Here is a 57,671-nt window from a genome sequence, read left to right on the forward strand (position 1 = left end):
TATTGTGGAACAGGCATCTTGCCTGTTGCTAAAAATGTAGAGTTATTGTGGAACAGGCATCTTGCCTGTTGCTAAAAATGTAGAGTTATTGTGGAACAGGCATCTTGCCTGTTGCTAAAAATCTTGTTGACAAAAGAAATAATTCAAATAAAAGCGATCCGAAATCACCAAAATATAGTAAAATAGTAGATTGTGATTAATCTAAGGATATCAACAGATTATGGCTAAGAAGAGCATGGTCGAGCGCGAGAAAAAGCGCCAGAGACTCGTAGACAAGTACGCCGACAAGCGGGAAGACCTGAAAGACCAGTTTGACCAAGCTAACAATCAGATGGACAAAATGGCGATTCACCGCCAACTACAACAGCTACCCCGCAGCAGTTCGCGGACTCGCTTGCGGAACCGCTGCTGGGCAACTGGACGGCCCAGAGGTTACTATCGTGACTTCGGACTGTCTCGCAACATGATGCGAGAAATGGCTCACGAAGGTCTTTTGCCCGGTGTTGTGAAGTCTAGCTGGTAGCAGGAAGAAAGAAGGCACGACACGGATGATGACACGGATATACGGATGATGTTTTTCTGAAATTGTCGTGTTTCTGGAGATTTATTCTAAAGAAAAAGGAAGAAGGAAGAAGGAAAAAAACTTATAAATAATCGGCAAGATTATGTTTGGGGTTGATTCTTGTTTCAGACTTATGAGTTAAATTTTCCTCCTTCTTGCTTCACTGGCCACAGCATTTATCGATGCCGAGACTTTCGAGTAACAAGTCGCTGACGGCGTTGGCGATCGCAAATTCGCCGTAGAAGCTTTTAGAAAAATCATAGGCCTGCATTTCGGTGACGATCGCAATTACGAGGCTGCCCACGTCATTTTCGCCTTCCATGCGCTGGCGGACATAGATTTGGGCAGCTCTTTTAGCTATTTGCTGGTTGGCTGCTTCTGGGATAAACTCGGAGTCTAGCCATGCCAGCAGCGTTTGTTGGAGCCATTGGCCTTCTTGTTCGGGGTTTTTGGCGGGCGGTAAGGTAATAGGTTCAATGGTTTCAGACATAATTATTCCTAATTGCTAATGTTGACTTTGAAAAGTTAACTGAGAAATGACAACTGATAAATATATGCAATATGATATACCGACAATTATACAAGGATACGCGCAAGGCTATTTCTTGATGGCAAATGACGGCGAGGAGAGTTTGGGGTGGTATTCCAGCCGACAGCGGGCGCTGATTCCCCTGGATGAAAGATTTACCTATCCGAAATCCCTGCGTCGCCAAATCAATCAAAATCGATTTTCGGTGGCTGTGAACCGCGATTTTGGGGCGGTGGTTGAGGGTTGTGCCGATCGCGAAACGACTTGGATTTCTAAGGAGCTCAAGAAGATTTACTGGGGTTTGTATGAGGCCGGTTGGGCTTACAGCTTCGAGACTTGGTGCGGCGACGAATTGGCGGGCGGTATTCTCGGATTGTCGATCGGCGGTGCGTTTATTGGGGAGTCGATGTTTTACCGAATTCCCGAAGGTTCTAAGGTGGCGATGGTGAAGTTGGTGGAGAGATTGCGCGATCGATCTTATCTACTTTTCGACGCTCAAATGAACAACCCGCACTTGGAAAGATTCGGAGCTTATACTGTTAAGGAAAAACTGTACAACACTCTTTTGCAAGCAGCTTTGAAGCGCCGCTGCACGCTATTTTGAATATGTCATGCGGGAAAATGCAGTGCCGTTTCCGACCCCAGTAGCTGCTTCAAACAATAGTATAATTCAGCTCAGATACTTCTCGGAGACAACCACAATGCAAGTCACAACCGCAGAAATCATTTATCCTTCCAGCGACGGTCAGCCGATGGCAGATAGCACAATTCAATACAAATTAATTGTCACAATCAAAGAAGGTTGCGAATCGCTGTTTAAGAATGACCCAAACGTTTTTGTAGCAGCCGATTTACTCTGGTATCCGGTTGAGGGCAGACCCGATATTTCTCAAGCACCTGATACGATGGTGGTGTTTGGCAGACCAAAGGGCGAGCGGCCTTCTTACATACAATATCGAGAGGACAATATTGCTCCTCAAGTCGTCTTTGAGATTCGCTCCCACAACGACAGCCAAACTAAAATGAATAAAAAATTGGCATTTTACCAGCGTCATGGAGTTGAGGAATATTACCTTTACGATCCCGAAAGAAATGAGTTGGAAGGTTGGCAAAGAATTGAGGGAAATTTAGAAGTAATTGAGCCGATGGAGGGATGGATAAGTCCGAGATTAGGTGTGCGATTTGAGTTGGGAGAAGATGGCTTAGAAATTTATCGGCCTGATGGAGAAAAGTTTCTTTCCTATGCAGAATTAGAAGAACAGCGGGCATTAGCTCGCCAGCGCCTACAACAAGCAGATCAAAGGGCTCAACAAGCAGATCAAAGGGCTCAACAAGCAGATCAAAGGGCTCAACAAGAAGCTCAAAGAGCCGAACAAGAAGCTCAAAGAGCCGAACAAGCAGAGCAAAAGTCTGATCGTTTAGCCGCTAAACTGCGCGAATTGAACATCGACCCAGATAGCATTTAAGCCCGAATAAATGCTAAGAAACCCGATTTATCTCAGAAATCGGGTTTCTGGGGATTGCGGTTATTTATTCTTTTATGACTTACGCATCAAGACCAAAGAAACCGGGTTTTTGCGGTTTTTGCCGACTGTAACGAATTATTCTCAGGTAAAAACCCGGTTTCTGACCGCCCGTGCGTAAGGCTTATTCTTTTCAGGGCGAACCGGGATATTTGGTCGATCGCCCCCCAGCTCAAATTACCTATACTACAATATATAATACAGATATTCGAGCCAAAATCCTTGGAGCTCAGAAAAATCAGAATCGAAGCCCCTTGAATGTGTAAAAATACTGAAGCAAACATTACTAAAGCCTACACGGAGCAATTGTTGTGGATTCCAGATATAACCCCCAATCCATAGAAGAAAAATGGCAGCAGACATGGGCTGAGCAAAACTTAGACCAGATGCCAGAAGATACCCAAAAGCCTAAATTTTATGCCTTATCCATGTTCCCCTACCCGTCGGGAAACCTGCACATGGGCCACGTCCGCAACTACACAATTATTGATGTAATTGCCAGACTCAAGCGAATGCAAGGTTATCGGGTATTGAATCCGATGGGATGGGACGCTTTTGGTTTACCCGCAGAAAATGCCGCCATCGAGCGCGGAATTCCCCCGGCAAAATGGACGTATGAAAATATTGCCCAAATGAAAGGCTTATTTCGCCGTCTCGGCATCTCCTTTGATTGGACAAAAGAAGTTACAACTTGTTCTCCCGATTATTATCGGTGGACTCAATGGATTTTCTTACAATTTTTAGAAGCAGGATTAGCATATCAAAAAGAAGCGGCAGTTAATTGGGACCCCATAGATCAAACAGTCTTAGCAAACGAACAAGTAGATAACGAAGGTCGTTCCTGGCGTTCCGGTGCCAAAGTCGAGCGCAAATTATTGCGGCAGTGGTTCCTCAAAATTACCGATTACGCCGAACAGTTATTAAACGACTTAGACAAATTGCCAGATTGGCCAGAAAGAGTCAAATTAATGCAAGCCAACTGGATCGGCAAATCAGTCGGCGCTTACTTAGAATTTCCGATTGTCGGCATGGATGAAAAAATCGCCGTTTTCACCACACGTCCCGATACAGTTTACGGCGTCAGTTACGTTGTTTTAGCGCCGGAACATCCACTAACTCAGCGCGTGACAACCGCAGACAGAAAAGCGGCCGTAGAAACCTTCATCAAAGAAGTCGCCGCCCAAAGCGAGATCGATCGCACAGCCGAAGACAAACCAAAGCGTGGCATCCCCACAGGCGGCAAAGCAATCAATCCTTTCAACGGCGAAGAAATTCCCATTTGGATAGCCGATTATGTGCTGTACGAATACGGCACCGGCGCAGTCATGGGAGTACCAGCCCACGACACGCGAGATTTCAAATTTGCCAATCAATATCAACTGCCAATTAAAGTAGTAATTGTGGATGATGATGAGCTGCCATTGACCGAAGCTTACACCGAACCAGGAATTATGATTAATTCCGAAAGCTTCAACGGCATGGATTCAATTAAAGGCAAAGCAGCGATTATTCACCATGCCGAAAATTCCGGTTATGGCAAAGCCCGCATCCAATACCGATTGAGAGATTGGTTAATTTCTAGACAGCGTTATTGGGGCGCTCCAATTCCCGTAATTCACTGTCCCACCTGCGGAACAGTCCCCGTACCCGCATCGGATTTGCCAGTATTGTTGCCGGAAAATGTACAATTTACTGGCAAAGGTTCGCCCTTGGCAAAGATGGAAGAATGGGTAAACGTTCCTTGTCCGAGTTGCGGCACTGCGGCGAAGCGGGAAACAGATACGATGGATACTTTTATCGATTCTTCGTGGTATTTCTTGCGCTATCCCGATGCTCAAAATCAAGAGCAAATCTTCGATACTGCGAAGACAAATGATTGGATGCCAGTAGACCAATATGTCGGCGGCATCGAACACGCAATCTTGCACTTGCTGTATTCGCGGTTCTTTACCAAGGTTTTGCGCGATCGGGGTTTGATCAATTGTGACGAACCATTTAAACGCCTGTTAACTCAGGGCATGGTGCAAGCAATGGCCTATAAAAATCCTGTTACTGGCAAATACTTTCCCCCAGCAGATATAGACCCCGCAAATCCCAAAGATCCTCAAACTGGCGAAGCTTTGGAAGTCTTCTACGAGAAGATGTCCAAATCAAAATATAATGGCGTTGACCCCTTGCAAGTTATGGGCAAATATGGGGTAGATACGGCGCGGATGTTTATTTTATTCAAAGCGCCGCCAGAGAAGGATTTGGAGTGGGACGACGCTGATGTGGAAGGGCAATTTCGCTTTTTAAATCGCGTTTGGCGCGTGGTTACAGAGTTTGGTTCACCCCCCCCTGCCCCCCCTTGCCAAGGGGGGGAGAAAGAGGTTTTAAGTAAACCTGAGAAGGATTTGCGGCGGGCGATTCACACTGCAATTAAGGAAGTGAGCGAAGATTTGGAGGGCGATTATCAGTTCAATACTGCTGTTTCGGAAATGATGAAACTCAGCAATGCTTTGAATGATGCTAAATGTAAAGATTCGCCAATTTATGCAGAAGGAATTAACACTTTGATTCGCTTGTTAGCGCCTTTTGCGCCGCATATTGCTGATGAATTGTGGCACAATACTGGTAACAGTGAATCGGTGCATACGCAAACTTGGCCGACTGTCGATCCATCTGCATTAGTTACCGATGAAATTACGCTGGTAATTCAAGTTATGGGCAAGACTCGCGGCACAATTCAAGTGCCTTCAGGTGCGGATAAAGCTGCTTTGGAAAAGTTTGCTCGCGAGTCGGAATTGGCTAAGCGTCACCTGGAAGGTAAGGAGATTAAAAAGGTAATTGTGGTGCCTGGAAAGTTGGTGAATTTCGTGGTAGCTTGAGTGTAAAAGTCGCTACCTGTAGGCAACGTATCGTTTCTAGACAAACACAACCTAATCCCCTTTAAACACTATCGGGCAACTATTATTTACTGTAAGAGTAGACAAGTTGCCCTTTTTTTACTAGCTTTAAGGGAATTTTAGGATTGTTTAGCGGCTCGTTTCTTAGCCTCACCTTTTCTTCCCATTCTTTAAATTTAGGTTCCAGCATTTCAGGTGTAAGTTTATAAATCTCTTTGAGAGTTATGCCTTCATACAGTCCAATATACCAAGCTTCTACTCTGCGATACTTGTTAAGTATAATTTCATTCAAATGATGGTGAGTAGTGACCCCACCGCTTCTATTGAGAGCAATATTTATTGTTTTAAGTTCGTATTCTTTTCCTTCAGCATCAATAGCATCGTTTCCTTCACGTCCAGGTGATATCCGCAGCCCTAAAAGGATTAATAACTGTAAAGTCTTTCCCCCGTTATCTTGAAAAATATCGGCAATACCATATTCACTAGCCAGATTTTGCAATTCTTGGATGCTTTTCATAGCATTTTCTAGCCGTTTAGCATCTGAAATGCGTTCTGCTTCCGTGGTAACAGCCTCTTCAACAGGCTCTACAACTGACGGAGAAACTGGTTCAGCTATTAGGGTGTTAATGAGAGCTGTACTCTCGCCGCTTTGGCTAAAACTGATTAAATAAGTAGCGGGTACATCGAGCGCTTCAGCTAGAGCGAAAATAACTTCAAAGGATGGCGATCTTTCACCGCGTTCCAATAAGCTGATATAGTCAGTAGTCTTGTCTATGAGTTCTGCTAACTCGTCCTGTGTCATCCTTTTTTCTCTGCGTAACTGACTTACCTTGGCCGCAAATTGTTGTCTGGCTTCTTTGTAATTCATACCCCTCACAATTCATAAAAACGAACTGAAAGTTCGTTTTTTGAATGGTACGAAGAATTTACACACAAAACAACGTACTGAAAGTACGGATTTAGTAAGACTGAGAGTACGGATTTTGATATAATGACAGTAGGCTGTGTCTGTTGTACCTTAAACTAATCTAAATTAAGCATGAGTAACATTTTGCCCGCCCCAATTTACACCACCCAATACGGTCAATCTTATTTGGGAGATTCTCTTCATCTCCTGAATAGTCTTGCTAGCAATTCTGTAGATTTGGTGATTACATCCCCTCCTTTTGCATTGCAACGCCAAAAGAGTTATGGAAATGAAGATCAAGATTTATATGTTGATTGGCTGCTGGGCTTTGCTCCTGAAATTAAAAGAGTTCTTAAGGATACTGGAAGTTTTGTTATAGACCTTGGAGGTGCTTATCAGAAAGGAATACCTGTACGGTCGCTGTATAATTACCGGGTACTTATTAGATTATGTGACGAATATGAATTTAAACTTGCTCAGGAATTTTTCTGGTTTAATCCTTCAAAACTTCCATCTCCTATAGAGTGGGTGAATAAAAAGAAAATCCGGGCAAAAGATTCTGTGAATACTGTTTGGTGGCTTTCCAAAACCAATCAACCTCAAGCGAATATTACTAAAGTCAAAGTAGAGTATTCTGAGAGAATGAAAAAACTTTTGAAAAATGCTGATGAATTTTACACGCCCAAAGAACGTCCTTCCGGTCACAATATTAGCGATCGATTTTCCAAAGATAATGGAGGTGCTATTCCATCTAATTTGCTAGAAATTTCTAATTCGGAAAGTAATTCTCAATACTTGCGTTGGTGCAAAGAGTTTAATGTTAAGGCGCATCCGGCACGTTTTCCCCAAAGATTACCGTCATTTTTTATAAATTTTCTTACTGAACCGGGAGACTTGGTAGTAGATATTTTTTCGGGTTCTAATACTACGGGTTATGCAGCAGAACAATTATCAAGAAACTGGATAAGCTGTGAAAAAGAAAAACAATATGTTGCTGCATCAATATTTAGATTTTTGCCTCAAGAATCTTTTGGGGAAGCGGATACAATATACAACCAATTGTTAACTGAGGAAGCATCAGGAGTGATTTTACCTCAAAATAGGCTCCTTTTTGAAGTTAATAATTATTGTTGTTAATTTGGCTAAATAGTCAAATTCTTATTCAGATATTAAACAGTATATTGAAATCGCTTCTACACGAACCAATTTCCAGCAGAGAGAAACTGAAAAAGATGGTTTTAATTGTTTGTGTCAAAAAGCAATTGCACGATCGCTCCGCATTCCAATTTTAATACAGATTGAGCGCTGCCGCCATTAACGGCAATTTCTACCCAACCGTCAGAACCAGTTATGGCAATTAAATCGCCCGGTTCGCTGTCGCTGTAGGTTTTACCGCTGGGGATGCGAATTGCATCAGAACTATTGCTAATTGTCAATGACCAATTGTTACCTATAATGCAATTATTCGGGATATTAGTAATTAGGTTGCCGAAGCGATCGACATATTGAATGCAGCCTTCTATACCTGTGGCTGTAACGGCACAATTTGGTATCTCTAACTGCACTAAACTCGCAGGGTCGAGATCCTCTCCCAAGTCTTCCAAAGCCACCCCGTTGGCCAAGTGAGCGCCCGCTGCTGCAAAAATATCGCGACCGTGAAAAGTGCTGCTGGGTTGAGGCGATCGCCAGTATTTGGGGTTGGTGAGCTCGACAGATGCGATCGCACTTTCCCGACTCAACACCCCGCTAAACAACCCGTTATCCGGCCCGACAAGCCAGCAATTAGCACATTTAATCGCAACCGGGCGTCTCTTGCTTCCCACACCCGGATCGACGACAGCAACGTGTACGGTTTCCGGCGGAAAATAAGCAAAAGCAGTCATCAAACAAAACCTCGCGGCCGCAATATTTTGAGATGGTATTTGGTGCGTAATGTCAATAACTTTGAGTTGGGGGTTAATTTGGGCGATCGTACCTTTCATCACTCCCACATAAACATCGCTTAATCCAAAATCCGTCAGTAGAGTTATAATTCTATTTTTAGACATATATCCAAAGGTAAGAATATGGTAGCGCAGTGGGAAAACTTTCTGCAAAACTTGGGAGAATGGCACGGTTCCTTCACTCAGCTATCAACGCGAGGAGAGGTACTTCAAGATACTCCTAGCATTATTTCTCTCGAAGGTTTCAATGACAACAAAAATGTGCGATTGAAACTCCGTCGGTTTTCCCCAAATCCCAGCGGTGTCGGCGAACCGGAAGTGAACGAACTTGTTCGAGAATATCAGGGTTTGGGACGGGATATCTTGTTTTTTGAGAATGGAGCTTTTTGTCAGGGAACTATTCAACTAGCGCCTTATTCTGAGTGCGGTGCCGAGTTTGGTTTTATCTACAATTATCGCCGGTTGCGCTTCGTTCAGCTCTACAATACCGACGGCTATTTATCAACACTTACCTTAATTCGGGAAAAGCAGCTTGATAAAAATGTCCCCGAACGTCCGCCTTTAACTGTTGAGGCTTTGCTGGGAGAGTGGCAGGGCGAGGCCGTGACAATGTATCCAGATTCGCGTTCTCCTGATTCCTATTCTACCAATTTACAATTGCATTTGGAAAGTGGCGATCGCCTAATTCAAAAAATTACTTTTGGCAGTAATGGTACTGTTATCAGTTCTAGCGCCAGCATTGACGGTTCTGTATTAAATTTTAACGAAGGTGCTTCGTCGGTGCAAGTTGTGCTGCTTCCTGACGGCGGTTCTTGCACTCTCCCTGTCAAGATTGAATCCAGAAAACCTATATTTTTCGAGGCTGGTTGGTTGGTAGAAACTGACTTGCGGTTTCGGATGATTCGCAGTTACGATGAGCGGGGTGAATGGGTAAGTTTGACTTTAGTTACTGAACGAAAAGTTAGTCATTAATTTTGTAGGGGCGGGTTCACCAACAATTTTTAATTCCCTCCCAAATATTAATAAACCCGGCCCCACCCAACCAATAAATTCTGATTGCGGAAAAGGTTTGTCGGTATCTCGGATGGGTGGGGCGGGTTGCTTAATTCTGCTATTTGATGATATAAACTTTGGCGAACCCGCCCCTACCAATCTGGGTATTTTCGCGAATGTTATTCGCCGGACTTTGTTTCCTGGGTTTGCGAGTGAATCACCGCACTCCAATCATCATTGTTAACAGCCGCTTCCAAATCCTTAGCCTGTTCGCCGTCATTTTTGGCTGCTGTTTCTAACTCTTTGGTAAGAGTGGAATCTGCCATTGCTTTCCGCAATTTCAGTTTCTTTTCCTCATAAGCTTTTTGTTCCTCAGCAGACATAGCAGCGCGCGCTGCTTGGCCTACCGTAGCCGCCCACATTTCGCTTTCAGCACCGTTTCCAGGTGGAAGGCTGCCAATTTCTGCTATCCAAGCATCCCGCAAACTTTCCATTTCTTCCCGCTTCGGGAATTTGAAAGTTTGCACGCGCAGGAAAGCGCAATTTTCGACGCCGTTTTGGGCGATGTGACCGTTGATTGAAAGCAGGATATTTCGCGAATAACCGATAAACTGAGTATTGCGGGAAATATCCATTACAGCGTAAACGCCGGCGACTTTCGCGTTAGTTGCCAAATCGCGCCACGTATCGATCGACATTACTTGCGTGCCGTCATTTTCTAATTCAGAAATAGCAGCGGCTGCGCTGTGTTCTGAGTCGGAACTGTATAAAAAGTTGTGCAGTCCTTCATGGGCGACAGGTACGTTTTGATGTTCAATTGCTACGTCTCGATCGGCATTCACTTGATTAGCTTCCATTAAATTCAATTCCTCAAAAAATGTCAACTTTACTCATTAAATCCCACTTTCAGGGGCGGGTTTTTCAACCCACCCCACAATTAAGTTCTCTTTGTGGAACAGGCATCTTGCCTGTTCTATTGTTTTTTTTGCCCTTACCTACTTAACTTACGGCAATTTGTTGCAATTCCTCGTCAGTCAATTTAACTTCGAGCGCCTGCACAGAGTCCTCAATACTCGATACTTTGGTCGCACCGGGAATCGGAACTATGCAGGGCGATTTTGCCATCAACCAAGCTAATACTATACAGTAAACAGAAACGTTTTTTTCTGCGGCTAATTTGGCGATCGCGGGCATATCTTGCAAGCTTGTGGCGCGGCGGCTTCCTCCTAAAGGACTCCAGGGAAAAAATGTCAGTTTTTCTGTTTCGCAATATTCCAGAACGCCGTCTGATTCGGGCTGTCTGTGCCAAGGATTATATTGATTCTGCACGGAGACAATTTCTACTGTATCGCGGGCACGTTTGATCTGCTCTACAGAAAAGTTGGAAACTCCAATAAATCGAATCATTCCTGCTTCTACTGCTTCTTTTGCAGGTGCTAGGGCTTCCTCGATGGTATAAGCGGGATCGGGTGAGTGATATTGCCAAAGGTCGATCGGTTCCTTGCCGCCCAATGCTTCAAAACTTTCGCGAATTGTCTTGCGTAAATGGTGGGGGTTGCCGTTCCGCGTCCAAGCACCTTGAGGCCGCATTAAGCCGCCTTTAGTGGCAACAGTAACGGCCCTAACATCTCCGCTATACTGTTCCAAAGCTTTGGCAATCAGGTGCTCGTTGTGGTGTTTGTCGGATTGATCTTGGCAGTAGGAATCTGCGGTGTCAATAAGGGTGACACCCAAATCGAGGGCGCGGTGGATTACCGCAATTGATTGATCTTCGGGCGGCCTGCCGCTTAAGGACATTGGCATACCTCCAAGACCGATCGCGCTGATAGTAAAATTACTGTTACCCAGTTTTTTTCTTTTCATTGGTTTCCCTTCGTTTGCGTGGTTTAGTTCCAGTTTACATTTCCAGGATAAGTTGAAATCTTACATTTATTTAACTATCTAAGTAAATAGAAACAAATATTTTTTAGATAAGCTGTTTTGCCTGGAAAATTTATATTTCAATTCCCTATTCCCCCGTGTCAAATCCTCTCCCTCTCAAACCTAATAGACACTCTAGATGTGCTGCTGCTTACCTACCAGCTTAACTAGCTGGAAGCGCTGGTGTAAAAGCGGAGTGCAAATTGCCAGAAGTAGCGGGAGAACAATAACAGCCCGATCGCCAATATTCCCGCCCCTGCGATCCAAACGATTTCACCTCTCCCCAGCATGGCTTCTGCTGGCACAGTCGTCAAGAAGGCAACGGGAACTACGAAAGTGAAGAAAAATCGATAAGCTGCAGGATAAGCAGCCATGGGAAATCTACCCGCTTCTAACAATCCTTCGAGAACTTCGGTAACATTGTAAATTTTCACAAACCAAATGCTGGTTGCCCCTAACATAAACCATATACTGTAAAGAGTAATAGTTCCGAAGAACAGCGGTATTGCTGTTAAAAAATAGTTGCCGATTGCTACTCCCAATTTGTTGGCAGCATACAGCAACAATACAGTGCCCAAGATTAAATCTGGGATTCCCCAAGGCGAAACTGTGTTTGCAGATAGCCAGAATTGGGAACTGATGGGTTTGAGGAGTACGAAATCGAGAGTACCTTGCTGGACTCGATCGACAATACGGCTGAGATTAGGTGCTAGAAACGTTGACGAAAACCCCTGCAAAATCGTGAAAATGCCGAGTACAACTAAGGCCTCTTCCCATTTCCAACCCGAAAACGTGTAGCCAGTACGATAGAACAAAAATAGCCCAAACAAGCTGCCCGCAAGATTTCCGAGGCTGCTGATGGCCGCGAGGACAAAGTTGATTCGGTATTCTAGTTCCGCTGCGATCGCCGCACCCCAGAACAATTTCAGTACGTGCAAATATCGTCCCATGTTTGTCGCCATTTTTTGCCGTGTAAATACTTAAATTCCCATATTGTAAAGCTTGTGTGAAGTTAGCTGCTGTACAGGCTGCTCATTTGACTATAACAATAAATTATTGATACTGCTTACGTAAGTAGTTCTACTGAGGCAAAATATTAAGTTATTTAACCAATTTTAAACACAAATTACAATTATTAATCAAAGTCAATCTTAAGCTCATATACTTTGGCAATTTTTAAGCCAACTTCATTTTTTCACAGAAAATATCGACTTAGTGATTAAAAATACTAATATGTTACAAGCCTTAATATTATAAATATTTGACAAACATCTAGCCATACCCAAACGGAACACTTAGGATGGGGCATACGTACTCAAAAGGAATACGTAATCAGTAATGCGTAATTATACGCACAAAAAAGGGATCGAGGAATTGACCTAGCTAACAACACGTAAGGAAAAAAAGACATGGATGCTTTAACATTATCGAGACTGGGCGTCAAGCACACCAAGAGTGCAGTAGCCGAATCGCTGCGGATCAATACAGGATACGACGTGACAAGCCCAGTCACTTTTTACGGGATTGTCAACGAGCGCTGCAATGTAAAATGCCGGCAGTGCGAGTATTGGCGGCTCAAAGAATATAAAGACGAAATGACGATCGAAGAATGGCAAAATGCCCTCTTGAGCGTCAAAGAATTTGTGGGCGAATTTTCAATCAACTTTAGTGGCGGCGAACCTTATATTAAAAAAGGTTTTCTAGACTTGCTGGCCTTTGCGAATAAAAATGGCATTCACGCCGGCGTCACCACCAACGGCTATTGCATGACCAGGGAAAACGCAGCCAAAACTGTCGCTGCTCGTCCTTTTAATGTGAATATGTCCGTTGACGGGCCGAATGCAGAACTGCACGATTATTTGCGGGGTCAACCGGGATTGTTCGACAGACTTTCTAAAGGAATCGGTTATCTGCGCGAAGAACAAGAAAAACAGAACGTCCTGTTTCCGATCAACGTCAAACCGACAATGAACCGACTGAATTTCCGCCACCTCCCGGAAATAGTCACCTGGGCTCAGGGAATTGGGGCGACGACGGTGAACTTCCAACCGGTCAACCGCTGGACGCCAGAAACCTACGAGGAATTGTGGATTGAAAAAGAAGACATGGAGGAATTTGCACAAGTAATCGAGCGGCTAATTGAAATGAAGAAGAACGGCGCTCCGATTATGAACAGCGATGAAGTGTTGCGATTGATGATTCCTCACTTTGCCGAAGAAAAAGCTCCTGATTCAACTCGTCCTTGTCGCGTTGGACTGCGAAATTACTGGATTGATACGCGCGGCGATGTGAAATTGTGCGATGAGTATCCGGTGATTGGTAATGTGAAAAACGCCAGCGCCCGCGAGATTTGGTACGGCGAAAAAGCTCAAGAAGTCCGCCGCGATACTTTGAATTGCGGCAAGCTTTGTCTGATTACTTGTGTCTCACAAAAGACGATTTTGGACAAAGTGAAAATGGGGATGAAGTTATTAAAGAATTGAGGTTTGAGCAGTGTTAATATCGCTTGTACTCCTAGTAGCCGGGTTTGATCAGAAACCCGGTTTTTTGTTTATTTGTCTTCGTTATTGCTGTCGATTTCCATTTGTTCTCGATCGCGCTCTTCCTGCTCTTGTTCCTTTTGCTTGTATAATTCATTTGTTCGCGATCGCGCTGACGTTCCCTCTCTTGCTGCTCCCGGTTCAATTCCACCTGTTCGATTTCCACCATCCCGCAAATTGTGGATGTTGTCTGCTGGAAAAAATCTTGATTGGCAATCAGGTAGTTTAAGTATTTTTCAATATCCCTTTCCATTCCCAAAAGAGCGATCGACCTTTCTATGCCAAAAAGAGCGATCGACCTTCCCAGACACAAGAGCGATCGTATTGCTTTTACTCAATCAGTATTGAAAACATCCTGCAAGTTACGATAACCACTAATAACGCGCCAAATCTCAATACCATCACCAACTATTTGATAAAAAATGATGTATCCCATCAATGGCACACCACGTAAACTGGGAGAAAATTGTGAATACGATCGCCCCAAATATGGAAACTGTGCAATCTGCTGACATTTTTTACCAAATCCTTCCACAAAGCGCTCTCCCGCATCCACACTTTGCGCCAAAAAGTAATCGGAAATTTCGGATAAATCTCGACTCGCTTCGATCGTAATAAGCAAGCGATTCATGCTCTTAATTCTCTGGCTTTTTTGACTTTATCTCTAAGTTGAGCTAATACATCGTCTGCATTGAGCAACTCACCCCGTTGTGCTTGTTCTCGTGCTATATCGATTTTCTTCCCTGTTTCTTGTACCCACGCTAAATAGTTTGGGCTGTTGCCGTCATCGGATAAAGTAACATCATCGATTAATAACAGCAAGGCTGTGTTAATTGCTTCTTCAAGGGAGGGATATTGACCGTGCTTTACTAAAGCTTCAAGGACTTGGGTTTGCTCTTGGCTCAAGGTGATTTGCATTGTTACCTCGGATGGGGGCAAGGGTTGGACAATACTTCTACTGTATCGTATTTTATTACAAAAATGTGTGAAGCGAAGCTATCCCGTAGGGAATCGCTCTTGACTGTGGTCGATAGAAAAAGGCGATCGCCCGCGCATTGAGAAATAGAAATAAAGGGATCTCGACCTTTCCATACTAAAAGAGCGATCGACCTTTCCCAGCCAAAAAGGGATCTCGCTCTAGTTGTCGAGTAGACATGGTTTGGGATAAACTAATATTGTCTCCTTGGCTCGGCTATAATAGTCCTCGTATCATTCTTTAAAGAACCTTTATGCCAGAAGTTGCACGATTTTACGGAATAATCATCAAAATTTTCTTTGGGGATCACCCACCTCCTCATTTTCACGCAGTTTACGGTGAGTACAACGCTTTGATCGGTATTGAGTATGCGAGAAATTATAGAAGGAGATTTACCGAATCGGGCCCAAAAGCTGGTAATAGAATGGGCTACGTTGTACCAGAAAGAACTGCTGGATATGTGGAATAGCCAAGAATTTAGTAAACTTCCACCATTAAAATAACTCCGATCTGTTTATGAAACCTGAACGCATTGTTTCTGCTAAAGCTATTGACGATCGCACATTGATGGTTAAGTTTACCAATCTAGAATTTAAAAAATACGACATCTCTAAGTTATTAGAGAATCCGATGTTTATGACCTTAAGTAATCCTGTGTTTTTCAGAAATTTTACAGTTGAACCTGGTGGTTATGCACTGGTTTGGAATGATGAGATAGATATCAGTGAATATGAACTTTTGCAGAATGGAATTAGTTGCACAGAGGAGGAAATTGAGCGATATATTGAATCTATTCATCATGTTGCTCGCTGAGAAATAATGCCCGATTCTTCTGAGCGATCGCCCTTTCGATGCCAAAAGGGCGATCGACAATTTTATTGTAGACTTTTATTGTGCGGCTTTACTGTTAGTAATTGAGATTGATGGGGAGAGTCATTTTACGGAACAAGGGAAACTATATGATGCAGAAAGAACCGGGATTTTAGAGGGGTATGGATTGAAGGTTGTCAGGTTTACGAATGTTGAGGTGTTGCAGAGTTTTGAGGGGGTTTGTGGGGAGTTGTTGGGTTTGATTGAGGGTGATTTTTGAGGCTTCTTCACCCTGGCGCCCCCCTTCTTAAGGGGGGGACATGAAGGGAGGAGAGTTGAATGGGTGGCCCGATGCGATCGAGGCGATCGCACTGTACGATCGCTAGTCGATTTTGGGCTTGCAATCGACAAAGGATAAAGCCTCTTCATCGAGATAACCTGCGATCGCCATTTCAATTACTGCCCAAACTGGATAATTCATTGTTTTAGCGCGCAGGGATAGTGCTTCACGAATGGTTTTGGGTAATCCTTCTAGAAAGATTTGTGCTAATTCCGGTGACAGATGTTCGGTGATAATAGGCTGAGTTTGCATAGAATTAGTCCCTCGCTGGAATTTTCACGTTATAGGGTGGGTTAACGGCTTGAATGATCAGGCTTTCTAATTCTGATGATAGCTGAATCCACGCTCGTAAAATCTAGCTGGTAAAGGGCGATGGCGAGATATTCAGTTTGTATTGCACTATTGCACCAGTGTATACTAGATTATAGGGGTGTTTTGAGCTAGTTTATGCCACGCCTAGATATCTACCATAATGTCGTTAAAGCTGCTCTCATTAAAGACGGCTGGACAATTACTCACGATCCTTTCACTATTAGATTTGAAGACTTGACTGTTTACGCGGATCTAGGAGCCGAAAAATTAATTGCCGCCGAGAGGAGTGAGCGAAAAATTGCTGTTGAGGTGAAGGTATTTATCAGTCCTTCCCCAGTGACCGATCTCGAACGAGCCGTTGGACAATACTATCTGTATTCGAGTTTTATGGCGCGGCTGGAGCCCGATCGTACTCTATACCTTGCCATTCCGAAACGCACTTATGAAAACTTTTTTCAGCGTCCGTCGATTCAGGAATTTGTTAAAGAACGACAATTCCCTTTGATTGTTTTCAATCCTGACTTAGAGGAGATTGTATTATGGAAAAGTTGACTCAGTATCGATCGATCGCGCGAGAAGTAATCGACGAATATGCCCGATACAAACCTAGTTTAGGGCAGAGCGATATGTCGGCAGTTTACGATATCGATCGCGACCATTATTTGCTGGTTAGTTTTGGATGGAATGGCGATCGGCGAGTTCACAGCACTATCCTGCATCTGCGAGTTTTAGAGGGCAAAATCTGGATAGAACGAGATGAAACTGAGGAGGGGGTGACTCAGGATTTGCTGGATAGAGGGGTTTTTCAAAAAGATATTGTGCTGGCTTTTTACCATTATGAAGACCGGAAGTTGACTGATTTTGCAATTGCTTGAGGTAAAGGACGATCGCCCTTAGTTGAGAAACAGGAATTAAGGGCGATCGCACTTTTTGACTTATTCCAAAGGGGCGATCGCAGGTTTTGCATCTGGTATGGATGAAGGGCGATCGCTCTTCCCTGCAAAAACATTCGCAACCAAAATGGCGATCGTACTCCCCTAAAGAGCGCTCTCTCGAAATCTCAAAAAAGCATTAGGTATTGCCTCCCTTAGCGCTTTAACGAGATATACCATTCATTGCTTCCCAATAAGCTTGAATTGGACTCATTGTCCTGCCCTTGATAACTGACGATTTAGGGTCATTTTCTAAAGAGATTTTGTCGGTGTTTGTCGCAACTGTTAAATGTAAATGAGCGCCCATTCTATTACCATTTGAAAATTTGAAATTAGCACCAGGAGTACCGATGGGCGTACTTGGACTAATTGGATCTCCTACTTTTACTAAAATTTTTTCATTAGCTAAATGATAGTACCACCAAACTCGACCAGTTTCTTTACCATCGATCGTTTCCTGAACAGCTACAGCAGTTCCTAGACCAAGAGATTTATAGTTGTTCTCAACATAAAGAACTTTTCCATTAATCCCGGCTTTAATCTGAGTTGCTCCTTGCAAGTCAATTCCTGAGTGTTCCCATCCCTCTATTATATACTTTGAGTAAAAAGCATCTGATGCGTAGCCTGCACCTAAAGCCACACGATTACCGAAAATGGCTGTAGACATCTTTGTATATACATCCTTAACCGATTGAGGTACATGATTTCTATACGGTTTCAAGGCTTCTTGTGGTGTAATTGGAGGCGATTTAGCCTGACCGATAGCTTGAAAAAACTTCAAAGCATTTTCATTGTTTTTCCCTACTAGGTCTTTATCGTTGTTCCAGTCAAAATAGAATACAGACGCACTTTGATCGTCCCACCAATTATCATCGGTTTTGCGACTTTCCAGTTCTGGATAGAATTTAAAAGCATTCTCTTTCAGCTTTTTCAATTCTACCTCTTGTTGTTGAAGAGTTTGTTTGAGTTGTTCAAGAGTTAGTTCTAGTTGAAATATCTCCCATAAGTTAGCAGGTGATATCCACCAGAATGTGTTGTTTTTTATTTCAGTGATTCTTTTTTGTTTTTGCAAAATCAAAGTATTAAGTTCTTTTATTCGTTCTTCTGGACTTGCCCCAGTGCGAATTGTATTGCCTTTTCCACTAACAACAGGTTCAGGCGTAGGAGACGGGGAAGTTGGCGAAACCGATCGCCCTTTTGTCTCATAAACAGTCACTTGCTGACCATTCCAGATCATAATCGCCCGTTCAAACTCCTGACGGAAAACACCACCACCCTGATCCTGCATACCAGTAATAGCAGCCCCCACTTGCGGATACTGGCTAGCAGCATACAAGAACTTCTGACGCACATCATCTGTAGGACTCGATGCAGTTGCAGGCTTTGTTGCCGCTCCCCAGATCAGACCGTTGCTAGAGACTGTACCGACAACAGTTACTCTAGCCGTGTTCGGGTCAATTGCCAGTTTCCGGCGATCGGAAGTATAAGCTGTCAGTTGGCCATTCTCCCAGCTCAAACCATACACTTCCAGCAAACCCAAATCGCCTATATAGCGCGAATTACCCGTCGCCAAATTGACAGCAACTAGGCGATCGTTCAACGAAGTATTAGGACTGCTAACCGTTGCTAAAATCTCATTAGCCCCGTTGAAAACCAAATCTCCACTGCTAGGCCCGCCCAAATTGCCAATCAAATTCATCTGACCATTATCAGGCGAAATCTGAAACAAATTGCCATTTCCCTGATCGGCCCCGTAGAGTCGGCCATCGGTCGAGAAAGTCAGAGAATTGAGAGTCCCCCCCGCCAACGGCCCGACATATCGTTCCGCACCCGTAGAGGGATTAATCTCATACAAACCATCATAGAAAGTACAGCCGTAAAGTTTGCCATTCGGAGCAACCGCCAAATCAGTAAAAGCGCGGCCTTGATAGATTGGATTTTGTGCACCCGTCGCCGTATTAACCTGCAATATCTGTCCGCTACTGGTAGACAGGTACACCGTATTAGCAGTTGGTTGCTGTGGAGGTTGTTGTGGGGGTTGCTGTGTCGGCGGAAGTAAAGACGGCTTACTTCCAGGATAGCCACCTGTCCAAGCACTCGGCACCCAATAAGTACCGCCGTTATATCGGAAGCGATACCACAAAGCATCCGGTTCCTTTGTCGTCAAATCGCTAAGCTGTTCGCCGTAAGTCCAGCCGTCAAAAGTTAGCGTATCACCAGTCTTAACAACAAAATTACTTCGATCGCTCGTATTCGGACTATTGCGAAGAGTAATCCCATTCGATGAAACCACCCAAGCAGTAAAGTTTTCATTGATAATATTGACAGCCCGTTCAGTCGGCGTGACAAGCCCCTCACCGCCCCAAGTCGTCGGTTTCAAGAAAGCTGTAGGATTATAAACTTCCGGCATCGTCTTCTTCGCCAAATCCACCGCCGCCAACGTATTCAAAAACCCAAAACCCGTCTCATCATCCCACCCAGACGGCCCCAAATCCCTCGCCGTAGACTTCAAAATCTCCATCACTTGGCGATAGTTCAAAGCAGGATTTGCCGCCCAAACCAAAGAAGCCGCCCCCGCAACTTTAGCAGTCGCCACCGAAGTCCCCGCCATCGTGCCCAAATCATTTCCCACAGTCGATAAACCGGGGTGTTCAGTTGTGCCCCCATCCGCCAAAATATCCAAACCGCGGCCATAACTAGAATAGTTCGATCGCCCGTTAATATCCCCAGCCCCAACAGTAAAAATATTGTCAAATTCCTGCGAAGCTTGACCCAAAACCGACATCACACCGCCGTCATTACCCGCCGCCACTACCAGCATTACCCCATTTTGCCGCGCATATTCGATCGCACTTCTTTCTGGCGGAGTCAACTCATAGCGCGTTTCCACAATCCCGTCAGCATTCTTCTGAGTCAAATCCAAACTGAGATTCGCGATCGCATTTTTCTGTCCAGAAGCCTTCGCAGCATCCACAAACTCTACCAAAGAATCAGCCCATCTCCCAGAATCGATCGCCCTTCCCACCCACTTCGGCGCAGTCTTATTAATCGCATCAATAATCCCCAACATAAAAGTACCGTGCTCGCTACCTTCCCCAGGCTTCAGCAACGGATTGTCATCCCCGCCCACATAATCGCGGCCCTTCTTAATATTCGCGTAATTCAAATAAGGACTATCCGCACTCACACCAGTATCAATACTCGCCACCAACGGCTGAGAAGCCAAAGGAGAATCTAGCAATTGACGGATTGCATTCGGATTGTTAGGATTCGGCGAATGCGGATCGACAGGAATTACAGCAACCGGCAAAGTCTCAAACGCACCGCCCGGATTGTAAGGAGTTTGAGTGGCAATCCCATCATGGTACAGACCCAGCGGGTCAAAATCAATCAGCGGCGGTAAATTGTTAGTTGGTGCTCCGTTCGGGTCGATCGGGCAAACACCGCTATCAGCGAAGAAATTAGGTAAATCTAAATCAGACAGCGACAAAGCACCCAATAACTGATGCAGCGCGTCGAAATCTTGCAGCAAACCCCCCACCCCCGCACTCGGAGTCACAATTTTTTCTAATATAAAAGTTTTTGGCCGTTTCCGGCTTTTCGCTGGCTTGGAATTACCAAAACCTTGAGCCTGTTTGCGTTTTTTGCCACCAAAATTTAGCCAGCCCATAACTTTTGCACCCTGATTAATATGAATTCGATCGCAAGAACTTAATTAAATGCCTTCAGACATTCAACCAAAATCCTTTGTTGACAAGGATTTTTCAATAATCGTCAAAAATTTCTGTTTATTTGAGAATTTACGCAAACTTAACAAAATTTCTGAATTGGCGATCGCTTTACATCTGCCGCGCTTAGCTAACGGTCAGGCGGGCGATCGGACAAATACTTTGTTAATGCTTAACTTCTATGATTTTTGCTTCTTCACACGATTATCATACACCCAAGTTCTATTTGCGATCGTAAAGTTTGTGTAACCTTTTTTGGATAGCAATCCCCGCCTCAACCAGAAACATCCGCTACACGCTCGTTTCCCACGCAATGACAGGTAAAAAATGCGTAATTCCTAAAATAGTTAGAATTTACACTTGCTTTTTTTCTAATTTCTGATAATATGAACACCAAGGTGAAATTTGGATTAAAGCCTAAAGCCCAAACAAATATCACTAAAGCTTCTTCACAAAATACTTCAATACTTCCATGCTTCCTTAAAACAGGGGCAAATTTCGCCTTGAAACTTTCCGTTTCCAGAAAGACTTAGGGCGGCTCGAAAATCTCAAAAACCCAGCGGAGAAAACATACAAACACAATTGGGCGATCGATTCTAAACAACTCAATAAAAACACCCACTTTAAGTTAAAACTCTTGTCCCCCCCTTCTTAAGGGGGGCTAGGGGGGATCGAGTTTCGGCCTAAAATGCGTAATTCCTAAATTAGTGAAAACTCTTGTCCCCCCCTTAAGAAGGGGGCTAGGGGGGATCGAGTTTCGGCCTAAAACCCACTGTCTCTCTGCTTGATCCGAAAGTCTAGATCCCCCTAAATCCCCCTTAAGAAGGGGAGTAGGGGTTGACTTTGAGTTGATTCTCTTGTCCCCCCCTTATTAAGGGGGGCTAGGGGGGATCGAGTTTCGGCCTAAAACCCACTGTCTCTCTGCTTGATCCGAAAGTCTAGATCCCCCTAAATCCCCCTTAAGAAGGGGAGTAGGGGTTGACTTTGAGTTGATTCTCTTGTCCCCCCCTTATTAAGGGGGGCTAGGGGGGATCAGAATCTCCGCCTAAAAACGAGTAACTCCTATTCAATTAAATCGAAACTTTGTCAGCCAAAGTGACAATCTACCATGCAACTCAAATCAGCGGTGCAATGGATACCTCATCCCGACGGTCATTGGATACTTCGCAATCCCGAAGACATTACCTGTATTCAAGTTGACGACTTTGACAAACAGGTAATTGTGCAATTAAGTCAACAACCACTAACTAATATTCTCGCTGAATACGACCTGGATTTAGAAGATGTGCAAAATCTCTTGAAAGACTTAGCACAAGCAGGAATGCTAGAAGGAACCAAGCCGCCGAAAGCTAAAATCAACCTGCTATCCTTCACAATTCCCCTAGTCAATCCCGATGTTTGGCTGTCGCGGCACATCGACAAATTCCGCTGGATTTGGACGTGGGAATTTGGCTTTTTTCTGTGCGCTTTCATCGCTTCCTCTGTAGCTGTGTGGTTGGCTTCCTCTGCCGAAGTCGCAGCCTCACATCAGCAGTTGTGGATAGCGGGAAAAAATGAGAATATTTTCAAATTTGTATTGCTGACAATGCTGGTAATAGCTTTGCACGAACTCGGCCACGCTTTCACGCTAAAACACTACGGCGGTATTGTTAAAGAAATTGGATTATTGTTTATGTGTTTCATCCCTGGATGTTACACAGATACAACCGACCAATACAGTTTAGTCCGGCGGAAACAGCGGGTTTTAGTAGTAGCCGCCGGAGTATTAATCCAAGTAACAATTTGGGCATTGGCTGTTTGGATGTGGCTGTTTTCTCAGTCAAATCCGGTTTGGCATCAAATTAGTTATTTGTTGATGGTGGCGGCCTTGCTGACAGTTGCAATTAATTTGAATCCGTTGAATAGATTTGACGGTTATTATTTATTAGTTGCTGGAACTGGCATTAACAATCTGCGACAAAGGTCGTTTGATTTTTATGGGGATTTGTTGCGGAGGGAGGAGATTGAGGAAGCAGCAGAAACGCAATGGGTTTTGGCAGCTTACGCGCCTTTGAGTATACTTTATACTGTTTGGGTTTTGAGTTATTTAGCATCCTTGCTGGGTAATTTGGTTTTGCGGGTTTGGAGTTTTTAACCGCAGATTAATTACAGGCGGGACGCCCGTGCCACGATTAACCTAACGGGCGAGACGCCCGTGCCACAAAATGCAACTTTATTATTGTAGGAGTTTATCGAAATGAATGTTTTTCAAAAGTGGGGAATTGTTAGCGGAAGTTTGAGTTTTGCAGTTGTCAGTCAATGTTTTTCTGCACAAGCGGCAACTCTTACTCAAACTTACACTGTGAATTTGGGTTCGCAGCCGTTAAATAGCAGCACGAATGTAGTTTTGCCCAAGTTTAATTCGCTGTTAGGAACGCTATTAAGGGCTTATGTTACGGTTAAGTCTACTGTTAATAATAGTGTGAGCATTACTCCTTTGACGGGAGATTTTATGGGGACGGCGGCGAGTAATGCAAGTATTGCTGTGAATATTCCGCTGTTGAAAGTTGACCCTAATTTGACTTTGAGTGTGTTAGCAAGTCCGCCGGAAACGAAGATTGCTAGTGGCGGTACGGGAAGTGTTAGCGGTTCGGCTTCTGGTACTGTGTCGAAGAGTTATGATTTGCCGCAGTTTTTAAGTGCTTTAACTGGCTGCGATGGTGATACTTTTACGGCTGGCGTGGCGACAACTGGTTTGACTCAAATTCTGGGGAGTCCGGCTAGAGGTAGTTTTGGGGGTAAGGTTGTGGCTAACACTACAGTTAGTGCAATTTATGAGTATGAACCTGTACCGGAACCGATGACTGCTGTTGGTACGTTTGTGGCTGCGGGAATGGGTTTGTGGTGCAAGAGAATGGCGGCAAAAAAGGTGTAATACTAATTAGGAGATTAACTGGTTCCTAGGCTCTGCCTGGGAACCGATATCCAGAGGCTCTGCCTCGTCGATTGGGGAGAAAAAGAGGAGGCAGAGCCTCCGGGAATGCGTCCCCAGGCAGAGCCTGGGAACGAGCAACTTAAAACTTGCTTAAAGCGATCGATAAACGCGATAGTTAATTTCAGGGAAAATATTATCAATCTCCTCAACCTTCTCCAACCAACCCGAATCAACTTTCCCTTCTTTCACTTCATCGTAAAGCTTGTGAAAGCGCATTAAGTGCGATCGAGTGCGCCGCACTGCATAGGGAACCATCGTCCCTGTACGCATGATAAACGCCCAGTCAGAAGATTGAGCTAGCAGCACTTCCCGCGCCGCTTGGTTCAAAGCCCGCCACTGCAACTCATCTGCAGGTTCCATGCTTCCCAACTCAATCATCCGTTCCGCAGCTTTGTGCAAGTGCGGGTAAATCCAAGCATTGGTATCGTTGAGCCAATATTCGTGGAAACCCCGGAAACCCCAGCTAGACTGAGACGGGCGGCACACTTGCTGAGTCGGATTTCCCCGCAAATAATCGGCTAAGTGCGTCATCTCGTAGGTATTTTGGTCGTACCAACTCTTGCGGAACAGGTAATCTAAGAACCAAGGCCCTTCGTACCACCAGTGACCGAAAAGTTCGGCGTCGTAAGGCGAAACAATAATCGGCGGACGCTGCATAATGCCGTTGAGGTGTTCGACTTGGCGTTCGCGGTTAAAAGCAAAATTGCTGGCGTGTTCCGCTGCTTTTTCCCTTGCCCAGTAAGGATCGTACAACTGTTTATCGCCTAAACCCAATCCGCGACCGGTGATTTTGTGATATTTAATCCCGGTATTTTTCCGCTGGCCGTTGGGCATGATGTAGGGCTTAATGTAATCGTAGTCAGCTTCCCAGCCCAAATCTTTGTAGAATTCGCGGTATTCGGCGGCGCCGGGATAGCCGACTTCGGAAGACCAAACCTGCTGCGAGGATTCGTGATCCCGGCCGAAGGCTGCGACTCCGCATTCGGTGAAAATTGGGGCGTAGCTGCCGTAGCGGGGACGCGGGCGGGCGTAGAGGATGCCGTGACCGTCTGTGAGAAAGTAGCGGAGGCCTGCGTCGGCTAACATCCGCTCTAAGCCTTCATAGTAGGCGCATTCGGGCAGCCAAATGCCTTTTGGTCGGCGGCCGAAGTTTGCTTCGTAGTTGTCGCAAGCTACTTGAATTTGTGCCCAAACTGCTTCGGGGTACATTTTCATCAACGGTAGGTAGCCGTGGGTGGCACCGCAGGTGATGATTTCGAGGTTGTTGGTATCTTGGTGTTCTTTGAAGGCTTTGACTAAATCTCGATCGTACTTTTCCCAAAAGTTGCGGACTTGAGAGAAATGGGTGGCGTAATGTTCTGCCAAATAGCGGAGGTGGCCGTTTCCGCTGTTGTGTTCGATTTCGAGATCGGCTAATTCTTCGAGTTTGGCCAAGTGGTCGTCGAAGCGGTCTTGCAGCAAGGGGTCGCGCAGCATTGCCACCAAGGGCGGTGTCATGCTCATGGTAATTTTAAAGTCGATGCCGTCGCGCTTGAGGCCTTCAAAGACTTGCAGCAGGGGAATATAGGTTTCCGCGATCGCCTCAAACAGCCATTCTTCTTCTAAAACGTAGTCGCTTTCGGGGTGGCGAACAAAGGGCAAGTGGGCGTGGAGAACGAGGGCGAGGTAGCCAATAGTCATAATGATTTGGATGCCGTAGTTATTAACTGACGCCTGTTAGGGACAGCTTTAAAATATTTTAAGATTTTATGCTGAAACGGGACTCACAAAATGCCGTGTTTTTTTAATGACCTTTCTCTAACAAACTAAATGTCAGCAAATTCTGATTTTCTGCTTGCTGTCGGATTAAGGCTGCTGCTGTTTGAGAGTCTACTGCCTTTGAGAAAAAGAATCCCTGGGCGTACTCACATTTTAACCCTTTTAGTATAGATAGTTGCGATGCTTCTTCGACTCCTTCGGCTACTACATCCATGCCTAAATTGTGGGACAAAGTAACGATCGACCGCACAATTTCTGTGGGGTCAATCCCTCCTTTACTGAAATCGAACTCACCTCCCATCCTGCTAACAAAAGAGCGGTCTATTTTTAAGGTATTGGTGGGGAAGCGGTGCAGGTAGGAGAGCGAGGAATAGCCGGTGCCGAAGTCGTCAATGCACAAGTCTATGTTTCGGGTTCTGAGCTGCACCAGCATTGCTGTTACTGATTCAGAATTTTCTATAAGTACGCTTTCGGTAATTTCTAGTTTTAAACTGCTGCCGTCGAGGTGAGTTTCTGCGAGGACTCGATCGATGTATTCGATTAAATCTGGCTGAGAAAACTGTTTGACAGAAATGTTGACGCTAACGCTCAACGGGGGGTGGCTGGGAAATAGCTGCTGCCACTGGCGGATTTGGTGGCAAGCTGTGCGAAGTACCCAGCGGCCCAGGGGTACGATCAAGCCGGTTTCTTCGGCGATGGTGATGAATTCGCCGGGGGAAACTAAGCCTCGTTCTGGATGCTGCCAGCGCACTAGGGCCTCAAAACTGGTAATTGTGTTAGTGGCGATCGACACGATCGGCTGGTAGTGAATAATAAACTGGGGCGCTGCGGATAAGGGAGGTAAGGCTGATTCGGGGGATGGGGGAAAGTCTTCTTCTGTGGCGGGTTCTTTAATTGATTCGATCGCCCGCCGCAGGTCGTTTTCGAGCTGCAACAGTCGCAAAGCGTGGGCGTGCATGGAACTGTTGAAAACTTCGTGTCGGGCTCTGCCAAGTTCTTTGGCGCGGTACATTGCTGTGTCGGCGTCGCGCAGCAGGGTTGTCGGTTCCAGGTATTCGCCAGAGCTCAAAGCTATGCCGATGCTGGCGGTGATAAATACTTCGTGTCCGTCTAGAAGGAGAGGGGAGGTGATTTTCTTTTGCAGTCGGTTGACAATGCTGCTAGCTTCATTGATGCCCTCGATGTCTTCTAGCAACAGCACAAACTCGTCTCCTCCGATGCGGGCTACTGTATCTCCGGGCCTCAGACAAGCTTCCAGACGCCGCGCGATCGATACTAGCAATTGATCGCCGATGGCGTGGCCGAGGGAATCGTTGACTACTTTAAATCTATCTAAATCGAGAAACAGCACGGCAAACGAGTAGTCTTTGCGCCGTTTTGCCAGCCTCAGAGCGTGTTCGAGCCGATCGGTAAATAGCGATCTGTTGGGCAATCCGGTGAGGGCGTCGTGAAAAGCATCGTGCAGCAGTTGTTCTTCGGCGAGTTTGCGCTGAGTGATGTCGTGACAGTTAATCACGATTCCCTTGACTGCGGGATCGTAGAGCAAGTTGGTGGCTACAGCTTCTACATAACACCAGGAACCGTTGCGGTGGCGGACTCGGTACTCAACTGGGCACTGGCTTCTTTTGGGGTTTTCAATGGCTTTGTGGAGGGTTTCGGCGATCGTAGCGCTGTCGTCGGGGTGAACTATTTCTAAGGCGCTGCGGCCGATCGCCTGGTGGGGCGCGTACCCTAAAATTCGCTTAACCGAAGGGCTGATGTAGCGGAAGATTCCTGCGGCGTCGAGAATGATCGTGATGTCTGTGGCGTTTTCAATCAGCGAGCGAAATCGCTGTTCGCTTTGGCGCAGGGCTGATTCTGCTTGTTTGCGATCGCTGATGTCGAGGGCTACTCCGTCTATAATTACGTCGCCGTTTTCGTTTTTGGAAAATTTAGCGCTGTCTTGCACCCACTTTACCTCCCCCGATCTCAGAACGATGCGGTACTGGCGATCGCACGGCAAAAGACTCGCTCTCGATGCTGCTACGCGGCTGTCAGACGAGCTTTTGTCCTCTGGATGGATGATTTCGGTCAAGAGTTCCGGGCGCGAAATCACTTCTTCGGCCCCGAACCCAGTAACTTCGCGCACGCCCGGACTGATGTAGGGCAGGGAGATTGTGCCATCTGGATGCAGCACAGTGCGGTAGACTGAGCCGGGAATGTTGGCTGCCATTGTGGCTAGCTGCTGCTGGATGCCACAGACTGCTGCTTCGGCGCGCTTGCGTTCTGCCAGTTCGGTTTGGGCTTGTTGGTAGAGTTCGGCTTGGTGGATCGCGATCGCGCACTGATCGGATATGGCTTTGACTAGCGATAGTTCTTCTGTAGTCCAACAGCGGGCCCGATCGCACTGGTAGAGGCAAATTCCTCCCAAAAATGATTGCTGGTATAGCAGCGGTGCGATCGCGATCGAGTGAAACCCTAAAAATTGGGCTGATGCTTGCAGTTCCGGGCTCAGAGTCGATAACTCGGCGAGGGCGATCGTTTCTCCGCGGGCGAGGGAGAAGCGATAGTGTTGGGCAAAGTCGCAATTTAGACCGATCGCCCGTTCTCTGTCGGCTGCCTTTAAGCTCATGTAGCGAATCCCGATCTTGCCCTCAGCATCTGGCTGCAATATCGCGCAGCCGCTGATTTCGAGAGCTTCGTGCAGTTGATCTGCGGTGGTTTGCAGCACTTCGTCGAGTACAAGGGTGAAGCGCATGGCTTGAACGATGCGGTTGACTATCGCTTCTCGCTGAGCTTGCCGCTGAATTTGGGCGATCGCTTCTTGTTGCTGGCGCCGCATTTTGTATTCTTGGAGCGATCGTTCTAAGACTGTTGGCAACCTAAACAGCCGCCCTTTTAATACGTAATCGGTCATTCCAGCTTTGAGGCACTCAACTGCCGCTTCTTCTCCCAAACTTCCCGTTACTAAAATTAAGGGTATGTCTTGCCCTAATTCCTGCATTAATTTCAATACTTCTAAACCGTTGAAGCCGGGGAGGCGGTAATCTGAGAGTACAGCATCGTACTGGCAATTTTCGAGCAGTTTTCTGCACTCTGTTGCTGTTTCGGCAGTGTCGCACTTAAAATTTACACCCCCCGATTCTAAGGCGAGCACTATTAATTCCATATCTTCTGCCATGTCTTCGATAATCAACAAGTTTAATGTTGATTCCGCTACCATTTTTAGTAGATAGTTGGTTTCATTTATATCTAACATAAGGTATTGGGGATGTTTTCAATTGGTTATTTGTGTTTTTGCTAGTAATTTTTTAGACTTAGTTTTGTTATTAATTTTATCTCGATATTTTTAGCAAAATTAATTATATACTCTACTCGCAAGACCTTTATTTAGCACCTGCAGTCGAGGGCTGACGAACCGATTGGGGAGCACCCCAATTTTTAAAAGAGCATTTTTTAGGAGTACGAGCATCTTGCACAGCCCCGCCTATATCTTTCGCTTCCATCCCTAACAGTGAACACTCCTGTCACACCAAAATTCGGATGCTCTCACCGATCGTGACTTATTTAAGTCTATAAGAGTTTTAAATTTTTCATTTAAAACTCTTATAGACTTAACTTATGAATCTATATTACCGTTTGAGATTGTTTGCCCTAGTTTAAAGTAAAAGGTGGCTCCTTGACTAGGTAGGCTTTCGGCCCAAACCGTACCGCCGTGGCGGTGAATAATCCGCTGGACGATCGCCAAACCGATGCCCGTACCTTCAAATTCTCTCTGGGAGTGCAGCCTCTGAAAGGCTCCAAACAGGCGATCGGCATATTCCATCGGAAAACCCACCCCGTTATCCTTGACAAAAATCGTCCCATCGGGTAAACCCTCAATAACTATTGTAGCCGGATTGCGTCCGCGGCTGAACTTGACGGCGTTGCTAATCAAGTTGCTGAACACCTGTTGCAGCAAGGTTGAATCTCCCATTACTGTCGGCAAATTTCCGACGGCAAATTCAACGCTGTGGGGAGTTTGGGCCGGATCTGCGACTGTTGGTGGTTTAGTCAATTTAATCGCATTTTGTACCAAACGGCTCAGATCGATCGGAATTTGCCTCAACTCGGTGCGAGTCACCCGCGACAGGGCGAGCAAACCGTCAATCAACAGGCTCATTTTTTGGCTGCTGTCTTCAATTACTTCCATATAGTGAACTATTTTGCGATCGCTCAAAGCCTCAGTTAATTCTAGCCGCTGTTTCAACGCTTCTACAAAACCTGAAATGTGTCGCAAAGGTGCGCGCAAGTCGTGGGAAACTGAGTAAGAAAAAGATTCTAATTCTTGATTGGCAGCTTCTAATTGCTCTGTGCGTTCTGACAAAGCTTGTTTTGTCTCTACCAACTCAGTGATATCGCGAGAAGTGCCAATTAAAGCATAAACCTCGCCGTCGAGATTTCTGAGGGGAATTTTAAAAGTATCGTAGTAACTGGTCTCGCCAGCAATTACAAATTTATCCTGCAAGTGCAGAGTTTCCCCTGTTTCAAATACCTGCGAATTTTCCCTAGAGAATTTGGCGGCTATTTCGGGGGAGAAACATTCAAAAATAGTTTTGCCCTGCATCTCTTTTCTGCTATTTAATCCAGCAGTTTTGGCAACAGATTGGTTGACAAAAGACAGTCGCATATTATCGCTATCTACCACAAAAATGTGGTCGGGCAAAGCATCAAAAAAAATTTCTAATTCTGCAGTACGTTGCGCGACTTGAGCTTCTAAAGTTTCGTTAAGTTCTTTGAGCTCTAATTCTACTCGTTTGCGTTCGGTGATATCTTGACCAATGCCGATACAACTGCCGTCTGAAAGACGAACATTTGCCCAAGAAGTGTCGATAATTCGCCCGTCTTTAACTTTTGTTTTGAAGTCGCTCCACTTCTCATTTGCTGCTTTTATTTCATCCAAAACATATTGACGGTATTCTGGCTGCGGATAAAATTCTGCCAAGATATCACGGTTTTTGATTTCTGCCAAACTCCAGCCTAGCACTTGTTCCCAGTGGCGGTTCACCCAGTTTATTTGACCATTTTTGTCTAATAATGCGAGCATAATCGGCACGTTGTCGAAGATTGTTTGCAGCAGTTCTTTTTGCTGTTTTAATGATTCTTCGGCTTGTTTGCGATCGCTGATGTCGAGTACGGAACCGATAATTTGCCTCATTTGTCCGTCTGGCGTTCTTTTGAAAACTTTAGAGCGAGCGTGCACCCAGCGCCATTCCCCATTTTTGTGTTTGATTCTGTAGTCTCTGTCATCGGTTTCATAGGGATTCCTACTGTGTTTTAGTCGCTCCATACCTGTAATTAGCTTTAACAGATCGTCGGGATGAACTAAGTTGGCTACAGCGTCTGTCCCCAAATCTTGCAATTCTTGGGGAGTGTATCCCAGCATAGCTGTGACAGATTCATTTGCATAAATATTTTGGTTTTTTACTGCATCGTAAATGTAGAGAAAATTAGGTATAGTTGTAACAATACTCTCTAAAAGTTGCTGATGTTTTTGCAGTTCCAATTCTGCCTGCTTGCGCTCGCTCAAGTCCAGCACAAAACTGACGCCTAATTGCTTCGTTCCTTCTAAAAATGTGCTGCCCAGCAGCACCGGAACGCGGCTACCATCGGAGCATATAAATTCTTTTTCAAAGGGAACAACCGTATTTCTAGCCTTCAGTTCGGCAACTTTTTCTGTATCTAAACCCACGTATTCAGGTGGTGTCATTTCTTGCCAGTTAACTTTTCCGGCAAGCAGCTCGTCCCGCGTATAATTTACCGTGTTTAAAAAAGCCGCGTTCGCATCTGTAATGTGGCCGTCAAGATCCCAAAAAATTAAGCCGATAATATTAGAATCTACTATGGCTTTAAATTTGGATTCGCTTTGTCGCAACTGATCTTCGACTTGTTTGAGTTCTGTGATGTCGCGGGAGATGGATAAAACTGTTTCTACTGAATTGTCTTCAGCAAACTCGGGAATGACTCGACAGTGGTAATATTTTATGCCTTCGGAAGTGGGCAAGTCAAATTCTATGGTTTCTTGTTTGCCGCTACCAAAAACTTTCATAAAAGCCTCATCCCACAGGCTGCACAGGTGCGGTGGCATTCCTGATTCTTGGTTGGTTTTGCCAATCAATTTTTCGGCGTGTTTTCCAATTGTTGATTCTACTGCTGGGTTGATGTAAAGGAGGCAGAGTTTGCGATCGAACCGGGCGATAATATCGGTCGCATTTTCGGCGATGGCGCTGAAAGCTTGTTCGCGCCTATGCAGTTCTTCTTGAGCGCGGTGGAAATCGGTTATGTCTCTGGCAAAAGAGAGAATTGAAACTACTCTTCCCGATTCATCGATTAGTGCGGAATTGTACCATTCACAGTAAATTACTGAGCCATCTTTTGTATAGTTGCGGTTGCGGCAAATGTTGCGGGGTTCTCTGCTGTGTAATAGTTGATTTGTGACGGCACACACTTCCTCGAAGTCTTCTTGATGAACTATTGACCATTCGTGCCAGTATTTGCCGATTACTTCTGCTGCACTCCAGCCAAATATTTTTTCTGCCATTGGCGACCACTGCACTACCCGAAATTCTTTGTCCCACTCTACAACGGCCATTGGTGAGTTTTCTAGGTGAAATTCCCGCCGCGAGTTGGCTTTTTTTATTTGAGTTTGAAGTTGCTGCCGGAGTTGCTTCGCCCTGGCGAAGCGATCGCTAATTTCCTGTGTGTTTGCTGAGCCAGTGTTGGCAATGTGAGCAATGGTTTCTGCTGTTTGTTTTTCGAGTTCGTTCCAAGCGAGTTCGAGGGCTAATTCCGCCTGCTCTAGCTCAGTGATGCTGTTCTGAAACAGTCTGGCACTTTTAACTGGAATTTCACGCATAGTTTTGACACTTAGGCAAGTGTTACTTTGAGAATTCAAAATTAAAGCTTAAAAATTAAAAATATGTAATTTCCTGTTAAATTATACATTTTTAATTTTTAGTCTGTGCGTGGAGCTGATCGTTGGAGGCGGGCGGCGTTATTAAATACAGCCAGTCAAAGGATTTGGGGTGCAGATCGATCGGCAATTGTAGTCGATCGATCTAAAACTCTCCTGGGTAAGGGAATGGTGCGGGCAGGAGCTGGCGCTAAGTATATTTTTGCACAGAGTTGTTGTTTGGGGGCGATCCAAAGGCTCTCGGCGTGGCTGCAGCCTTGGGTCGATCGCCAATCTGTAGCAGGGCGTTGCGTATGCAGAGCCCCATTTGTCTCAACTAAACACGCTTGCTCAAAGTCCGTCAGGGGTTTAAACCTGCCGAAATCAGGGTTTGACACGCTTGTTGACACCAATGAAACCGCCCCTACCTACAAATACTCTCCCATCAGTTTGGTCAATAAAAAGCTAAAATAAAATCTAAAGTTATTCAGTCTTTTAAATTGCTTATGACTGCTGCTGCACCCTCTTCGATAAAAAACCGAACTCAGTACGAAGCCATTATCGGCCTCGAAACTCATTGTCAATTAAGTACGAATACTAAAATTTTCTCCAGTTCTTCTACAGAATTTGGCAATGCCCCAAATACTAACATTGACCCAATTTGTATGGGAATGCCGGGAGTTTTGCCCGTATTAAATCAAAAAGTGCTGGAGTATGCGGTGAAAGCAGGGCTGGCTCTCAACTGCGAAATCGCACCTTACAGTAAGTTTGACCGCAAGCAATATTTCTATCCCGATTTGCCGAAAAATTATCAAATTTCTCAGTTCGATTTGCCGATCGCTACTAACGGCTGGCTAGAAATTGAACTGGTGGATGAGACGGGAAATTCTACTAGAAAAAAAATCGGGATCACTCGCTTGCACATGGAGGAAGATGCCGGAAAATTGGTTCACGGCGGCAGCGATCGGCTCAGCGGTTCAACTTATTCAATGGTGGATTACAACCGCGCCGGTGTGCCTCTAATCGAAATTGTTTCGGAACCGGATTTGCGATCGGGCGCGGAAGCTGCCGAATACGGTCAAGAATTGCGCCGGATCGTGCGCTACATCGGTGTTGGCGACGGGAATATGCAGGAAGGTTCACTCCGGTGCGACGTGAATATTTCGGTGCGCCCCGTGGGCAGAAAAGAGTTCGGCACGAAGGTGGAAATTAAAAATATGAACTCTTTTAATGCGATCGAACGGGCGATCGATTATGAGATCGAGCGACAAATTCAAGCGGTGGAAAATGGCGAAACCATCATCCAAGAAACCAGGCTGTGGGATGAAAACAAGCAGTGTACTTTCAGTATGCGGGTTAAGGAAGGTGCGAGCGATTATCGGTATTTCCCGGAACCGGATTTGCCTCCGATCAAAGTTTCGACTGAGCAATTGCAGGATTGGCAAGCTCAACTGCCAGAATTGCCGGCAATGAAGCGCCATCGCTACGAAACTGAGCTCGGTCTTTCTCCCTACGACGCGCGGGTGCTGACTGACGACAAAGCGGTGGCGGAGTATTTTGAAAAATCGATCGCCGCCGGTGCTGTGGCTAAACAAGCTGCCAATTGGGTGATGGGCGATATTACTGCTTATCTGAAAAATGAAAAACTGGCGATCGCAGAAATTCCTTTCCAACCGCAGGATTTAGCTGAACTGCTGGGGCTAATTGAGGCCGGTACGATCAGTGGCAAAATCGCTAAGGATATTTTGCCGGAGTTGCTGGCAAATGGTGGTTCGCCTCAAAAGTTTGTTGAAAGCAAGGGTTTGATTCAAATTTCGGATACTGGGGCGATCGATCGAGCGATCGATGCGGTGTTAGCCGCCAATCCCAAGGAGCTCGAACAGTACCGAGGCGGTAAAACTAAGCTGCTGGGCTTTTTTGTCGGCAAGGTGATGAAGGAAACGGGCGGCCGGGCCGATCCCAAACTGACCAATGAGCTGCTGGCGGCGAAGCTTAACGCCCCAGGTTAAGCATTCGTTAAGGGGATCGTGTAGCGGATACAGCGGCGGGCGATCGGTTTTTCCTGAGCTCGCCCTTCTGGCGGGATCGTAACTTTATAATTAATCTACATTTCTTTACAACATCTTCACGTTTGGGGGGTGACACCCCTCATCCCGATAGTGTTATATTGTGTTATGTAGATGCACCCTGATGGCAGAGGGAGTTACTTAGGTAGCTCTCTCTTTTTTTTGTCTTTTTTTTGTACGGACGTGAAAGTACGGATGGGGGAGAGGGGGATGGGCCATACTGAAATCTTGCACCATTCTCAATCAGCTTTTTATGAACAGGCTTTCCGGCCTGTTCCACAAAGAGTGAATTTTCTCGTGGAACAGGCATCTTGCCTGTTAAGCGAGAATGGTGCAATATCTCAGTTAATATCAGCTTTAGTTATTAACTAATTTGGACAGTATGAGCGAACAAGCTAGCGAGCTAATCAAGCAGGGGATTTCGCAATATCAGGCGCGTCAATTTGAGGCGGCGCTGGATTCTTGGCAGAAAGCGCTGGCGCTGTATCGCTCAATGGACGATAAGCGCCGATCGGGTGCGGCGCTGGGTAATATGGGTGTAGCTTACGAAGCGCTCTTGAATTATGCTCAGGCGATCGACTGCTACCAGCAACATTTGATGTTAGCGCGGGAAATTGGCGATCGCCGGGGCGAGGCAAATGCTTTGGGAAATTTGGGCAATGCTTGCTGTGCTCTTGAGGATTTTTCTGGTGCTATTGATTACCAGCAGCAGCGTTTGGCGATCGCGCGGGATACTGGCGACGGGCGCTCTGAATTGGAAACTTTGGGCAATTTGGCGCTAGCTTACGATGCTAAGGGAGATTTGCCTGGTGCGATCGAATGCTATCACCAGCAGTTGTCGATCGCGCGCACCAGCAAGGACGATCGCATTGAGCGCAATGCTCTCAAGTATTTGAAGCTCGGCTACAAGTATTTAGCAGATTATGACAAGGCTAACCAGTACCGACAGGAGCAATTGGCGATCGTCCGCGAACTGTTTTTAACTGATAAAAATAAGAGTTTTGTACAACTTGCAGAAACAGTTGGTTTGAATCCGATTGAGGATTTTGCTGGGGCTAATTTAAGCGGTTTTGACTTGCACTACGCTGATTTTAACGGTGCAGATTTGCGCGAAACCAACCTCCGAGGCGCAGACTTGACTTTGGCCGATCTCAGCGGTGCTTTGCTGAGCGCTGCTATTTTAATTGATGCTAATTTGTGCAATGCTAATTTGCGGGATGCTGAACTCAGCAGCGCCAATTTGAGCGGTGCTGATTTGCGGACAAAGCTGCCCAGGGCGAATTTGAGCGGTGCAAATTTAACCAACGCCAATTTGAGCAGTGCTTATTTACCGAATGCGATTTTAGTAAATGCAAATTTGACAAATACTGATTTCAAGAATGCTGATTTAAGTGGTGTTAATTTGAGTGGAGCGAATTTAAAAGGTGCTGATTTGAGCCGCGCTGATTTGAAAAATACTGTAGTTAAAAATGCGAAGTTTTTGGGTTGTGTCGGAATTGCGGAAGCCCTGAAGGTTGAATTGATGGCACGGGGCGGGATTTTTGAGTAGAATGGGAAATGTTGGTAATTGTAGAGGGTAAGAAAAGCTATGACTGCCGTAACTGCAAAACGATTCTCGATCGCCGAATATCACCGTTTGGGAGAACTGGGATTTTTCGCCCCCGATGAGCGAGTTGAATTGATTCGCGGAGAAATTATCAAAATGGCTGCAAAAGGTACGTTTCACTCTGTTTGTAATTCGCTATTGCTTAAAAAATTGTACCCACTGCTGGAAGAACGAGCGATCGTGCGCGGTCAAGAGCCGATTATTTTGTCGGCTGATAGCGAACCAGAGCCTGATGTTGTTATTGCTCGCAATCGTTCTGATAATTATTTATCTTCTCACCCGGAGCCTGCTGATATTTTGCTGGTAATTGAGGTTTCCGATTCTACTTTGAAATACGACAGGAGAACCAAGTTATCTCTCTATGCTGAATCGGAAATTTCTGATTATTGGATATTTAATTTGGTAGATATTCAACTGGAAATGCACAGCGAACCTTATCAAAAACAAAGAGGTGGTTTCGATTATCGAGTCAAACGAGTGGTTTTGCCGAATGAGGTTGTGGTAATTCCAGGTTTCCCAGATTTGTCTCTCGATTTATCTGCGGTATTTCCCGCGCAGAGTGGTGACTAAATATTCTGGCTCGATAGCACATATTTTAACTCAGTAATTAAAGAGCGATCGAGCTTTTTTCGATGATATAATCTAAAAGTGCAAATGAATGATATTATGTCCGGTCGATTACCCCTAATAGGGTAGGGGCGGGTTCACGAAAAATATCTGCCAATAATTGACAATCTCAAAAACCCGCCCTTTTAATCGCTATCATCCAAAACAATTTGGTTTCTGACCCCCGATTTATTCGCGGGAGAAATCTAAAATCTAAAATCTAAAATCTAAAATCAGATGACAGCTAAAACTCTTGCTCCACCCGAACAAATTGTCGAGCTATCGGGTATCAGTTGGCAAACCTACGAAACTTTGCTTGCCGAAATTGGCGATCGGCAAATTCGACTGACATATAGTCGTGGCAATTTGAAAATTATGGTACCCTCCCCAGAACACGAACGCTTCAAAACAATAATGGGTCGATTTGTTGAAACCTTAGCGGAAGAATTAGAGGTGAGAATTGAACCCCTTGGTTCCACAACTTTCAAGCGTCCTGAACTTAGCGGTGCAGAACCGGATGAATGTTTTTACATCCAGAATATTAGTGCAGTTAAAGGCAAAAAAAGAATTGACCTGAGTCAAGATCCGCCGCCGGATTTAGTGGTGGAAATTGATATTACCAGCCGTTCGGAAAATACCTTGCAGGTTTATAGGGATCTGGGAGTGCCGGAAGTTTGGATTTATAATGGATCTCGACTCAGAATCAACAGATTAGAAAATGGAGAATACGTTGAGGGCGAACTCAGTTTAGCATTTCCCAGCGTGGCTGTTTTAGAGATTGTCAGATTTTTGGAACAAGCAGAAACAATGGACTATTTGGAATTAGTAAAAGCATTTCGGAATTGGGTAAAAAGTCAAATTCAGCAAAACCAATGAAGGGCGGAGGAAATTAAACAAAATTTACAATTTTATCCACGAAAAAAAGCTGTGTTGTGATAAAATAGAGATGATAAACTAATTTAAATATCAATTACAGGCTGGTAGTGCCAGCAATTCTACCCGATATGCGATCGCTAGAGTCTCACAACAAATACCCAGATTGCTTGTGGATGCAATTTGAAGCAATTCCAGTTCCATCGGTTGCACCCCAAACCCAGCAGCTCGACATTCACTTGAGCCTGAATTTTAACGAGCATTGGGAACCCCTGCTAGGTGGTCGCGTCAAATTTGGTCTGCAAGGCGGGACGCTCAAACTCTATCTAGAAAACTGCGAAATACCCGTAGCCTCACGTCAGTTAGTCGGTTCTTTCAAGCTTTTGCCAATAGAAGAAACCCTGCCAATTCCAAGCAGTACAGAAAATTTAGTAACCGAAAGTCAGCGGGAAGTTCAGGGCGGCGAGGATTTGGAAAAAATTAAGGAGACAGAGAGCATATTTTGTCACGTTTCCACAATCAGCGATGATACAACCCCAGCTTGGATTTTTGCAGTGGAACAGGGCAAATCAGTATTAAAAGGTTTGCTAAAAAGCGCTAAGCTGGGAGAAATTACTGCCAAAGAATTTCGGATGGCAGCGGCTTTTGAAGTTGCTAAAGAAGATATTAATCTCACAGATGCGGAGGGTTTGTGGCCGCACGAGATCACGCCAAATCAACATTCGGTTTTAGAAAGAATCCTGACTGTATACCTGCAAGCAAATAAACTCCAACCTGCCCTCAGTTGGGCGCTATTGTCCTACAATTTGCCTCCGGTTGAACCGCGCGAAGTGGAAATTGTGCCGGAAGCTGAATCCCAATTGCAGGAAATGGTCGATCGCATTATTTCCGCTGAAACCGACAACTTTGTAGAGTTGGCAAAAATCGCCAATCTCAATCCAGCACTTGATTTCGCGGGTAGCAGCTTGCGCGGAACGAATTTAAGTGCAGTGGATTTTAGCAGCGCAAATCTCGATCGGGCAAATTTCCGGGGTGCAACCTTAAACGATGCCGATTTCAGCGACGCCAACCTGCAAAATGCCAAATTCGGCGGTGCAGATTTGAGTGGGGCTTTCTTAGGAAATGCTGATTTAAGCGGTGCAGATTTGCACAAAGCAAGTCTAGCTTTAGCTAACCTCAGCGGTGCTAATTTGAGCGGCGCAAATCTGCTGGAAGTGAACTTAACAAATACTAATTTCAGTGGTGCGAATGTCGAGTCAGCCAGATTCGGGAACAATTCAGGAATGGATGAGGAAATGCAGGTGAATCTACAGCAGCGAGGCGCGATTTTTGAGGAGGTTTAGTCAGTAAGTGCGAAAGCCCTTTTATTTATCCGCTTCTATTGTGGCACGGGCGTTACGCCTGTGCGATGGAATTTCACCTTTAAACTATCGATTGAAGCAGCAACTCTATGAATTTAGAGGTAAACTCTTAAAAATCCTGCGTCTGCCATACCGGGGAGTGTCAATCATCCCATCCCAACATCTCTGCCACTTTTCCCGGCAGGGTGGTGGGTTCAAATGGTTTGCGAATTACCCCAGCAACGCCCATTTTGGCAAATTCAGCCATATCGCTTGACATCACTCTTGCTGTCAGCAGAATCACTGGAATCGATCGAGTAATCGGATCGGATTGGAGGATCTCGTACACAGCAAACCCATCCATTCCAGGCATTGATATATCCAGCAAAATAGCATTAGGTCGTTCTGTTTGTAGGATTTGTAAACATTCTTGTCCTGATTCGGCCACCAGCGTGTTCCATCCCGCGAGGTCTTCCAGGCACAACTGTATCAGTTCGCGGAGGTGTTCTTGGTCGTCAACGATGAGAATTTGCTTCCCTTTCATCTTGTTTTCGGGCAGGAGACTGCCATCATAATTAGCTAATTGCAAAGTGTTCATTTTATTTGGGTTGATTAAAAATCAATCTTTCGGTTGCCAATTGGGTGTCAAATACCCATCTTTAAGCAATCGCTCAAAGATGTGTATTTGAGAGTTGAATCCGAACTTCGGATTGCTCAACTCTCAACTCTTTAGCAATCTGAAGTATTAAACCATCCTGGTCTATTTCAGCCGCATAGATTTCAGGATGTAGGCGGTGGGGCAACGGAATGAGACTTTGAAATCCACTAGGAAGGAAATAACCTTCTACTACAGCCGATTCGGTAGGTTGACCTTGGATTAAAACAGTTTCTGGAGTGATTTGGAGATTCAATTTGACAAGATGAATGTCAGAGATGTGAACTTTAACGATAAGTGTCGCATCCTTTTCTTGAACTTTAATGCCTGCGATCGGTGTTTCCTCTGTATGAGCAATCCCAAGCGTGGATTGCTGACAAGCAGTGGGCAAACCGGAAAATGAATCTGCGAGATCCTGATTTATATCATTCAAAACCTGAAAAGCATTCATCGAGTCTCCTCCTAATGCAAAGAACTGTTAGCTGCATAACAGGAGACTAAATAGCAACGGTAAGGAATTGGTAAAGATTCCGTTATTGTTACAAAAATTCACAAAAATGGTAAAATTTATTCATTCCATCCCAAAATCTCTGCTACTTCTTCCGTCAAAGTGATGGGTTGGATGGGTTTGGCAATTACCCCAGCTACCGCCATTTGGGCAAATTTAGCCCGATCGCTGGGCAAAACTTTCGCTGTCAGCAGAATCACTGGAATCGATCGAGTAATCGGATCGGATTGGAGGATCTCGTACACAGCAAACCCATCCATTCCCGGCATAGATACATCCAGCAAAATAGCATTGGGTTGTTCTGTTTGCAGTATTTGTAAACATTCCTCTCCCGATCGTGCCCCCACTGTTTTCCATCCGCCTAAATCTTCTAAGCAGGCTTGCACAAGTTCCCGAAGGTGTTCTTCATCGTCAACAACTAGAATTTGTCTGTGTGTCATCGGATTTGGGATTGCAGATTTTGGATTTGGGATTGACGGTACAGATGAATCTAAGCGTTATTCAACTGTGGCTAAGGGTAGGGTGAAGCAAAATGTGCTGCCTTCACCTAAGATACTTTCGGCCCAGATTTTGCCACCATGCCGCTCCACTATACTGCGACAGATTGCTAAACCTAAACCTGTGCCTCCTTTTTCACGGGAGTCGGAGGCATCGACTTGCTGAAATCGCCCAAAAATGAGTTCTAGTTTATCTGCAGGAATGCCTCGCCCGCGATCGCTAACTTGGAAAAGCACAAAGTCTGTCTGGTTTTCGGCACTCAGATGAATTGTGGAATCGGCAGGTGAGAATTTAATCGCATTACTGAGCAAATTTGTTAAGGTTTGGACGATCGCATCTCCTGTTGCCCAGACTTCTGCATCCGTGGGGGTAACGATTAATGATATCTGCTGTTGAGTAGCGATCGCCTGAGTGCTATCTACCGCTTGCTGCATCAAATCGGCAGCTTTGCAAACGGTTTTTTCCACAATTGCCCGCCCGGAGTCTAGGCGCTCCAAATCTAAAATATCATTAACCAGGTTCACTAAACGATTGGTATCGAGGAGGGCGATTTCAATCATGCGTCTAGATTTTTCCGGCTTTTTATCATAAACCCCACTTTTTATTAGTCCCAAGGACATTTGAATTCCTGTCAAAGGAGTGCGAAGTTCATGGCTGACAATGCCAATAAACTCATTTTTAATGTGTTCGAGCTTTTGTCGTTCGGTAATATCTTCCCCAATGCTGATAGTTCCAATGATGTTTCCCTCTGAATCTTGCAGCATGGTATTGTTCCAAGCAATGAACCGTTCTTCACCAGATTTTGTCAAGATAAAATTTTGATAATAAGGATGAAATTTATGGCCTAAAACTTCCGAAAAAACAATTTTAACTGATTCTTGAAGAGAACCGGGTAAGAAGTTTTCAAACCAATTTTTTCCGATAACTTCTAGGTTAGTATATCCCGTAATTTTTAAGAAGAAAGGATTGACATAATTGACATTTGCCTCTATATCAAGTCCGACAACAATCAACTGCACGTTATCCAAGAGCGATCGCCAGCGTCGTTCGGCTTCTCGGATCGTGGCTTCGGCTTGCTGACGTTCTTGCAGTTCGACCTGAAGTTGTCGGTAGAGTTTGGATTGCTGAATGGCGATCGACAATTGGCTGGCAATCTGTTCAAGTAATTCTATTTCCCACGATTGCCATTGACGAGGTGCCGTATTTTGGTAAATAGCTAACAAACCCCAGAGATTTTCTCTCAAAAATATCGGAAAAACTGCATAACTTTTTGCTTGCAATTGTTCCACTAGCTCGATATGACATGGTTGAATTTCAGCGCAGTAAATATTATTAACCACAAAACTTTCATTATTTCGGAATCGACCGCCGTGAGTTTCTTGCAGATAGGTATCTGCACAATTTTTTTGAAGATCGCTTCCTATCAGTTGTACCCAATCCTCACCAACTGACTCCACAACAAAATCACCACTCCAATCAGGATTAAAGCGGTAAATGGCAGTGCGATCGGTTTGTAATGTCTGCCTGATTTCAGTAACAGCAGTATTTAGAACCGCATTCAGATCCAAAGATTGGCGAATCCCTTGAGTAATCCTCCAGAGCAAATTTTCCTTTCGGGATTTCTGTAGTAAGGCTGCTTCCGCCTCTTGTCGAACTTCTTCCAGGTGCTTCGCTACTGTGATATCTTGATGAACGGCCACCAGAACATCGCCATAGTCGGAATGATTGAATGCAGAGCAAGTTGCACTACACCAAAATGGAGTCCCATCTTTCTTGACATTCTGGACTTCATAACTAAATTCACCCCTTTGTAAAACAGCAGATCGAATGGCTTGATTTACCTCTTCAGGGCTGACCGATTCGGTGGCATAGTTGAGAATCGAAACGTGGTGACCGTTGAGTTCGCCAGAGTCATAGCCAAACATCTGCTCAAATTTAGGATTGGCATAGACAATAACTGCATTATCTGCTCTTACTAAACAAATGCCTTCCGCCATGTTGCGGGTAATGACAGCCTGAAGCTCCAGCATTTGTTCGGCTTGTTTAAGTTTAGTCAGATCGCGCAGAATAACGATTATCCCGACAATATTTTCGCCTGTATCACGTAAAGGTGTATAAGTAACGCTCAAAAATTGCCTGACTAAATTGGGAGAAGTAAACCAGTTTTCATACTGAATTGTTTCGCCATCCAAACATCTGTCTAACCGAGGTTTTATCATATTATCGAACACATCTGCATCCAGGATATTCCTAACATAATTTCCGATAACTTCGCTTTCAGATTTGTTGCACCAAGTCAAATAAGCTTGATTGACTATTTGATAAATATAGTTGCGATCCATCAACACAATCCCATCTGTTGTATTGAAGACGATGCGTTCATATTGGCGGAATGCTTCTTCAGTCCGTTTGCGATCGGTGATATCAAATACGCTAGAACGACTCATCATGAAGTTACCTGCTTCATCATAAATTGCTGTAGCATTTAAGTTGAACCACATGGGTGTTCCGTTTTTCTTCAACATCTGAAACTCTACATTCTCGATCCAGCCTTGTTTTTTAAATAAGGGAAAGTTTTGATGAAAAATATTTTTACTTTCAAGTGTCATTAAATCAACATATTTAGTTTTGTATACAATTTCATCGCTGGTATAGCCTAACCACTTCAGTTCCGTATCATTAATCATAATTATTGTTCCTGCAGCATCTAGGGAATGATAGCCACAGGGAGCATTATTATAGAGGTCTTCAACTTGATTGATATATTGTTGGCAGCTATGGTTGACTTCAGTGAGTTCTGCCGTCCGTTCTATGACTCGTTGTTCGAGTTCAGTATGGAGTTGTTGTAGAGCAATTTCTGCTTGTTGGCGCTCTCTCACTTCCATTTGTACTTGCTCAAATAAATCAGCTTGCTGAATGGCAATTCCAGCTTGAGTTGCTAGCTGTCCCATGAGTTCAATTTCTGATGCTTGCCATTCGCGAGGTGCTGCACAGTGATGGGCAATCAATAATCCCCAAAGTTCTTCTCCCTTAAGGATAGGAATAACCAGGTTAGCTCTAACTTGAAAATTGGCCAGGAAGTCCGGGTGACAAGTATCAATTCCGGCAGTATAAATATCTGATTTAGATGTGAATAAGCCTTGTTTGAAGGATTCGATATAGCTTTCAACCAAGCAAGGCTCCTGTATCTGAGTGGATAAGATTGGTGTCCATTCTGAACCAACTGACTCTACGACCACTTTTGGGCTCCAGTCGGGAGCAAATTGGAAGATAATTACGCGATCGCATTGCAGAATGTTTCTGAGCTCCGTTACCGTAGTGTTGAGAATATCTTCTAGTTTGAGGGATTCGGAGGGAGAAAGTGCTGTTTTAGCCAGGATTTGCTGTGGCTGTTCTTGCCCTTTCCCATAATTTTCATCAGTAGGTTCTATCATCGATCTACTTAATTAATTAAATTTTTTAGATTGAGGCAGAAACTGGGTTTTTAGCCCTCGTGGGTAAGTTATATTTAAGTATTTGAGGACTTACGCAATCATCCCAGGTATGGGGGCAACCACGGGGGGTTTGCCCCTACAAAAGACTATATATTCAGGCTATGCGTAAGTCCTATATTTCTCGGTTTAAGTAAAGGACGACTGCGCCTGATTCGGCTGAGTACCCGCGTGACTAATTCAGGCCCTAGTACCGGCTTGGTAATAAAATCATCGGCTCCCGCTGCAAAGGCTTGTTGCAGAGATTCTGGCTCGGTATGGGCTGTCACCACCAAAATCGGTAAATTTTCCCATTGGATATCTTGTCGAACGACTTGACACAATTCTAAGCCGCTGACGATCGGCATTTCTAGATCCAGCACTATTAAATCGGGCTCTGTGCTAATTAACACATCCCAAAATTGCTGTGGTTCTTTGAGGGTTGTCACCTCAATTCCCCAAGGAGTCAGTAACGCTGATAATGTAACCAGGATCACAGGGTCATCATCTACGATTAAGACTTTGGCTTCAGAAGTTTTGGGAGTGGGTAAAACACGGGAAATCGCTCGAAAAATTTGCTCGGTGGTTGCAGGTTTGTGGAGAAATTGCTTAGCACCTAAGCGCGATACAGCTAAGCGATCGGGAAGACTATCTCGTCCGGTAAAGACAATTATAGGCAGGTTAGGCGATCGCTCGGTCAGTTCTCGCAGTAGCGTCAATCCATCTTCCTCTGTCTCTGCAAAACTTAAATCAAGTAACATCACATCCGGCATTGACAGAGCAAGACGCGATCGGGCTGCAGTAATATTCGGCGCAATTTTGATCCGAAATCCCCAAGTTTCGGATTCTACTTTCAATCGCTCCGTTAATGCAGCATCATCATCAACTACCAAAACCCGATAGTTAAAAATTGAAATATTAGAAACTGGTGCAGCCGTTGCTCTAATAGGTGTTTTGGCTAATTCCTGCTGTAATCCTGTCACCAATTCCGAGAATCGAGTAATTTCCTCAGCAGTCAAAGAGCGATCGTTTATGAGCAAATTTTCTGCATAGCGTGCAAATTTCGAGCCTTCGGGATAACCAAAAGACCCCAGAGAACCGACCAATTTATGAGCTTCATGTTTTGCCACTTGCTGTAATTCAGTTTCTAACTTTCCTGCTAATAAATCAGTTTTTGCCTGCTCCAATACAGAAATTTGTTGGTTGAAGCTTCCCCGAAACCGCTCTAAAACTTTGTCGCTCTCAGACTTATCTACCCCACGAGATTGATGTTTGTGAGTGCGATCGCTCCCAGGATTATTTGAACAAGACGACGCAGATTGAGGGTAAGGTTTCAGTCGATAGCCCATGCCATAAACTGTTTCGATGATTTCTTCAGTTAAGCCACCTGCCTTCAGTTTCTTTCTGAGATCCTTAATATGAGTGATAATGGCGCGATCTGTGGGTGCGTCATCAAATCCCCACAGACGATCCAAAATAGCATTGCGACTAAAGATGCGATCGGGATTCCGCAGTAATAATTCCAGCAGATTATATTCTGTGGGTGTCAGTGAAATTATTTCTTCGCAAAATGTCACTCTACCAGACTCTAAATCTAAACAAAGCTCTCCCCAAGTCAATGTATTAGCCGCTGAATTCGGAGTATAACCTCCTGGGGAAAGTGCTTTACTGCGTCGCAACAAAGTTCGGATTCTTGCCAGTAATACTTCCGTAGCAAAAGGCTTGCTGATGTAATCATCGGCTCCCGCATCGAAAAGAGCCACCACCTCCGCATCTGAATCCTTTGCCGTCATTAACAGGATCGGTTTGCAGTAGCCTTGCGATCGCAATTGCCGACATAGACTAATTCCATCGAGTTTGGGAACCTGCACGTCTAACACAATTAGATCGTACTCAATTGCTGCTGCCAACTCTAGGCCAACTTGTCCGTCATTTGCCCGATCGAAGCCGTAATGATTTGCTTCCAACACATTTGCCAGTGTTGCACTCAGCCCTCCATCGTCCTCTACGAGCAGAATTTTTATCGGAGACTTCTTCATTTTGGCTGTGCGGTTAAATTGCCATGCGATCGACGCGCTTTAATGTCAGGCCGAAGCGTGGCTTTTTACTAAATAACTGCTACTTATTACTACTCCTTTTATCTTACCATTTTTGCAGTCCCATCGCCTCAAAATTGCTGTCACTTCTGCAGTTTATACCAATTTAATGTGAAGTTGCACATATCTCGATCCCCCTGGCATACCCCCTACTCCCCCTGATTGTTGGAGAGTAGGGGTTGACTTCGAGAAGAATCTTGTCCCACCCTATGTAGGGGCGGGCACGGGGAGTAGGGGTAGCACCGCCCCTACAAAGGGGGGATCGAGATATGTGCAGACTCATACAAAATTGGTATTAGATAAAACCGATCGCCCCTTCCTTCATCTGCGTCCATCCGCGTTTATCCGCCTGCATCTGCAGTTCAAAAAAAGCGTGAAGCGAAGCTATCCCGAAGGGAATCGCCCCAAAAAGAGCGATCGCCCTCCCAAACAAATTATCCTTCATCCTCCGACTTTACAGCAGCAGGAGGACGCCCAGAAATCACAATAAACCCAACAGACTCAAGAGTCATGTGCGGGCGGCGAATACCAGCTAAAACCGCTTGACTCAACAAACTTTCGGTATTGATTTCATCAGCCAAAACCGATTCTAAAAGTTGTTCGGATTTAGAAAGTCGATTCAATCGCAATTGCAATTGATTCACCCGGTTTTCGAGTTGGATAGCAGCAGTGACAGCAGATCGATCGCACATTTCCACAAAAGCCGATCGCCCGCGCAGCAATTCCTCCGATACAACCCGTCCCTTTTGACAAAAATCATCCCATTCTAGCGGATCGACAAAAATGTCAATCAGCGACGTGCGATTTTTAGACAAATTATAATCCCGATTCGGCCCGCCTTTCCCCTTATAATCCCGCTGCAAAATCGCCAGGATTTCCGCATTTTCCACCAGAGACATCGGCTCGCTGCGAGCATCTACAAACACAGTTTCAAAAATTGGGAGAAACAGAGCATCAGCGCGGCGCTGCAAAGCTTTCAAGTTGTAATTTTCGATATTTTGTGCTTGCAAAATTTGCTGGGCAGGCTGCACATCAGTCTGGATTGAATAATTAAACTGAAAGCCGAACCACTCCTTCCCAGGATCCGCATCCCAACTTTCATCATGCCGCCACATGGCAAAAGCTTGACCGCGATCGTCCCAGCGAATATAAGAGCCAAGTGCATCGATCAATCCCTCACCAATGCGGTAAAGAGCCACATCAGCATTCTGATAAGCAATACGGCGATTGTAACTACCATATTGCTGGCAATAAGGAACCAATCTGGTCATCAAATCCTTCGAGGGAATTAACGTTTTTTGAGTAGGTTTATAGCGCATCAACCCCGATACACTCGGATGTTCAATTTGTTTGAAGTGAAGAGCTTGACACAACCAACCTTCAGTAGCCCGCTGCATTTCTTTATGCTTAGCATCGCAGTTGTCGAGAGATTCAAAATACTGAGATGCACTGTCATCAAGAATATCAATTTCATCGAGAACGTACTGTTCGTCAATTTTGATTTTCTCTTGTTCGATTTCTGTTTTAATCGCTTCAATTTCGCTGGATAAGCCCTTGCCTCCCTCAGCAAACAACTTTTCTTCTAGTTTGAGAAGTTTTTCCTCAGCATAAAACTGAAGGCTGGCAATAGATTTGTTGAAGATATCAAACCCATCTTTTAAAACTTGAAACCAAGCTTCGTGGGGACTCTCCGGCAAATCCGGGCCTGCAAACAAACAAAATTGCACTCCCATTTTGCTGCCAATGCGATCGACTCTGCCGAGTCTTTGTTCTAACTGGTTGGGAAACCACGGCAAATCGAAGTGAACTAACCAATCTGTCAATTGCAGATTTACCCCTGCTTCAGCCGATCGATCGCACACTAAGATAAAACAATGGGGTTCAGTCTTAAACCGCTTGAGACTAGCCTCAACATCATCAGCCGATTTGCTCGTGTCATGGCTGGCGATCGCATTTTTACCAAAGATTTTAGCTAAATTTTCCGCAATCTCTTTACAAGTTGCAGTAAAACTGGTAAAAATCACAATTTTCGGGAAACGTTCGCCCGGAATCGGCCGTTTAATTTGCTGTTGAATTCTCGACAGCAAATCGCGAGGTTTGCTGTGATACTCGCGCGGAACCTTCAAAGCAACTGCCAAAAATCGGAGAATGGCGATTCGTAACAAACTCAGTCGATCGAGTCCTTCCTGGGGCTTTTCCAGGGTATTGAGCAAGGTTTCCAGCATTTCCCTTTCTTCGGGAAACAGCTCCGTTTTGGTCAAAATTGCCGTGTCATTTTGTCCAAATTCGCGATCGAGTTCAGGAGTCGATTTTTTCTGCAAGCGAGCTTTGACAACCCGTTCTAAAACATTCAGCCAAGTACCAGAAGCGCGGAAAAACAGCAGAAAAATTCTCTGATATTCGCTCGACTTGGGAGCGACTGTGCGCCATTTATCGAGTACGCTTTGAATTTCCGACCACTGTTCATCATTCAGATCGTACTCAGTTTTGGGGACAGAATCTCGATCGAAAATCACATCTTCAACCGCATCCCGGCGGTTGCGAAGGATGCGACGATGCAGGCGGTAGGTATCTCTAACGTGAGTACGAATAGCTTGGACAAGGCGAGCCTGTTCTGCGGTTTCTTTAGTTTTCAAACAACTTTCTAACTCAGTTGCCAATCCGATTAAATAATCATCTTTGGCAAAAATAGTGCGAAGTTGAGCGAGTTTTGTTTGCAAAACAGCAGGCTTGGCATTTTCTCGGAAATCCAGCAAAGCGCGGCCGATTTCTTGACGGTTTTGCACCTGTTCCTTAAAGCTTTCCAGGTCATCAAGACGGTAAGTTGTCGGATCTAACAAGTGCAGCATCGTTAGAAAATCTTGCTCATGGCCGATAACTGGCGTTGCAGATAATAACAATACATTTTTGCTTTTCTGAGCTAGTTTCTGACAGAGTTCAAAGGACTGCTGCTGAGTACGATCGCTCGAATGTGCCATTGCCGCCACATCATGCGCTTCATCCACAATCAGAAAATCTAGATTAGCATTGCGGCTAATTTGATTGATGTCGCTAACAGCAGCAAGCTGCACTCTGTCAGCAAAATGAGACAAATAGAATTTATTTTCCAACTCCTGCCGCCACTGTTCGAGCAAGTATTTCGGAACGAGTACCACAGCGCGTCCGTTGGGTTCATCTAGCAGAAATTGGCGGAGAATTGTCCCGGCTTCTACTGTTTTTCCGAGTCCTGGTTCGTCTGCCAATAAATAGCGCACGATTGGGTCTTCTAGGACGCGCCGGACGACTTCAACTTGGTGCGGATAGAGGTCTATGTTAGCAGAAATTAAACCTGTCATGCCCCGGCTGACGGCCCGCTGTTCGATCGCAGATTGAACAAATGCCAATCGGCGATCGTGAAAATACGGCGTTTCTTGGCCTTTGACTGCTAAAATGTCGATCGGATCGGCGATCGGGATATTGCAGCGAACGTAAAGTTCGGTTTCAACAGCTTGCAAACTTTGGCTGTCGGGGAGGTCAATTTCGTACTCTAATTTATCTTCATCCCAATCATAAACTCGCCCAATTATCCATCTTTCCTGAGTTGTACTCCAGAGGTAGCAGCGGGTTTGGCGTTGAAGTCTAGCTTCTTGCAGTAGACTTAAGGGCACGGTTTTGCGGATGCGATTTTTAACTGAGCAAAAATATTCAACTACCGCCTCGATACGCGATACCTCGACAACTTTTCCGACTCCCAAATCGTTTCTGGGCGATCGAACTAATGAACCAACATCAATCATAATTTCAGCCTGACAATACTTACTAGAATACAGTAAATCCTTTTCCGTTAAAAATTTTAGCAAAATGCGATTTTTGCCGCCGTCACTTTTCTAGTCAAATGACAGTCAATCGATTTTAGATTTTAGATTTTAGATTTTAGATTTGAAGCATTGACACCACGGATAAATACGTTCGGCAAGTTTCATCGGATACACGTTTTTGATTTCTCCGTCTTGAGTCTCCGAAGGAATGAATCACGTGGCGGGTATCCTCGATGCTTTCGGTCAATCTGGCATTCGGAAAACAATAAGTTTAGCATGGTAACTAACATTTTGGGCATTGAATAAATATGCTGACAGCGAATAAGTATAATAGGACTGACGCACCTACTACGATTTTATGTTCGCAGAAAACGTAGTGAAACAATCTCAAACCCTTGATTCAACGCCCTTTAGTGCCTAAGTCCTGAATAACTAATTACGAGGAAGGAAAAATAACGCCTAGATTACCTGATTCCCATTTCGGATATTTCTGCATAACACTGCTATAAATTTCCGAGTCTGTGAAGGCTGCTAACCAAGCTTGTAGCGGCGGCCAAGGCTGTTCGTTGAACCAAGTTTGATCTGTATGAGCAAATTGACGCACAAAAGGTGCGATCGCCATATCAGCCAATGCTACATTGTTACCAAATAAATATTTAGTCGCGCTTAACTGTGCATTTAGTCGGCCCAGATATAAAGAACCTTCATAACGATGTACTTGGGCATCAACACCGGGATAACGATCCGGGTACTTATAACGGTCAAGATGATATTTAAACCTATCATCAAATAGAGCAATTAGTTCCAGCATTTCTGTAACAGAACCTTGCTGTGGCATCAACCATTTTTCAGGATCGTGTTGTCTCAATGCCCACAACATGATATCGATACTTTGATCGAGTACACGCCCGTCAATATCAATCAATATTGGTACAGTACCTTTGGCAGATACCTCCAACATCTCTGGTGGTTTGTCTCGCAAAACAACTTCCCGCAACTCACACACCCGATTGCTAACCATCAAGGCCAAGCGCGCGCGCATAGCATAGGGACAGCGGCGAAAGGAATACAAAATCGGGTATGTTGCTGACATGTTATATGTTTAGTCGATCGCGCGATCGGGTTTGTCGGGTCAGAAACCCGGTTTCTTTCGATATTTCTCGTCGTCAAACAAGATTTTTCGTAGAAACCGGGTTTCTTGGACTTTAGTTTTAATACTATAGCAATCCTAAATCATTTGTGAATTTCTAACTCCCTCCCCTTGGTAAGGGGAGGGCTGGGGTGGGGTAAAAAATTTACGACTCATTTAGGATTGCTATATTAGTCGCAGGCTTCATCTACTTTTTCCTTCCCATCGTAGCGCGCGCCTATATGTACTTGGTTGCGACGCTTAGCAAGCTCAATCTGACGTTGACGTTCATATAAAGCTTGTTTTTTGGTTTCTGTTTTTGAGTCATGACAATGAGGACAACTCACACCAAGTACAAATAATTCAGAAGCCTTATCTTCCTGACTAATCGGGTGACGACAACCGCGACAAAGTTCATAGTTACCCGGCTTTAAGTCCTGACCAACAGAAACCCGTTCATCAAAGACAAAACATTCACCTTCCCAACGACTTTCTGCTTCCGGCACCGTTTCCAAATATTTTAAAATTCCGCCTTCGAGATGATAGACTTCCTCAAAACCTTGACTACGCAAAAAAGCAGTCGATTTCTCGCAGCGAATACCACCCGTACAAAACATTGCCACCTTGGGTTTATTGCGTAAAGCTGTTTCCCGCCGCACCCATTCAGGTAACTCGGAAAAGCTTTTTGTTTTTGGATTAATAGCGCCTTCAAAAGTACCCATAGATACCTCGAAATCGTTACGCACATCAACCACGACAACATCGGGATCGTCAAGCAGCTTATTCCACTCATCAGGCTTAACATATTTGCCCGCCATGAGGCGGGGATTAATGTCCGGTACTCCCATCGTGACTATTTCGCGCTTCAAGCGTATTTTCAGGCGGTAAAAAGGTGCTTTTTCCGAGAAAGATTCCTTGTGTACCAGATCCGCAAAACGCGGGTCACTACGCAAGAATGCCAGCACTGCGTGTACGCCCTCGGACGAGCCGGCAATAGTGCCATTAATGCCTTCTTGGGCCAGCAAGATAGTGCCTTTAACGTTGTTGTTGTTGCAACAATCGAGTAGCGGTGCTTTCAGCTCAGCAAAATCAGGTAGTTCAACGAACTTATATAAAGCAGCGGTTAAGAAATAAGCCATAGATTGAATTTATAGCACTAATTAATTTCCATAATTATATGAAAATTCAGTCAAAGCGGACGGTGGGACTCGAACCCACGACGTTCAGCATGGGAAGCTGACATTCTACCACTGAATTACGCCCGCGCTTAGGGTTTTTTAGCTGTTTTTACTTTGTAGCAATTACGCTCAAAAACGACTATAAAACATTATACACCTATTTTCTGATTTGGATCAGGCGATTTTGAGTGTAACAGGACTTAGGCACTCCGACCAAAGAAACCGGGTTTTTTACCAAATCTAGCGGTTTCAACAAAGTATTTTCGTAAAAAACCCGGTTTCTGAGCCCCATGCGTAAGTCCTGTGTCCATTTTGCGATCGCCGATCGCCCATCCACCGCACAAAAAAAGTCCTGCACCAAAGGCAGGACTTAATCTAACTTAAATTTATTAGTCTCAAGCGAGAGGGACTTCGTTTGACAAGAAGCGGTTTCAACCGCCGATCGATCGAGGGGAATCGAACTTTGCCCTTAGACGAAGCGCAAAGAGTTGCTGTCAATAGCCAGGAAAGAAACTGATTGGACGATCGCAATCAATTCATCCGATCCCGAAGTCTTCTTAAAGATAGCGGTTCCAGCAGGCAATCCTGCGGGAGACTCACCTAACTGATAAGTGCTAGGAGCACCTTGAAGTTGGAGGATATCTTCGATGGGGTTGAAACCGACAATCAAAGCGTAGTCGCCTGCGCCAGTGCCGGTATCGTTGCCATCGTTGTAATAGAACTTGGTGGCATCTCCCAGCAAGAAAGTATCATTGCCTTCAGCGCCAATCAGCGTATCGACTTCGCCCAGCCCAGGATTAGCAGCAGTGTAGTCAACACCAACGAAGATGTCGTTACCTTTTGTGCTGTAGAGGAAATCGTTGCCGCTACCGCCAAACAACACATCATTATTTTCACCGCCGTACAGAGTATCGCTACCCTCGTCGCCGAGTAAAGTATTGTTGCCGAGTTCGCCTGCGAGGACATCGTTACCAGCGCCGCCAAATATCAAATCGTCAGCTTTGCCACCTAATGCGGTATCTGCACCGTCGCCGCCGACAAGGGTGTCGTTGCCGAGGTTGCCAAACAAGAGGTCGTTGCCAGCATCGCCGAATACACCGTCATCACCTTTGCCGCCAAATAGGATGTCGTCGCCGCCATTGCCTCCCACGGTGTCGTTGCCCTGGTTGCCATACAAGATATTGTTAGCTTCGCTGCCAACGATCGCGTCGTTGCCGCTGGTGCCGAGAATCTGTGGCAATTCGCTTGGTGCGGGCCGGTTGGTGAATGTGAGTGCGATCGGAAGTGCGATCGTCTGAGCTGGCGCGGGAGTGAAAACGGGTGTGGGTGTGGTAGCCGGTGTGGGCGTCGTAACCGGTGTGGGTGTCGGTGTGGGTGGCAGCGGTGGGAGTGCAACCGGTGTTGGCGCGGCGGGTGTCGGCGCGGCGGGTGTTGGCGCCGTGGGTGTTGGCGCTGTGGGTGTTGGCGCCGTGGGTGTTGGCGCCGTAGGTGTTGGCGCCGTGGGTTCCGCAGTCGCCTCTGGTAAATTAGCTGTGAGAATCTCGCTACCAGCGAGATTGCCGACAGTTTCGATGAAGCCAACACCTTCGACAGTCGCCGATGCACCGAAGAAGTCGGAAATTACAATGTCATCCGTAGCCCTGACTACACCGTCTTTATTGATGTCGATCGCTAAACTCGTGCCTTGGCGGGCCAAGCCTGTATTTCCCGATGACAGCGACAGTGACAGGGTAGGGCTGGTACTGACATTACCGTTAAAATCAACAAAGTCTAGGCGATCGATACCGCCTGTATCCTGAATCGAAATTTGATTTGTTCCCTGATCCTGTCGGATTTGATAAAGATCGTTACCTGCACCGCCTCGCATCACACTGCCATTGCCAGAGTTGGTATAGAGCGTATCATCGCCAGCACCCCCTTCCAAGGTGCTACCATTACTACCACTGAGATAGTCATTGCCATCTCCTCCTAAGATGAGGCTCTGGAAGCTGCCAAGGAGGCTGTCATTACCCGCACCGCCATCCAAATTGAAGCCGTTTACCAGCGTGTCATCTCCATCGCCACCAGCCAGACTGTCTTTGCCAGCGAAACCTCCATCCAGAAAGTCGTTGCCGATACCTCCATCCAGGGTGTCATCGACATTGCCGCCAAGAAGGCTGTCATTTCCGCCACCGCCACTGAGGCTGTTGTTTCCTCCGCCGCCGAGCAAGCTGTCGTTGCCATCTAAGCCACTGATGGTGTCATTGCCCTCAAGCCCTGAGATGTTGTCATTAGCCGCAGTGCCGGTGAGGTTATCGTTGCCTGCTGTTCCCGTTATGCCACTGGTTCCGGGTGCTATCGTAGCCTCAGTCAGATTAGCCGCGAGAATCGCAGTACCAGAGAGGTTGCCCACAGTTTCGATGAAGCCAGCACCTTCGACAGTCGCCGATGCACCGAAGAAGTCTAAAATCACCACCTCCTCTCCAGCCCTGACTATCCCGTCTTGATTGATGTCAATCACTAAATTAGTGCCTTGTCGGGTCAAGCCTGTATTTCCCGATGACAACGACAGGGATAGGGCAGGGCTGGTACTGATATTACCGTTGAAGTCAACAAAATCTAGGCGATCGATGCCACCTGTATCCTGAATTTGAAGTGGAATCTTCCCGTTATCCGGCATGAGATAGCGATCGTTACCTATACCGCCTCGCAACACATTGCCAAATCCAGAGAGCGTATCATCGCCAGCACCTCCTTCTAAGGTGCTACCACCAGTACCACTGAGATAGTCATTGCCGTCTCCCCCTAATAGGAGGCTTGGGAAGTTAGCAAAGAGACTGTCATTACCCGCACCACCATCCAAAGTTGAAGAGGCGTCATTGCTGCCTTGGAGCGTGTCATCTCCATCGCCACCAGTCAAACTATCCTTGCCACTGAAACCTCCATTCAAAAAGTCATTGCCGACACCCCCATCCAAGGTGTCATTGCCGTCATCACCAAGCAGGCTGTCATTGCCCCCACCTCCACTGAGGCTGTCGTTTCCTGCACCACCAAACAAGGTATCGTTGCCATCTAAGCCAGCGATGGTGTCATTACCGTCAAGCACTGTAATGTTGTCATTGCCGACAGTGCCTGTGAGGTTATCATCGCCGGGAGTACCAGTGATTGCATTGGTTCCGGGTGCAGCCGTAGCCTCAGTGAGATTAGCAGCGAGAATTGCCGCACCAGTGAGGTTGCCCACAGTTTCGATGAAGCCAACACCTTCGACAGTCGCCGATGCACCGAAGAAGTCGGAAATTACAATGTCATCAGTAGTCCTGACGATCCCATCTTTGTTGATGTCAATCTGTAAATTAGTGCCTTGTCGAGTCAAGCCTATATTTCCCGATGACAATGACAACGACAGGGACTGGGTAGGACTGGTACTGATATCGATGCCAAAATCATCAACAAAGTCTAAGCGATCGATGCCACCTGTATCCTGAATTTGCAGTTGATTCTGGCTAAAATCCCGCAGGAGATAGCGATCGTTGCCTGCACCACCTCGCGCCACCCTCCCACTGCCAAATCCGGCAAGCGTATCATCGCCAGCACCCCCTTCTAAGGTGCTATCACGATCGCTACTGAGATAGTCATTGCCGTCTCCTCCTAAGAGGAGGCTATTGAAGCTACCAAAGAGGCGGTCATTGCCCGCACCGCTATCTAAAATGCTAGAGCCACCGCCGCCTTGCAGCGAGTCATCTCCATCGCCACCAGCCAGACTAATTTTGCCGAAACCTCCACTCAGAAAGTCATTGCCGATACCCCCATCCAGGGTGTTATCCCCGTCACCGCCAAGGAGGGAGTCATTGCCCCCACCTCCACTGAGGTTGTCGTTTCCTGCACCGCCTAGCAAGGTGTCGTTGCCCTCTAAGCCAACTAAAGTGTCATTGCCCTCAAGCCCTGAGATGTTGTCATTCTCAGGCCCGCCGATAAGATTGTCATTTGTCAATGTACCAGTCAATACTGCCACGTTTTTTTCCTGCTTACGGTAAACAGGCGAGGGCTAATTTTACTTAGCTACTACACCCTAATTATCTATCAGTGCTTTTTCCCAAAAATTATGCGAATTTTCCAAAAAACTTTTTTTTGCACAATTTGTTTCATTGGCGACAAAAGATGCTATGATTTATAGCCTCTGTTCACCACAAAATAACGAGACTTACAGCACTTTGAGATAAAACCCGCCACAAAGAGGGTAAACTTGAAAGATGTAAAAAAAGCAAATTATTTAGAGATAGCTGCATATTCTATTGACTTACTACAGAAGATACTAAGTGCGTGGCCAAACAAAGAAGGCACACAAAGAGACTTAGCAAAACGATTTAAAGTCAGTCGATCGCTCATAGGTGACTTTTTGCCTCGGTATTGAGAGACGGCCCAGATAGCTGCCATGACTCTCTTGAGGGGAGCGGCGCTCGAAGCTTAAAAGTAAATACGAAGAATTGTTAAAGATAATAGTGACAGAACACGGGTGATATATATGCGAGAAATTCACTCTTGAAATCAAAGAGCGCCAAGGCATAGAGGTAACGAATGAGAATTAAATAACTTCCACTCTTGAAAGTGGGATGGGCTCTTATAGCCAGTCCAAAAAGGACGGGCTCTTAGGCCCATCCCACAATAACAATTAAAATTGTAAGTTATTTAATTCGCGATCTTAAGTATACAGCACTTTCCAGGTAAGTGAAGTACAGAGAAACCGGGTTTCTTGAATAAAACCGGTTTCTGGCGAGAAATCCAGAAGAAACCCGGTTTCTGGGGTGTACTTTATAAACCTGGAATCCGCTGTATCAAGTTTGTCCCGCACTTTTAACCTCTTAAAATTAAGGCGTAAAAAAAACTTTAGTAGCGACTCAGCCTCGCTACAGAAATTGTACAAAAATTGCGCTATGAATGAAAGCGTTGGCTAGATACTATACACATCAAAAACCACGTATTTATTGATGAAACAGTGGCAGCGATCGCACAACCGAGCTATTATACTGTGGCGGTGCAAAATGTCATCGCCTCGCTTCCGAACATTGACAAAGAGTTAGCGGCTTCGGATCGCACATTCCGATCGCGCGATCGAACTGCGTCATTTTTAACAGCGCCGCCAAAGCTTCCGCAGTTTGACTCTGCCGCAATCCCATCGCCACGATCGATCGCAGCATAAACTCCCCATCCTTCACTTTTCTCAGCAACATCCGTAGCGCCACCGCAGAATCGCCCTTTCTCACAAGCCCTTACCCGCCCGCAGCCTGTCTTGAGAATCCCAATTTTGCAGCGCTGCTGGGATTTCCCTAA

General features: G+C 45.4%; 46 protein-coding genes, 1 tRNA gene and 1 pseudogene. 21 read left to right on the plus strand and 27 right to left on the minus strand.

Annotated elements, in window-relative coordinates; translation table 11 throughout:
* Positions 1-220: 220 nt before the first annotated feature.
* Positions 221-523: a 30S ribosomal protein S14 gene (rpsN, locus tag QUB51_RS09050; RefSeq protein ID WP_006633844.1), complete on the plus strand. Its 303-nt coding sequence runs from the start codon at positions 221-223 to the stop codon at positions 521-523.
* Positions 524-722: 199 nt separating this feature from the next.
* On the opposite strand, the gene QUB51_RS09055 is transcribed toward rpsN, so the two are convergent.
* Positions 723-1,052 carry a hypothetical protein gene (locus QUB51_RS09055; protein ID WP_190740107.1) on the minus strand — a complete coding sequence of 110 codons (330 nt, stop codon included), beginning with the start codon at positions 1,050-1,052 and terminating at the stop codon, positions 723-725.
* 46 nt (positions 1,053-1,098) lie between these two features.
* Between QUB51_RS09055 and aat the strand changes: the two genes are divergently transcribed.
* From aat to leuS, 3 genes are all read left to right on the plus strand, one after another.
* Positions 1,099-1,695, plus strand: coding sequence for a leucyl/phenylalanyl-tRNA--protein transferase (gene aat / locus QUB51_RS09060; RefSeq protein ID WP_445242611.1), 597 nt, complete (start codon positions 1,099-1,101; stop codon positions 1,693-1,695).
* Positions 1,696-1,792: 97 nt separating this feature from the next.
* On the plus strand, positions 1,793-2,557 hold the full coding sequence (locus tag QUB51_RS09065) for a Uma2 family endonuclease (RefSeq protein ID WP_333260797.1): 765 nt from the start codon (positions 1,793-1,795) through the stop codon (positions 2,555-2,557).
* Between the two features lie 368 nt (positions 2,558-2,925).
* Positions 2,926-5,481, plus strand: a complete 2,556-nt coding sequence (leuS, locus tag QUB51_RS09070) for a leucine--tRNA ligase (RefSeq protein ID WP_333210719.1) — start codon at positions 2,926-2,928, stop codon at positions 5,479-5,481.
* Between the two features lie 82 nt (positions 5,482-5,563).
* On the opposite strand, the gene QUB51_RS09075 is transcribed toward leuS, so the two are convergent.
* Positions 5,564-6,367, minus strand: coding sequence for a helix-turn-helix domain-containing protein (locus tag QUB51_RS09075; RefSeq protein WP_333260793.1), 804 nt, complete (start codon positions 6,365-6,367; stop codon positions 5,564-5,566).
* 171 nt (positions 6,368-6,538) lie between these two features.
* Here QUB51_RS09075 and QUB51_RS09080 point away from each other — a divergent pair, with 171 nt between their 5' ends.
* Positions 6,539-7,543, plus strand: a complete 1,005-nt coding sequence (locus tag QUB51_RS09080; protein WP_333055627.1) for a site-specific DNA-methyltransferase — start codon at positions 6,539-6,541, stop codon at positions 7,541-7,543.
* 101 nt (positions 7,544-7,644) lie between these two features.
* Here the strand turns inward: QUB51_RS09080 and QUB51_RS09085 are convergent, their stop codons facing one another.
* Positions 7,645-8,454, minus strand: a complete 810-nt coding sequence (locus QUB51_RS09085) for an SAM-dependent chlorinase/fluorinase (RefSeq protein WP_333210721.1) — start codon at positions 8,452-8,454, stop codon at positions 7,645-7,647.
* Between the two features lie 18 nt (positions 8,455-8,472).
* Between QUB51_RS09085 and QUB51_RS09090 the strand changes: the two genes are divergently transcribed.
* Positions 8,473-9,321 carry a DUF3598 family protein gene (locus QUB51_RS09090; protein WP_333055629.1) on the plus strand — a complete coding sequence of 283 codons (849 nt, stop codon included), beginning with the start codon at positions 8,473-8,475 and terminating at the stop codon, positions 9,319-9,321.
* A 200-nt stretch (positions 9,322-9,521) separates the two neighbouring features.
* On the opposite strand, the gene QUB51_RS09095 is transcribed toward QUB51_RS09090, so the two are convergent.
* The 3 genes from QUB51_RS09095 to QUB51_RS09105 all read right to left on the minus strand — a co-directional run bounded on the left by QUB51_RS09095 (position 9,522) and on the right by QUB51_RS09105 (position 12,224).
* Positions 9,522-10,199: a GIY-YIG nuclease family protein gene (locus QUB51_RS09095; RefSeq protein WP_333055630.1), complete on the minus strand. Its 678-nt coding sequence runs from the start codon at positions 10,197-10,199 to the stop codon at positions 9,522-9,524.
* Positions 10,200-10,341: 142 nt separating this feature from the next.
* Complete coding sequence (locus QUB51_RS09100) at positions 10,342-11,205, minus strand: aldo/keto reductase (protein WP_333055631.1); 864 nt, start codon at positions 11,203-11,205, stop codon at positions 10,342-10,344.
* A 224-nt stretch (positions 11,206-11,429) separates the two neighbouring features.
* On the minus strand, positions 11,430-12,224 hold the full coding sequence (locus tag QUB51_RS09105) for an ABC transporter permease (RefSeq protein WP_445242994.1): 795 nt from the start codon (positions 12,222-12,224) through the stop codon (positions 11,430-11,432).
* A gap of 447 nt (positions 12,225-12,671) precedes the next feature.
* On the opposite strand from QUB51_RS09105, the gene QUB51_RS09110 reads away from it, so the two are divergent.
* The gene (locus tag QUB51_RS09110; protein WP_333223812.1) at positions 12,672-13,745 is read left to right on the plus strand and encodes a radical SAM protein; all 1,074 of its coding nucleotides are present in this window, start codon (positions 12,672-12,674) and stop codon (positions 13,743-13,745) included.
* A 31-nt stretch (positions 13,746-13,776) separates the two neighbouring features.
* On the opposite strand, the gene QUB51_RS09115 is transcribed toward QUB51_RS09110, so the two are convergent.
* The 3 genes from QUB51_RS09115 to QUB51_RS09125 are packed head-to-tail and all read right to left on the minus strand — an operon-like array spanning position 13,777 to position 14,720.
* A complete protein-coding gene (locus QUB51_RS09115) occupies positions 13,777-14,115 on the minus strand; it encodes a hypothetical protein (RefSeq protein WP_333210724.1) in 339 nt (112 codons plus the stop codon).
* A 21-nt stretch (positions 14,116-14,136) separates the two neighbouring features.
* Positions 14,137-14,433, minus strand: a complete 297-nt coding sequence (locus QUB51_RS09120) for a type II toxin-antitoxin system RelE/ParE family toxin (protein ID WP_333210727.1) — start codon at positions 14,431-14,433, stop codon at positions 14,137-14,139.
* Positions 14,430-14,720 (minus strand): hypothetical protein, encoded by a 291-nt coding sequence (locus QUB51_RS09125; RefSeq protein WP_333210729.1) that lies wholly within the window; start codon positions 14,718-14,720, stop codon positions 14,430-14,432. Before QUB51_RS09125 ends, QUB51_RS09120 begins: the two co-directional genes overlap by 4 nt.
* Positions 14,721-15,031: 311 nt before the next feature.
* Here QUB51_RS09125 and QUB51_RS30375 point away from each other — a divergent pair.
* The 4 genes and pseudogenes from QUB51_RS30375 to QUB51_RS09140 form a co-directional block, all read left to right on the plus strand.
* Positions 15,032-15,133, plus strand: a pseudogene (locus tag QUB51_RS30375) (DUF4160 domain-containing protein); the annotation flags it as partial.
* Positions 15,134-15,146: 13 nt separating this feature from the next.
* Complete coding sequence (locus tag QUB51_RS30380; protein ID WP_333291193.1) at positions 15,147-15,281, plus strand: DUF4160 domain-containing protein; 135 nt, start codon at positions 15,147-15,149, stop codon at positions 15,279-15,281.
* Positions 15,282-15,294: 13 nt separating this feature from the next.
* Entirely contained in the window at positions 15,295-15,591 is a 297-nt protein-coding gene (locus QUB51_RS09135; RefSeq protein WP_333210733.1) for a DUF2442 domain-containing protein, read from the plus strand.
* A 19-nt stretch (positions 15,592-15,610) separates the two neighbouring features.
* Positions 15,611-15,868, plus strand: coding sequence for an endonuclease domain-containing protein (locus tag QUB51_RS09140; RefSeq protein WP_333210744.1), 258 nt, complete (start codon positions 15,611-15,613; stop codon positions 15,866-15,868).
* 102 nt (positions 15,869-15,970) lie between these two features.
* On the opposite strand, the gene QUB51_RS09145 is transcribed toward QUB51_RS09140, so the two are convergent.
* The gene (locus QUB51_RS09145) at positions 15,971-16,180 is read right to left on the minus strand and encodes a hypothetical protein (RefSeq protein ID WP_293330773.1); all 210 of its coding nucleotides are present in this window, start codon (positions 16,178-16,180) and stop codon (positions 15,971-15,973) included.
* Positions 16,181-16,375: 195 nt separating this feature from the next.
* Here QUB51_RS09145 and QUB51_RS09150 point away from each other — a divergent pair, with 195 nt between their 5' ends.
* Both QUB51_RS09150 and QUB51_RS09155 read left to right on the plus strand, forming a co-directional pair.
* Positions 16,376-16,792, plus strand: a complete 417-nt coding sequence (locus tag QUB51_RS09150) for an element excision factor XisH family protein (protein WP_096829196.1) — start codon at positions 16,376-16,378, stop codon at positions 16,790-16,792.
* Positions 16,780-17,115 carry a XisI protein gene (locus tag QUB51_RS09155; protein ID WP_333260790.1) on the plus strand — a complete coding sequence of 112 codons (336 nt, stop codon included), beginning with the start codon at positions 16,780-16,782 and terminating at the stop codon, positions 17,113-17,115. The genes QUB51_RS09150 and QUB51_RS09155 overlap by 13 nt, the downstream gene beginning before the upstream one ends.
* A 220-nt stretch (positions 17,116-17,335) precedes the next feature.
* Here the strand turns inward: QUB51_RS09155 and QUB51_RS09160 are convergent, their stop codons facing one another.
* Positions 17,336-20,842, minus strand: a complete 3,507-nt coding sequence (locus QUB51_RS09160; protein WP_333210741.1) for a S8 family serine peptidase — start codon at positions 20,840-20,842, stop codon at positions 17,336-17,338.
* 49 nt (positions 20,843-20,891) lie between these two features.
* Between QUB51_RS09160 and QUB51_RS09165 the strand changes: the two genes are divergently transcribed.
* The 3 genes from QUB51_RS09165 to QUB51_RS09175 all read left to right on the plus strand — a co-directional run bounded on the left by QUB51_RS09165 (position 20,892) and on the right by QUB51_RS09175 (position 23,814).
* Complete coding sequence (locus QUB51_RS09165) at positions 20,892-21,149, plus strand: hypothetical protein (protein ID WP_333260786.1); 258 nt, start codon at positions 20,892-20,894, stop codon at positions 21,147-21,149.
* Positions 21,150-22,008: 859 nt separating this feature from the next.
* Positions 22,009-23,034 carry a site-2 protease family protein gene (locus QUB51_RS09170; protein WP_333207855.1) on the plus strand — a complete coding sequence of 342 codons (1,026 nt, stop codon included), beginning with the start codon at positions 22,009-22,011 and terminating at the stop codon, positions 23,032-23,034.
* Positions 23,035-23,136: 102 nt separating this feature from the next.
* On the plus strand, positions 23,137-23,814 hold the full coding sequence (locus QUB51_RS09175; protein ID WP_333207857.1) for a PEP-CTERM sorting domain-containing protein: 678 nt from the start codon (positions 23,137-23,139) through the stop codon (positions 23,812-23,814).
* 150 nt (positions 23,815-23,964) lie between these two features.
* Here QUB51_RS09175 and QUB51_RS09180 read toward each other — a convergent pair whose 3' ends face one another.
* From QUB51_RS09180 to QUB51_RS09195, 4 genes are all read right to left on the minus strand, one after another.
* Positions 23,965-25,554, minus strand: coding sequence for a glycoside hydrolase family 57 protein (locus tag QUB51_RS09180; RefSeq protein WP_333071186.1), 1,590 nt, complete (start codon positions 25,552-25,554; stop codon positions 23,965-23,967).
* Between the two features lie 103 nt (positions 25,555-25,657).
* Positions 25,658-28,870, minus strand: a complete 3,213-nt coding sequence (locus tag QUB51_RS09185; protein ID WP_333260783.1) for an EAL domain-containing protein — start codon at positions 28,868-28,870, stop codon at positions 25,658-25,660.
* A gap of 360 nt (positions 28,871-29,230) precedes the next feature.
* Complete coding sequence (locus QUB51_RS09190) at positions 29,231-32,506, minus strand: PAS domain S-box protein (protein WP_333055638.1); 3,276 nt, start codon at positions 32,504-32,506, stop codon at positions 29,231-29,233.
* Positions 32,507-32,661: 155 nt separating this feature from the next.
* Positions 32,662-32,952 carry a hypothetical protein gene (locus tag QUB51_RS09195; RefSeq protein WP_333298206.1) on the minus strand — a complete coding sequence of 97 codons (291 nt, stop codon included), beginning with the start codon at positions 32,950-32,952 and terminating at the stop codon, positions 32,662-32,664.
* Between the two features lie 96 nt (positions 32,953-33,048).
* On the opposite strand from QUB51_RS09195, the gene gatB reads away from it, so the two are divergent.
* From gatB to QUB51_RS09220, 5 genes are all read left to right on the plus strand, one after another.
* Complete coding sequence (gatB, locus tag QUB51_RS09200) at positions 33,049-34,551, plus strand: Asp-tRNA(Asn)/Glu-tRNA(Gln) amidotransferase subunit GatB (protein WP_333055640.1); 1,503 nt, start codon at positions 33,049-33,051, stop codon at positions 34,549-34,551.
* Positions 34,552-34,990: 439 nt separating this feature from the next.
* On the plus strand, positions 34,991-36,157 hold the full coding sequence (locus QUB51_RS09205; RefSeq protein WP_333260780.1) for a pentapeptide repeat-containing protein: 1,167 nt from the start codon (positions 34,991-34,993) through the stop codon (positions 36,155-36,157).
* Positions 36,158-36,196: 39 nt separating this feature from the next.
* Positions 36,197-36,784 carry a Uma2 family endonuclease gene (locus QUB51_RS09210; RefSeq protein ID WP_333055642.1) on the plus strand — a complete coding sequence of 196 codons (588 nt, stop codon included), beginning with the start codon at positions 36,197-36,199 and terminating at the stop codon, positions 36,782-36,784.
* Between the two features lie 273 nt (positions 36,785-37,057).
* A complete protein-coding gene (locus QUB51_RS09215) occupies positions 37,058-37,696 on the plus strand; it encodes a Uma2 family endonuclease (protein ID WP_333055643.1) in 639 nt (212 codons plus the stop codon).
* Positions 37,697-37,803: 107 nt separating this feature from the next.
* Positions 37,804-39,036: a pentapeptide repeat-containing protein gene (locus QUB51_RS09220; protein WP_333260775.1), complete on the plus strand. Its 1,233-nt coding sequence runs from the start codon at positions 37,804-37,806 to the stop codon at positions 39,034-39,036.
* Positions 39,037-39,196: 160 nt separating this feature from the next.
* On the opposite strand, the gene QUB51_RS09225 is transcribed toward QUB51_RS09220, so the two are convergent.
* The 12 genes from QUB51_RS09225 to QUB51_RS09280 all read right to left on the minus strand — a co-directional run bounded on the left by QUB51_RS09225 (position 39,197) and on the right by QUB51_RS09280 (position 57,604).
* Positions 39,197-39,577, minus strand: coding sequence for a response regulator (locus QUB51_RS09225; RefSeq protein ID WP_333260828.1), 381 nt, complete (start codon positions 39,575-39,577; stop codon positions 39,197-39,199).
* 127 nt (positions 39,578-39,704) lie between these two features.
* Positions 39,705-40,139: a hypothetical protein gene (locus tag QUB51_RS09230; RefSeq protein ID WP_333055645.1), complete on the minus strand. Its 435-nt coding sequence runs from the start codon at positions 40,137-40,139 to the stop codon at positions 39,705-39,707.
* Between the two features lie 116 nt (positions 40,140-40,255).
* Entirely contained in the window at positions 40,256-40,636 is a 381-nt protein-coding gene (locus QUB51_RS09235) for a response regulator (protein ID WP_333055646.1), read from the minus strand.
* 57 nt (positions 40,637-40,693) lie between these two features.
* Positions 40,694-44,128, minus strand: coding sequence for a PAS domain S-box protein (locus QUB51_RS09240; RefSeq protein WP_333260773.1), 3,435 nt, complete (start codon positions 44,126-44,128; stop codon positions 40,694-40,696).
* A 146-nt stretch (positions 44,129-44,274) separates the two neighbouring features.
* A complete protein-coding gene (locus QUB51_RS09245; RefSeq protein ID WP_333260769.1) occupies positions 44,275-46,203 on the minus strand; it encodes a response regulator in 1,929 nt (642 codons plus the stop codon).
* 352 nt (positions 46,204-46,555) lie between these two features.
* Complete coding sequence (locus QUB51_RS09250; RefSeq protein WP_333055649.1) at positions 46,556-46,705, minus strand: hypothetical protein; 150 nt, start codon at positions 46,703-46,705, stop codon at positions 46,556-46,558.
* The gene (dpdE, locus tag QUB51_RS09255) at positions 46,695-50,099 is read right to left on the minus strand and encodes a protein DpdE (protein ID WP_333231645.1); all 3,405 of its coding nucleotides are present in this window, start codon (positions 50,097-50,099) and stop codon (positions 46,695-46,697) included. The genes QUB51_RS09250 and dpdE overlap by 11 nt, the downstream gene beginning before the upstream one ends.
* A gap of 394 nt (positions 50,100-50,493) precedes the next feature.
* Positions 50,494-51,150 carry a glutathione S-transferase gene (locus QUB51_RS09260; protein ID WP_333260766.1) on the minus strand — a complete coding sequence of 219 codons (657 nt, stop codon included), beginning with the start codon at positions 51,148-51,150 and terminating at the stop codon, positions 50,494-50,496.
* Positions 51,151-51,377: 227 nt separating this feature from the next.
* On the minus strand, positions 51,378-52,325 hold the full coding sequence (gene trhO / locus QUB51_RS09265) for an oxygen-dependent tRNA uridine(34) hydroxylase TrhO (RefSeq protein WP_333207872.1): 948 nt from the start codon (positions 52,323-52,325) through the stop codon (positions 51,378-51,380).
* A gap of 54 nt (positions 52,326-52,379) precedes the next feature.
* Positions 52,380-52,451, minus strand: a tRNA-Gly gene (locus QUB51_RS09270).
* A gap of 382 nt (positions 52,452-52,833) precedes the next feature.
* On the minus strand, positions 52,834-56,355 hold the full coding sequence (locus QUB51_RS09275; protein ID WP_333055653.1) for a calcium-binding protein: 3,522 nt from the start codon (positions 56,353-56,355) through the stop codon (positions 52,834-52,836).
* Between the two features lie 1,030 nt (positions 56,356-57,385).
* Entirely contained in the window at positions 57,386-57,604 is a 219-nt protein-coding gene (locus QUB51_RS09280; RefSeq protein WP_333260763.1) for a hypothetical protein, read from the minus strand.
* Positions 57,605-57,671: the final 67 nt, after the last annotated feature.

Origin of the sequence: Microcoleus sp. AT8-A3 (genome assembly GCF_036705675.1) — a bacterium.
Classification (GTDB): domain Bacteria; phylum Cyanobacteriota; class Cyanobacteriia; order Cyanobacteriales; family Microcoleaceae; genus Microcoleus.

Coding starts and splice junctions, on each gene's coding strand:
- rpsN (WP_006633844.1), top strand. CDS start 221: ATGGCTAAGAAGAGCATGGTCGAGCGCGAGAAAAAGCGCCAGAGACTC.
- QUB51_RS09055 (WP_190740107.1), bottom strand. CDS start 1,052: ATGTCTGAAACCATTGAACCTATTACCTTACCGCCCGCCAAAAACCCC.
- aat (WP_445242611.1), top strand. CDS start 1,099: ATGACAACTGATAAATATATGCAATATGATATACCGACAATTATACAA.
- QUB51_RS09065 (WP_333260797.1), top strand. CDS start 1,793: ATGCAAGTCACAACCGCAGAAATCATTTATCCTTCCAGCGACGGTCAG.
- QUB51_RS09075 (WP_333260793.1), bottom strand. CDS start 6,367: ATGAATTACAAAGAAGCCAGACAACAATTTGCGGCCAAGGTAAGTCAG.
- QUB51_RS09080 (WP_333055627.1), top strand. CDS start 6,539: ATGAGTAACATTTTGCCCGCCCCAATTTACACCACCCAATACGGTCAA.
- QUB51_RS09085 (WP_333210721.1), bottom strand. CDS start 8,454: ATGTCTAAAAATAGAATTATAACTCTACTGACGGATTTTGGATTAAGC.
- QUB51_RS09090 (WP_333055629.1), top strand. CDS start 8,473: ATGGTAGCGCAGTGGGAAAACTTTCTGCAAAACTTGGGAGAATGGCAC.
- QUB51_RS09095 (WP_333055630.1), bottom strand. CDS start 10,199: ATGGAAGCTAATCAAGTGAATGCCGATCGAGACGTAGCAATTGAACAT.
- QUB51_RS09100 (WP_333055631.1), bottom strand. CDS start 11,205: ATGAAAAGAAAAAAACTGGGTAACAGTAATTTTACTATCAGCGCGATC.
- QUB51_RS09105 (WP_445242994.1), bottom strand. CDS start 12,224: ATGGCGACAAACATGGGACGATATTTGCACGTACTGAAATTGTTCTGG.
- QUB51_RS09110 (WP_333223812.1), top strand. CDS start 12,672: ATGGATGCTTTAACATTATCGAGACTGGGCGTCAAGCACACCAAGAGT.
- QUB51_RS09120 (WP_333210727.1), bottom strand. CDS start 14,433: ATGAATCGCTTGCTTATTACGATCGAAGCGAGTCGAGATTTATCCGAA.
- QUB51_RS09125 (WP_333210729.1), bottom strand. CDS start 14,720: ATGCAAATCACCTTGAGCCAAGAGCAAACCCAAGTCCTTGAAGCTTTA.
- QUB51_RS30380 (WP_333291193.1), top strand. CDS start 15,147: ATGCGAGAAATTATAGAAGGAGATTTACCGAATCGGGCCCAAAAGCTG.
- QUB51_RS09135 (WP_333210733.1), top strand. CDS start 15,295: ATGAAACCTGAACGCATTGTTTCTGCTAAAGCTATTGACGATCGCACA.
- QUB51_RS09145 (WP_293330773.1), bottom strand. CDS start 16,180: ATGCAAACTCAGCCTATTATCACCGAACATCTGTCACCGGAATTAGCA.
- QUB51_RS09150 (WP_096829196.1), top strand. CDS start 16,376: ATGCCACGCCTAGATATCTACCATAATGTCGTTAAAGCTGCTCTCATT.
- QUB51_RS09155 (WP_333260790.1), top strand. CDS start 16,780: ATGGAAAAGTTGACTCAGTATCGATCGATCGCGCGAGAAGTAATCGAC.
- QUB51_RS09160 (WP_333210741.1), bottom strand. CDS start 20,842: ATGGGCTGGCTAAATTTTGGTGGCAAAAAACGCAAACAGGCTCAAGGT.
- QUB51_RS09165 (WP_333260786.1), top strand. CDS start 20,892: ATGCCTTCAGACATTCAACCAAAATCCTTTGTTGACAAGGATTTTTCA.
- QUB51_RS09170 (WP_333207855.1), top strand. CDS start 22,009: ATGCAACTCAAATCAGCGGTGCAATGGATACCTCATCCCGACGGTCAT.
- QUB51_RS09175 (WP_333207857.1), top strand. CDS start 23,137: ATGAATGTTTTTCAAAAGTGGGGAATTGTTAGCGGAAGTTTGAGTTTT.
- QUB51_RS09180 (WP_333071186.1), bottom strand. CDS start 25,554: ATGACTATTGGCTACCTCGCCCTCGTTCTCCACGCCCACTTGCCCTTT.
- QUB51_RS09185 (WP_333260783.1), bottom strand. CDS start 28,870: ATGTTAGATATAAATGAAACCAACTATCTACTAAAAATGGTAGCGGAA.
- QUB51_RS09190 (WP_333055638.1), bottom strand. CDS start 32,506: ATGCGTGAAATTCCAGTTAAAAGTGCCAGACTGTTTCAGAACAGCATC.
- gatB (WP_333055640.1), top strand. CDS start 33,049: ATGACTGCTGCTGCACCCTCTTCGATAAAAAACCGAACTCAGTACGAA.
- QUB51_RS09205 (WP_333260780.1), top strand. CDS start 34,991: ATGAGCGAACAAGCTAGCGAGCTAATCAAGCAGGGGATTTCGCAATAT.
- QUB51_RS09210 (WP_333055642.1), top strand. CDS start 36,197: ATGACTGCCGTAACTGCAAAACGATTCTCGATCGCCGAATATCACCGT.
- QUB51_RS09215 (WP_333055643.1), top strand. CDS start 37,058: ATGACAGCTAAAACTCTTGCTCCACCCGAACAAATTGTCGAGCTATCG.
- QUB51_RS09225 (WP_333260828.1), bottom strand. CDS start 39,577: ATGAAAGGGAAGCAAATTCTCATCGTTGACGACCAAGAACACCTCCGC.
- QUB51_RS09230 (WP_333055645.1), bottom strand. CDS start 40,139: ATGAATGCTTTTCAGGTTTTGAATGATATAAATCAGGATCTCGCAGAT.
- QUB51_RS09235 (WP_333055646.1), bottom strand. CDS start 40,636: ATGACACACAGACAAATTCTAGTTGTTGACGATGAAGAACACCTTCGG.
- QUB51_RS09240 (WP_333260773.1), bottom strand. CDS start 44,128: ATGATAGAACCTACTGATGAAAATTATGGGAAAGGGCAAGAACAGCCA.
- QUB51_RS09245 (WP_333260769.1), bottom strand. CDS start 46,203: ATGAAGAAGTCTCCGATAAAAATTCTGCTCGTAGAGGACGATGGAGGG.
- QUB51_RS09250 (WP_333055649.1), bottom strand. CDS start 46,705: ATGAAGGATAATTTGTTTGGGAGGGCGATCGCTCTTTTTGGGGCGATT.
- QUB51_RS09260 (WP_333260766.1), bottom strand. CDS start 51,150: ATGTCAGCAACATACCCGATTTTGTATTCCTTTCGCCGCTGTCCCTAT.
- trhO (WP_333207872.1), bottom strand. CDS start 52,325: ATGGCTTATTTCTTAACCGCTGCTTTATATAAGTTCGTTGAACTACCT.